General features: G+C 38.9%; 59 protein-coding genes (2 of these 59 only partly in view). 5 read left to right on the top strand and 54 right to left on the bottom strand.

Annotation, left to right across the window (positions count from 1 at the left end; all coding sequences use genetic code 11):
* The 6 genes from tgt to ruvC all read right to left on the bottom strand — a co-directional run.
* Positions 1-869, bottom strand: partial view of a tRNA guanosine(34) transglycosylase Tgt gene (gene tgt / locus JYB65_RS04725; protein ID WP_206581444.1) — the 5' portion only. The gene continues 253 nt to the left of window position 1, outside the view; 869 of the gene's 1,122 nt are visible here — the first part of the coding sequence; it begins with the start codon at positions 867-869; its stop codon lies off the left edge, out of view.
* 15 nt (positions 870-884) lie between these two features.
* The gene (gene queA / locus JYB65_RS04730) at positions 885-1,946 is read right to left on the bottom strand and encodes a tRNA preQ1(34) S-adenosylmethionine ribosyltransferase-isomerase QueA (protein ID WP_206581445.1); all 1,062 of its coding nucleotides are present in this window, start codon (positions 1,944-1,946) and stop codon (positions 885-887) included.
* Between the two features lie 102 nt (positions 1,947-2,048).
* Positions 2,049-3,491 (bottom strand): SpoIID/LytB domain-containing protein, encoded by a 1,443-nt coding sequence (locus JYB65_RS04735; protein ID WP_206581446.1) that lies wholly within the window; start codon positions 3,489-3,491, stop codon positions 2,049-2,051.
* A gap of 59 nt (positions 3,492-3,550) precedes the next feature.
* Complete coding sequence (gene ruvB / locus JYB65_RS04740; RefSeq protein WP_245156604.1) at positions 3,551-4,555, bottom strand: Holliday junction branch migration DNA helicase RuvB; 1,005 nt, start codon at positions 4,553-4,555, stop codon at positions 3,551-3,553.
* Between the two features lie 25 nt (positions 4,556-4,580).
* A complete protein-coding gene (ruvA, locus tag JYB65_RS04745) occupies positions 4,581-5,174 on the bottom strand; it encodes a Holliday junction branch migration protein RuvA (RefSeq protein ID WP_206581448.1) in 594 nt (197 codons plus the stop codon).
* A 70-nt stretch (positions 5,175-5,244) separates the two neighbouring features.
* The gene (gene ruvC, locus JYB65_RS04750) at positions 5,245-5,745 is read right to left on the bottom strand and encodes a crossover junction endodeoxyribonuclease RuvC (RefSeq protein WP_206581449.1); all 501 of its coding nucleotides are present in this window, start codon (positions 5,743-5,745) and stop codon (positions 5,245-5,247) included.
* Between the two features lie 253 nt (positions 5,746-5,998).
* Here ruvC and JYB65_RS04755 point away from each other — a divergent pair, with 253 nt between their 5' ends.
* A complete protein-coding gene (locus JYB65_RS04755; RefSeq protein ID WP_206581450.1) occupies positions 5,999-6,448 on the top strand; it encodes an arginine repressor in 450 nt (149 codons plus the stop codon).
* A 22-nt stretch (positions 6,449-6,470) separates the two neighbouring features.
* The gene (recN, locus tag JYB65_RS04760) at positions 6,471-8,141 is read left to right on the top strand and encodes a DNA repair protein RecN (RefSeq protein WP_206581451.1); all 1,671 of its coding nucleotides are present in this window, start codon (positions 6,471-6,473) and stop codon (positions 8,139-8,141) included.
* Between the two features lie 99 nt (positions 8,142-8,240).
* Here recN and JYB65_RS04765 read toward each other — a convergent pair whose 3' ends face one another.
* From JYB65_RS04765 to JYB65_RS04860, 20 genes are all read right to left on the bottom strand, one after another.
* Positions 8,241-8,732, bottom strand: a complete 492-nt coding sequence (locus JYB65_RS04765; RefSeq protein WP_245156572.1) for a shikimate kinase — start codon at positions 8,730-8,732, stop codon at positions 8,241-8,243.
* 77 nt (positions 8,733-8,809) lie between these two features.
* The gene (locus JYB65_RS04770) at positions 8,810-10,798 is read right to left on the bottom strand and encodes a bifunctional 4-hydroxy-3-methylbut-2-enyl diphosphate reductase/30S ribosomal protein S1 (protein WP_206581452.1); all 1,989 of its coding nucleotides are present in this window, start codon (positions 10,796-10,798) and stop codon (positions 8,810-8,812) included.
* Positions 10,785-12,068, bottom strand: coding sequence for a replication-associated recombination protein A (locus JYB65_RS04775; protein WP_206581453.1), 1,284 nt, complete (start codon positions 12,066-12,068; stop codon positions 10,785-10,787). Before JYB65_RS04775 ends, JYB65_RS04770 begins: the two co-directional genes overlap by 14 nt.
* A 78-nt stretch (positions 12,069-12,146) precedes the next feature.
* Positions 12,147-12,743 (bottom strand): SPOR domain-containing protein, encoded by a 597-nt coding sequence (locus tag JYB65_RS04780; protein ID WP_206581454.1) that lies wholly within the window; start codon positions 12,741-12,743, stop codon positions 12,147-12,149.
* Positions 12,744-12,866: 123 nt separating this feature from the next.
* Positions 12,867-13,034 carry a hypothetical protein gene (locus tag JYB65_RS04785; protein WP_206581455.1) on the bottom strand — a complete coding sequence of 56 codons (168 nt, stop codon included), beginning with the start codon at positions 13,032-13,034 and terminating at the stop codon, positions 12,867-12,869.
* Positions 13,035-13,194: 160 nt separating this feature from the next.
* The gene (locus JYB65_RS04790; protein WP_163066400.1) at positions 13,195-13,353 is read right to left on the bottom strand and encodes a zinc-ribbon domain-containing protein; all 159 of its coding nucleotides are present in this window, start codon (positions 13,351-13,353) and stop codon (positions 13,195-13,197) included.
* Between the two features lie 286 nt (positions 13,354-13,639).
* The gene (locus JYB65_RS04795) at positions 13,640-14,164 is read right to left on the bottom strand and encodes a DUF6382 domain-containing protein (protein ID WP_206581456.1); all 525 of its coding nucleotides are present in this window, start codon (positions 14,162-14,164) and stop codon (positions 13,640-13,642) included.
* A gap of 4 nt (positions 14,165-14,168) precedes the next feature.
* Complete coding sequence (locus JYB65_RS04800) at positions 14,169-14,933, bottom strand: hypothetical protein (RefSeq protein WP_206581457.1); 765 nt, start codon at positions 14,931-14,933, stop codon at positions 14,169-14,171.
* Positions 14,917-16,188 carry a DUF5702 domain-containing protein gene (locus JYB65_RS04805; RefSeq protein ID WP_206581458.1) on the bottom strand — a complete coding sequence of 424 codons (1,272 nt, stop codon included), beginning with the start codon at positions 16,186-16,188 and terminating at the stop codon, positions 14,917-14,919. The genes JYB65_RS04800 and JYB65_RS04805 overlap by 17 nt, the downstream gene beginning before the upstream one ends.
* Positions 16,189-16,235: 47 nt before the next feature.
* On the bottom strand, positions 16,236-16,667 hold the full coding sequence (locus JYB65_RS04810; RefSeq protein WP_206581459.1) for a hypothetical protein: 432 nt from the start codon (positions 16,665-16,667) through the stop codon (positions 16,236-16,238).
* Positions 16,668-16,686: 19 nt separating this feature from the next.
* Positions 16,687-16,839, bottom strand: a complete 153-nt coding sequence (locus tag JYB65_RS04815) for a Flp1 family type IVb pilin (RefSeq protein ID WP_209010479.1) — start codon at positions 16,837-16,839, stop codon at positions 16,687-16,689.
* Positions 16,840-16,866: 27 nt separating this feature from the next.
* Positions 16,867-17,991 (bottom strand): type II secretion system F family protein, encoded by a 1,125-nt coding sequence (locus JYB65_RS04820; RefSeq protein ID WP_206581460.1) that lies wholly within the window; start codon positions 17,989-17,991, stop codon positions 16,867-16,869.
* Complete coding sequence (locus JYB65_RS04825; protein WP_206581461.1) at positions 17,988-18,476, bottom strand: type II secretion system F family protein; 489 nt, start codon at positions 18,474-18,476, stop codon at positions 17,988-17,990. The genes JYB65_RS04820 and JYB65_RS04825 overlap by 4 nt, the downstream gene beginning before the upstream one ends.
* Before the next feature lie 275 nt (positions 18,477-18,751).
* A complete protein-coding gene (locus JYB65_RS04830) occupies positions 18,752-19,948 on the bottom strand; it encodes a TadA family conjugal transfer-associated ATPase (protein WP_206581462.1) in 1,197 nt (398 codons plus the stop codon).
* A gap of 121 nt (positions 19,949-20,069) precedes the next feature.
* Complete coding sequence (locus JYB65_RS04835) at positions 20,070-22,373, bottom strand: cation:proton antiporter (protein ID WP_206581463.1); 2,304 nt, start codon at positions 22,371-22,373, stop codon at positions 20,070-20,072.
* On the bottom strand, positions 22,374-23,333 hold the full coding sequence (locus JYB65_RS04840; protein WP_206581464.1) for a sensor histidine kinase: 960 nt from the start codon (positions 23,331-23,333) through the stop codon (positions 22,374-22,376).
* Entirely contained in the window at positions 23,330-24,016 is a 687-nt protein-coding gene (locus tag JYB65_RS04845; protein ID WP_209010480.1) for a response regulator transcription factor, read from the bottom strand. The genes JYB65_RS04840 and JYB65_RS04845 overlap by 4 nt, the downstream gene beginning before the upstream one ends.
* 130 nt (positions 24,017-24,146) lie before the next feature.
* A complete protein-coding gene (locus JYB65_RS04850) occupies positions 24,147-25,841 on the bottom strand; it encodes a Na/Pi cotransporter family protein (RefSeq protein WP_206581465.1) in 1,695 nt (564 codons plus the stop codon).
* Between the two features lie 87 nt (positions 25,842-25,928).
* Positions 25,929-26,993: a P-loop NTPase family protein gene (locus JYB65_RS04855; RefSeq protein WP_206581466.1), complete on the bottom strand. Its 1,065-nt coding sequence runs from the start codon at positions 26,991-26,993 to the stop codon at positions 25,929-25,931.
* Between the two features lie 60 nt (positions 26,994-27,053).
* On the bottom strand, positions 27,054-27,776 hold the full coding sequence (locus JYB65_RS04860) for a ClpP family protease (protein ID WP_206581467.1): 723 nt from the start codon (positions 27,774-27,776) through the stop codon (positions 27,054-27,056).
* Between the two features lie 54 nt (positions 27,777-27,830).
* Between JYB65_RS04860 and JYB65_RS04865 the strand changes: the two genes are divergently transcribed.
* Entirely contained in the window at positions 27,831-28,070 is a 240-nt protein-coding gene (locus JYB65_RS04865) for a YlmC/YmxH family sporulation protein (protein WP_206581468.1), read from the top strand.
* Between the two features lie 164 nt (positions 28,071-28,234).
* Here JYB65_RS04865 and JYB65_RS04870 read toward each other — a convergent pair whose 3' ends face one another.
* The 20 genes from JYB65_RS04870 to mtaB form a co-directional block, all read right to left on the bottom strand.
* Entirely contained in the window at positions 28,235-29,938 is a 1,704-nt protein-coding gene (locus JYB65_RS04870) for a [FeFe] hydrogenase, group A (RefSeq protein ID WP_483413775.1), read from the bottom strand.
* 2 nt (positions 29,939-29,940) lie between these two features.
* Entirely contained in the window at positions 29,941-31,857 is a 1,917-nt protein-coding gene (locus JYB65_RS04875; protein WP_206581469.1) for an NADH-ubiquinone oxidoreductase-F iron-sulfur binding region domain-containing protein, read from the bottom strand.
* Complete coding sequence (locus tag JYB65_RS04880) at positions 31,847-32,335, bottom strand: NADH-quinone oxidoreductase subunit NuoE family protein (protein WP_206581470.1); 489 nt, start codon at positions 32,333-32,335, stop codon at positions 31,847-31,849. The genes JYB65_RS04875 and JYB65_RS04880 overlap by 11 nt, the downstream gene beginning before the upstream one ends.
* 573 nt (positions 32,336-32,908) lie before the next feature.
* On the bottom strand, positions 32,909-35,539 hold the full coding sequence (gene ppdK, locus JYB65_RS04885) for a pyruvate, phosphate dikinase (protein ID WP_206581471.1): 2,631 nt from the start codon (positions 35,537-35,539) through the stop codon (positions 32,909-32,911).
* Between the two features lie 132 nt (positions 35,540-35,671).
* Positions 35,672-37,075 (bottom strand): glycine--tRNA ligase, encoded by a 1,404-nt coding sequence (locus tag JYB65_RS04890; protein WP_206581472.1) that lies wholly within the window; start codon positions 37,073-37,075, stop codon positions 35,672-35,674.
* A gap of 106 nt (positions 37,076-37,181) precedes the next feature.
* Positions 37,182-37,868 carry a DUF4342 domain-containing protein gene (locus JYB65_RS04895; protein WP_206581473.1) on the bottom strand — a complete coding sequence of 229 codons (687 nt, stop codon included), beginning with the start codon at positions 37,866-37,868 and terminating at the stop codon, positions 37,182-37,184.
* Positions 37,869-37,886: 18 nt separating this feature from the next.
* Entirely contained in the window at positions 37,887-38,639 is a 753-nt protein-coding gene (gene recO, locus JYB65_RS04900) for a DNA repair protein RecO (protein WP_206581474.1), read from the bottom strand.
* Positions 38,640-38,641: 2 nt separating this feature from the next.
* Positions 38,642-39,547, bottom strand: coding sequence for a GTPase Era (gene era / locus JYB65_RS04905; protein WP_206581475.1), 906 nt, complete (start codon positions 39,545-39,547; stop codon positions 38,642-38,644).
* A 119-nt stretch (positions 39,548-39,666) separates the two neighbouring features.
* Positions 39,667-40,044 carry a cytidine deaminase gene (gene cdd / locus JYB65_RS04910; protein WP_206581476.1) on the bottom strand — a complete coding sequence of 126 codons (378 nt, stop codon included), beginning with the start codon at positions 40,042-40,044 and terminating at the stop codon, positions 39,667-39,669.
* 7 nt (positions 40,045-40,051) lie between these two features.
* Positions 40,052-40,504, bottom strand: a complete 453-nt coding sequence (ybeY, locus tag JYB65_RS04915; RefSeq protein WP_206581477.1) for an rRNA maturation RNase YbeY — start codon at positions 40,502-40,504, stop codon at positions 40,052-40,054.
* A gap of 47 nt (positions 40,505-40,551) precedes the next feature.
* Entirely contained in the window at positions 40,552-41,508 is a 957-nt protein-coding gene (locus tag JYB65_RS04920) for a PhoH family protein (RefSeq protein ID WP_206581788.1), read from the bottom strand.
* Positions 41,509-41,518: 10 nt separating this feature from the next.
* Positions 41,519-42,727 carry a sporulation protein YqfD gene (locus JYB65_RS04925; protein ID WP_206581478.1) on the bottom strand — a complete coding sequence of 403 codons (1,209 nt, stop codon included), beginning with the start codon at positions 42,725-42,727 and terminating at the stop codon, positions 41,519-41,521.
* Positions 42,675-42,938, bottom strand: coding sequence for a YabP/YqfC family sporulation protein (locus JYB65_RS04930; RefSeq protein WP_206581479.1), 264 nt, complete (start codon positions 42,936-42,938; stop codon positions 42,675-42,677). The genes JYB65_RS04925 and JYB65_RS04930 overlap by 53 nt, the downstream gene beginning before the upstream one ends.
* Positions 42,939-43,059: 121 nt before the next feature.
* Positions 43,060-43,992: a cysteine synthase A gene (cysK, locus tag JYB65_RS04935; protein ID WP_206581480.1), complete on the bottom strand. Its 933-nt coding sequence runs from the start codon at positions 43,990-43,992 to the stop codon at positions 43,060-43,062.
* Positions 43,993-44,053: 61 nt separating this feature from the next.
* On the bottom strand, positions 44,054-45,337 hold the full coding sequence (locus tag JYB65_RS04940; protein ID WP_206581481.1) for an O-acetylhomoserine aminocarboxypropyltransferase/cysteine synthase family protein: 1,284 nt from the start codon (positions 45,335-45,337) through the stop codon (positions 44,054-44,056).
* A gap of 297 nt (positions 45,338-45,634) precedes the next feature.
* Positions 45,635-46,072, bottom strand: coding sequence for an RrF2 family transcriptional regulator (locus JYB65_RS04945; protein ID WP_206581482.1), 438 nt, complete (start codon positions 46,070-46,072; stop codon positions 45,635-45,637).
* A 182-nt stretch (positions 46,073-46,254) separates the two neighbouring features.
* Positions 46,255-46,701, bottom strand: coding sequence for a GatB/YqeY domain-containing protein (locus JYB65_RS04950; protein WP_206581483.1), 447 nt, complete (start codon positions 46,699-46,701; stop codon positions 46,255-46,257).
* Positions 46,702-46,739: 38 nt separating this feature from the next.
* Positions 46,740-46,919: a 30S ribosomal protein S21 gene (gene rpsU / locus JYB65_RS04955; RefSeq protein WP_027399339.1), complete on the bottom strand. Its 180-nt coding sequence runs from the start codon at positions 46,917-46,919 to the stop codon at positions 46,740-46,742.
* A gap of 162 nt (positions 46,920-47,081) precedes the next feature.
* A complete protein-coding gene (locus JYB65_RS04960; RefSeq protein ID WP_206581484.1) occupies positions 47,082-47,423 on the bottom strand; it encodes a histidine triad nucleotide-binding protein in 342 nt (113 codons plus the stop codon).
* A gap of 137 nt (positions 47,424-47,560) precedes the next feature.
* On the bottom strand, positions 47,561-49,000 hold the full coding sequence (gene mtaB, locus JYB65_RS04965; protein WP_206581485.1) for a tRNA (N(6)-L-threonylcarbamoyladenosine(37)-C(2))-methylthiotransferase MtaB: 1,440 nt from the start codon (positions 48,998-49,000) through the stop codon (positions 47,561-47,563).
* A 219-nt stretch (positions 49,001-49,219) separates the two neighbouring features.
* On the opposite strand from mtaB, the gene JYB65_RS14905 reads away from it, so the two are divergent.
* Positions 49,220-49,708, top strand: coding sequence for a TM2 domain-containing protein (locus JYB65_RS14905; protein WP_245156573.1), 489 nt, complete (start codon positions 49,220-49,222; stop codon positions 49,706-49,708).
* A 185-nt stretch (positions 49,709-49,893) separates the two neighbouring features.
* A complete protein-coding gene (locus JYB65_RS04975; protein WP_206581486.1) occupies positions 49,894-50,784 on the top strand; it encodes a polysaccharide deacetylase family protein in 891 nt (296 codons plus the stop codon).
* A gap of 59 nt (positions 50,785-50,843) precedes the next feature.
* Here JYB65_RS04975 and JYB65_RS04980 read toward each other — a convergent pair whose 3' ends face one another.
* The 8 genes from JYB65_RS04980 to JYB65_RS05015 form a co-directional block, all read right to left on the bottom strand.
* Positions 50,844-51,581 (bottom strand): RsmE family RNA methyltransferase, encoded by a 738-nt coding sequence (locus JYB65_RS04980; RefSeq protein ID WP_206581487.1) that lies wholly within the window; start codon positions 51,579-51,581, stop codon positions 50,844-50,846.
* Between the two features lie 10 nt (positions 51,582-51,591).
* Positions 51,592-52,557 carry a 50S ribosomal protein L11 methyltransferase gene (gene prmA / locus JYB65_RS04985; protein WP_206581488.1) on the bottom strand — a complete coding sequence of 322 codons (966 nt, stop codon included), beginning with the start codon at positions 52,555-52,557 and terminating at the stop codon, positions 51,592-51,594.
* A gap of 232 nt (positions 52,558-52,789) precedes the next feature.
* Entirely contained in the window at positions 52,790-53,719 is a 930-nt protein-coding gene (locus tag JYB65_RS04990; protein WP_206581489.1) for a thiamine pyrophosphate-dependent enzyme, read from the bottom strand.
* Positions 53,719-54,915, bottom strand: coding sequence for a pyruvate ferredoxin oxidoreductase (gene porA / locus JYB65_RS04995; protein ID WP_206581490.1), 1,197 nt, complete (start codon positions 54,913-54,915; stop codon positions 53,719-53,721). Before porA ends, JYB65_RS04990 begins: the two co-directional genes overlap by 1 nt.
* On the bottom strand, positions 54,915-55,217 hold the full coding sequence (locus JYB65_RS05000) for a 4Fe-4S binding protein (RefSeq protein ID WP_206581491.1): 303 nt from the start codon (positions 55,215-55,217) through the stop codon (positions 54,915-54,917). The genes porA and JYB65_RS05000 overlap by 1 nt, the downstream gene beginning before the upstream one ends.
* Entirely contained in the window at positions 55,217-55,798 is a 582-nt protein-coding gene (locus JYB65_RS05005; protein ID WP_206581492.1) for a 2-oxoacid:acceptor oxidoreductase family protein, read from the bottom strand. The genes JYB65_RS05000 and JYB65_RS05005 overlap by 1 nt, the downstream gene beginning before the upstream one ends.
* Before the next feature lie 653 nt (positions 55,799-56,451).
* Positions 56,452-56,715: a putative Se/S carrier protein gene (locus tag JYB65_RS05010; protein ID WP_206581493.1), complete on the bottom strand. Its 264-nt coding sequence runs from the start codon at positions 56,713-56,715 to the stop codon at positions 56,452-56,454.
* Between the two features lie 301 nt (positions 56,716-57,016).
* Positions 57,017-57,671, bottom strand: the final stretch of a protein-coding gene (locus JYB65_RS05015) for a D-alanyl-D-alanine carboxypeptidase family protein (RefSeq protein ID WP_206581494.1). The gene runs 785 nt beyond the window's last position; 655 of the gene's 1,440 nt are visible here — the last part of the coding sequence; its start codon lies off the right edge, out of view; it ends in the stop codon at positions 57,017-57,019.

The raw sequence follows: 57,671 nt of genomic DNA on the forward strand, positions 1-57,671 counted from the left end.
TTCAATCGGCCATGGGAAGTCATCGCCATGCCGTGCCTTGCGATTCTGGTAGGGAGTACGCAGTCAAACATATCTACACCGCGTTCTACGCCTTCAAATAAATAGTCCGGGCTTCCAACCCCCATCAAATATCTCGCTTTTTCCTTCGGCAGATAATCTACACAATAATCCAATACTTCCAGCATCAAAGGCTTCGGTTCTCCAACACTTAACCCACCGATGGCATAGCCCGGTAAATCCATCTCGACAATCTGCTGTGCACTTTCGTAGCGCAAGTCCTGATACATACCGCCCTGCATGATGCCGAACAAGGATTGCCGTTCAATGTCCTTATGATAGTCTTTGCATCGCTGAAGCCATCTGGTGGTTCTTTCTAAGGAATTTTTCACATAAGCTCTGTCTGCCGGATACGGTGCGCATTCATCAAATGCCATCATGATATCGGAGCCAAGAGCATTTTGTATTTCCATGGATTTTTCCGGTGAAAGCATATGCTTCGAACCGTCAATATGAGAACGGAACTCTACCCCTTCTTCTGTAATCTTTCTGAGATCACCTAAGCTGAACACCTGAAATCCGCCGCTGTCTGTCAAGATAGCTCTATCCCAATTCATGAATTTATGAAGTCCGCCGGCAGCTTTGACAATCTCATGTCCCGGTCTCAAATAGAGATGATAGGTGTTGGATAAAATAATCTGTGCACCCATTTCTTTGACTTCTTCGGGTCGCATCGCCTTTACCGTAGCCGCTGTTCCTACAGGCATGAATACAGGCGTTTCAATGGTTCCGTGCGGCGTATGAACCCGTCCCCTTCTCGCTTTTGATTTACTGTCTGTCTTTATCAGTTCATAAGTAACTGCATGTTTCATACTTTAAATTTCTCCTCATATTATAAGCATCGCATCCCCATAGCTGAAAAATCGATATTTTTCTTCTACTGCGGTTGCATATACCTTCAGAATTTTTTCTCGGTCGTACAGCGCTGAAATCAGCATCAGCAGCGTCGATTTAGGCAAATGAAAATTCGTAATCAGGGAATCCACTATTTTAAATTCATAGCCGGGATAGATAAAAATTCCCGTACTTCCTTCGCCTGCTTTTAGTTCATATGTTGCAGAGCTTCCTTCTGCCGCCTTCACAGCAGCACTTTCAATGGTCCTGCACGAAGTGGTCCCCACACAAATCACCCGATGACCAGAAGCTTTTGTTTCATTAATAATGCGCGCATTTTCTTCATCTATATGATACTCTTCAAAATGCATTTTATGCTCTTCAATAGTTTCACATTTAACAGGCCGGAACGTTCCTATGCCTACATGAAGCGTCACATAAGCCAATTGAACGCCCATTGCTCGGGCTTTCTCCAGAAGTTCATCTGTAAAGTGCAATCCCGCGGTGGGTGCCGCAACAGAGCCTTCTTCCTTACAATACACGGTTTGATATCTGTTCTTATCGTCTTCTTCACTGGCACGTTCGATGTATGGAGGCAATGGCATACTCCCTAATTCTTCCAGCCGTTCCAGAAAAATTCCGTCATATTCGAATCGAACATGGCGGGTTCCTTCTTCTCCATAATTTACAACAACTGCTTGAAACTTAGCGGTTGCTTCGGTTGCAAAGTCGACTACATCACCGGGCTTCAGTCTCTTACCGGGGCGTACCATCGTCTCCCAAATATCCCCTTCCAGTCTTTTAATAAGCAAAAATTCCACTTTTGCCCCCGTACCTACCTTCGTTCCGAAAAGTCTGGCAGGAAGTACCTTCGAATTGTTTAATACCAAGCAATCACCTGGTTTCAAGTATTCTAATATATTATAAAAATGTTTATGTTCCAGTTCTCCCGTATCTCGGTGAACCACCAAAAGCTTCGAATTATCTCTTTTATCCGTTGGTTTCTGAGCAATCAACTCAGACGGCAAATTATAATCAAAATCAGTAATATGCATTGAATTTAAATATCTCCATTTCCCAGCCTTTTGTCCCGTAAAACAGGAAGGCCATGATTTGTTATTCCATCAGAACGACAAATTAACAGTATATCATAAAATTTATTCGATTGTAATATCTGTATAGTAATATTTTAAGATTTCATCATAGGTGAAACCTCTTTTTGCCATTTCAACTGCGCTGTCCTGCGGCAACCCTACTCCATGACCATAACCTAATCCGTAGAACGTTATGCTGTCGCTAGATACGCTTTCCAACCCCTTTGTCATACCGGAGCCGGAAGGTTCTGAACTATCTAACTCAGATACTCTCGTCGTCGAACTGCCATTATGAATATACAGTTTATCCGTATCAACTAAAGTAATCTTGCCATCTTTTCCAAGCACATAGGCTTTCTTAGAAAGACTGATCATATTCGCACTGTTCTGCGGACAAATATAGCCTTCAAAGTCCTCCTTGGAGGTACTTGCACCTGCTTGATATTCGGAGAAGGAAAACATGTTCGATTTTATTATAGAAGCACCAAACACGGTTCTTATTTTTTCTTTTTGCAGCTGCACCGTTCCCGATGTGCCTGTAAACTGAAGCGTGTCAACCGCTCCCGATTGATTTCTTTTCGTGATTTCAACACTTTGAATCGTTCCTACCGCATATCCCGCAGAAGTAAGCTTACTTGCCAATTCATCAACGGTATAGGTTTGAGACCAGGAGTAAACCGGAGAGTATTCATCCTTTACCGCTTTTAAATAACCGGCGTCTCCAGTCCAGACATCTGCACTGTCTTGGGTGTATCCGCCGCTATTTTTGTAGAAAAAGGCCGGAACCGTTTTACCCTCATATTTTATGGTTTCCCCTCTTGTCTTGTCTACAGCTTCTGTTGTCTGATCATGTTCGTCATTATATCCCTTATAAACTTGACAGTGAGTCGTATCGCAAAGATCAAAACCATATGAGTTATGAGTCCCTAGTTTCTCAATGGCAAAGCTTCTGGCAGCAACGGCTTGTGCCTTCAATGCTTCGATGGGATAGGAGCAGCTTAGTTCGCCGTTGATCACACCATATAAATACTCTTCTACCGGCAAGAGATTAATCATGGTGAGCTTGCCTGAAGTAATGTTAAAAGCCATGCCTCCGCGATATTGACTGCCTAAAAAAGCGAACGTTCCGTCATCGTCATAGTCGGTCGGCATGATACAATTCACTCCGCTTAGACCAGCCATTAAATCGATACTCTCTCCGGAGTTTTTCGTTCCGATCAGACTGATTTGACTGCCTGAAAGATTGACAGATACCAATACAATGTCATCAAAAACAGCTTGTTGATTAAACCCGTTGTTATCTCCATAACCTAAAATGACACCGTCTTTAAAGGTCACATTATATGTATCAGCAGAGGAAGAACCATATTTTAATCCAATTCGAATATAGTTCGGCTCATCGGAGGAAGCAGCCAGGGCAAATGGAATGTTTGCGGCAGAAAACACGAATACAAAGACGAAAAGTATAGCTAGTGTCGACATAATATATTTTACGGTATATTTCATTTCTTACTCCTTCAATATTTAAAACAACTAGATTCCTAACCTTATAATGATGCAGCCGGCTATTCCGGAAGTGCGATGCCTAAATGCTTGTATGCCTGTTCTGAAACCATTCTGCCTTTTTGTGTCCGGTGCAGAAAACCGGATTGTATCAAGTACGGTTCATACACATCTTCTATGGTAATTCGATCTTCACCGATGGAAGCGGCGATGGTATCAATACCAACCGGCCCCCCTTTAAACCGTTCAATAATCATTCGAAGAATCTCGCGATCCAAACCCTCCAAACCGTATTCGTCTACGCCTAAAGAGTCCAGCGTTTCATTTGTTATCTCTAAATCGATGCTTCCGCTGCCTTTGACTTGGCTGAAATCACGCACTCGCTTTAAGATTCGGTTAGACACTCTCGGCGTACCTCTTGAGCGTTTTGCCATTTCTTCCAAAGAAGCTTCATCTACGCTGATGTTCAATAAGCTTGCAGAACGCTTGATGATCTGTTTTAATTCATCGATCGTATAAAGTTCAAATTTGCTTACTACACCAAAACGGTCCCGAAGCGGAGCGGATAAGTTCCCTGCTCTTGTAGTAGCTCCAATCAGCGTAAATTTAGCCAAATCCAGTCGGATCGACCGGGCGGAAGGACCTTTGCCGATGATAATATCCAAGGCATAATCTTCCATAGCCGAATACAATACTTCTTCAACCGAACGGTTCAACCGATGAATTTCATCGATAAAAAGAACATCATTTTCATTGAGGTTGGTTAAGATTGCGGCTAAATCCCCTGCCCGTTCAATGGCCGGGCCGGAAGTGATCCGCAAATCAACGCCAAGTTCGTTTGCAATGATACCCGCCAGCGTTGTTTTTCCCAATCCGGGCGGTCCGTAGAACAGCACATGATCGAGCGGTTCATTTCGCATCTGAGCCGCTTCAATGAATATCTTTAAGTTTTCGGTAGCCGTTTTCTGGCCGATATAATCGTCCAATTTTTTCGGCCGTAAACTCAATTCTACCCCTTCATCGTCTCTATTTTGATTGGTTGATGTCACACGTTCATCAAAATCCATAAATTCCATTTACCTGCTCCTATGTCTAAGATAATCTCTTTAATGCTCTCTTTATATATTCTTCTACCTTCAAATCATTTTCCGGAACCCCTGCAAGAGCTTCTACCGCTTCCCCTTTACTGTATCCCAAGGCCATAAGCGCATTGACTGCTTCTCCCTTTTCACTTACACTTCCCACAGTCTGTACTTCTGCTGCGCTTCCGGTAACAGTACCCGCAACATCCAGCTTGTCCTTCAATTCCAGAACAATACGCTGCGCGATCTTCTTTCCGATGCCATTGGCCTTTGTTAAAGCAGCGGCATCTTCATAAATAATTGCTTTTTGAAGTTCTCCTGCCGGCAATGCGGATAAAATGGACAGTGCTGCTTTTGCGCCTACTCCGTTTACGGTCATCAGCTTTCTAAAAAGTCCTAAGCTTTCTTTGTCCGCAAATCCGTAGATGCTGATGTCGTCTTCCCGAACAATCATCGCCGTATAGACCATGATGGCATCACCTTCCTTGGTTAAATAGACGGAGGAATTGTCAGGAACATAAACCTCGTAACCTAATCCACCTGTTTCAATCACTACGCCGCCGGTAAAATGCATCGCCAGCTTTCCTTTTATAAAATGAAGCATATTGTCCTCCTAGTTTTCGGTCATTCTATATCATTCATATGATACTTATTTTCTTATGTATCTATTTTCTCTATTTCTTAATTTTATCCAGTCTTCTTCTGGCATTTGCCGAATGTCCGTGACAAATGGCCGCTGCAAGTGCATCGGCGGTATCGTCCGGCTTAGGTACTTGCTGCAAATTTAATATGGTCTTTACCATACTTTGCATCTGCTTTTTTTCCGCTCGTCCATACCCGACAAGGGCCTGTTTAATCTGTAACGGCGTATATTCGGATATTTTCATTCCTGAATTGGCACAAGCAAGAATCGCAACGCCTCTGGCCTGACCTACCATGATAGCTGTTTTTACATTGGTGTTGAAAAACAGCTCTTCAATCGAGGCTTCGTCCGGCTCATACTGGGCGATGATCTCACTAAGGGAATGATATAAACATTTCAGCCGGTCGGTCATGTCCATTTTCGCATCGGTCGTAATGGCACCATATCCGCAAACTTCAAAATGATTTCCTTTTAATTCAACGATTCCATACCCTAAGATGGCATAGCCTGGGTCAATTCCTAATATCCGCATGGTTTCTCCAATTCACTACTATTTTACCATAATTATATAGTATTTTACCATACAAACACACGTTTGTCCACTTTGGCTTCCAAGTAGCACGGCAGGAAGTATTCGCCCTTATACTTATCTCGTTTTCTATGTAAAAATCGTGTAAAATTTGTATATATATTAACAAATACTTATTGATAATCCAAAATAATATGGTATAATTATTCATACAATGTATTAAATACAGCTATAAATATACGCGGAGGTACAATATATGCGTTATTCAAGGCAAAACAAAATTCTTGAACTTATCAGCACATATGAAGTCGAAACTCAAGAAAAACTTGCATCTTTATTAAAAGACAGCGGTTTTGATGTCACGCAGGCGACAATTTCACGGGATATCAAAGAACTTCAACTTATTAAAGTTTTATCTAGTACAGGGAAATATAAGTATGCCTTAGGCAATTCTATTGAAACTCCGATTTCTGATCGATTTATAAAAATCTTTAAAGAAACCATCAGAAGTGTTGCTTATTCCCACAACCTTATTATCATAAAAACATTGTCAGGCTGTGCAAATGCGGCAGGTGAAGCCATTGATTCGCTTAACTTCCCGCATGTGGTTGGTTCCATCGCAGGGGACAATACCCTTATGATTGTTGTAGATGATTTAGAAAACGTTCCTATTCTTGTCGAAAAATTCACTGAATTATTAGCATAGAAAGATTGAAGTGAGGGTTTTTATGATTTCTCATTTAACAGTAAAAGACTTCGCCATTATTAATGAAATGGATGTAGATTTTTATCACGGATTAAATATTATTACCGGCGAAACCGGTGCTGGTAAATCAATCGTTATTGAAGCAGTAAGCCTTGCTCTCGGCAGCAGGGCAGATACTGCTTTTGTTCGTTCTGGGAAAGAAAAGGCCATTATACAGCTTGTTATAGAAGATTGCTCAGAAAAAGCAGCGAACTTGCTAAATGAAAATGATATCCCTGTGGATGAGCATCAAATTGTTATCAAGCGTGAAATCTCGGCCACAGGAAAAAGTGTTTGCAGAGTCAATAATCAGATTGTGTCCGTTTCTTTTTTAAATTCTTTGTGCAAACATCTGGCGGATATCCATGGGCAATATGATCATCAGTCTTTGCTTGATCCGGAGTTGCATATCAATTTATTGGATTTATATCATCGTTCTGAGATTCTGCCCGTTAAAGAGCTTGTCGAAAAACTATATGCGGAATATAAGGAATTGACGTCTAAACTTCATACCTTGCTTTCAAATGCGGCAGAATATCAACGAAAACGAGACTTTATGTCCTTTGAGTTGAAAGAAATAAAGGAAGCCAGCCTGATTCCGGGGGAAGATGCAGAACTTGAATCACAACTCTTGATTCTGCAAAACAGCGAACGAATTTACAGCAATCTAAATGCCATTTACACCTCTGTTTATGAGGAATCTCCTTCTGTTTTAGAAAATCTATCCAAAGCTCATCACAAGCTGCAAGAAATTGCGACTTTTTCAAGTGCCGTTTCCGCATTGCTTTCTGATTTTAATGATGTGTATTATAAACTGGAAGATATTTGCCATGAGGTGCGCACTATCAGAGATGACATCACCTTTTCGGAAGAAGAGTTAGACACTGCAATATCTCGCATAGATCTCATCAATAAGCTCAAATTGAAATACGGCGGTTCCGTCGACAAAATATTGGAATACCAAACTAAACTGGAAGAAGATTTATCGGTTATTGAAAATATCGATGAAGCAAAAGAAAAATATTCACATGAAATTTCCGTTTATGAAGAGCAGCTTCAGCTGGCTTGCATGAGACTTTCTAAACTCAGAAAGGAAGCGGCTATCGAGTTTGAAGACAAGCTCAAAGAACAGCTGCTTGAACTCAGCTTCAATAGTGCGGAATTTAAAATCGATTTTTCGGAACAGCCATCGGGCTATACAGCGAACGGAATCGACTTGGTGGAATTCCTTATCAGCACGAATAAGGGAGAACCCCTTAAACCTCTTGCTAAAATTGCTTCCGGCGGTGAAATGTCTCGTATTATGCTTGCCTTTAAGAAAATTATCGGTGATTATGACAATATCCCTACGATGATATTTGATGAAATCGATGCCGGTATCAGCGGTGTGGCCGCAAGCGTAGTTGGGAAAAAATTAAAGGAAATTGCGCAGAAACACCAGATTATCTGTATCACACATCTTCCTCAGATCACCGCTTGCGGACAGTATAATTTTAAAATTGTAAAGAACTCGGATGAAGAAAGCACTTATACAACTGTAGTACCTCTCTCAGAACAGGAAAAGGTGGAAGAGATTGCTAGGCTGTTGGGCGGTTTAAATATTACGGAAGCCACCATCAAAAGTGCTCAAGATTTAATTGCCGCATCCAGATAGAAAGTCCGCTCATTTTTCATAGATCATAAACCAATCAGAAAACAAAGAGGTTCCTTTCCAATGGATTCTATCCATTTGTAAAAGAGCCTCTTCTTTTATTTAAATCAATTTTATAATTTCCTCAATCGTCTGCTCTACTGTCAATCCGTCTGCCTCTACTACAATATCTGCACTTGCTTCATAAAGCGGTATTCGTTTATCATACAAATCCTTTAAAGTCTCACCGGGAGCCATCGTAATACCTCTCGTCGTAATATTTTGGAGCCGGTTCTTTATCGTCTCATAGGAAACCTTAATATATACGATTTTACCGTTTTTCTTGAAATGCTCTACTGCTTTTGGGTAATAAACAGCACTTCCCCCGGTTGAAATAATCGTATTTTCTACATTGATGCTGCGGAGCACGTATTCTTCCACTTTCTTAAAATAGTCATTTCCTTTTGTGTTGATTAAATCTTGCAGCAAAATACCTTCTTTTTCCTGAATCAATAAATCTGTATCTAAGAACCGCATGCCCATTGTCTTTGCAAGTACTACACCTATTGTACTTTTACCACATGCCGGCATGCCTATTAATATGATATTTTCCAAATCCTTGCCCCTCCTTGCATTTGAATTTTAAAAAAATAGCAGGGCTTTATACCCTGCTAGATTTGATTCATTTAAAACTATTCAGCTGCTTCTTCTGCCGCCGGAGCTTCTTCTGCTTCTATTTCTGTTTCTGCTTCTGCTTCCGGTGCTTCAAGAGTTTCCTTGATGCTTAAGCTAATTCTCTTTCTTTCTTTGTCGATTTCAAGAATCTTAGCTGATACTTCTTGTCCAACAGAGATTTCATCCGCAATGTTAGTAACACGCTTGTGTGCAATCTCTGAAATATGTACAAGACCATCAAGACCTGGTTCCAATTCAACGAATGCACCATATTCTTTAATCTGAACAATTTTCCCTGAGATAACCTGTCCAACTTGATATTTTTCATCAATAATTGACCATGGTTCCGGCTGAGTTTGCTTTAATCCTAGTGAAATCTTACCCTTTTCATTGTTCATAGAAAGTACTTTAACTTCTACCTTCTGTCCAATGGATAGGATTTCTTGCGGATGCTTTAACTTGCCCCATGAAATTTCTGAAATGTGAAGTAATCCATCAATTCCGCCGATATCAACGAATGCACCGTAATCAGTAAATCTCATAACAGTACCTTCTACAACATCGCCTTCTGTTAGACCGCCCCAAACTTCGTCGATTCTCTTCTGTCTTTCTTCTGTTAAGTAAGCCTTGTGAGAGAATACAGCCTTTCCTTTTTTCTGGTCAACGCGAGTAACTCGAACAGGAAGAGTCTTTCCGATAAATTCTTCTGCTTTATCAACAAACTTGTCCGAAAGCTGGGAAAGAGGGATAAATCCGAATACTTCTTTGTAAGCAGCAATAACTCCGCCCTTTACTTCCTTAATTACTTTAGCGTTAACGAATGATTTATCTTCAAGAGCACCATTGATTTCATCCCAATGCTCATTAACTTCTAATTTTTTCTTAGAAAGTAGAATATTTCCGTCGCCATCATCAGTCTTTAATACCTTAGCCTGAATATCATCGCCTTCTTTAAATAAATCAGTAAGCTTTTGGTCTCCTTCCAGTGTTAATTCGTCCTTTGGTATGATACCATCTTTCTTGCACCCAAGATTAACGACAACTTCTCTGTCAGTAACCTGAATTACAGTCCCGTCTACGATTTCACCGCTTCTTGGTAACCTTAATGATTTTTCGATTTCCTCCATTAAGTCGTGCATTAAATTGTCTTCATTGTTTTCAGTGATAAATTCACCCATGTTAGCAATAACCTCCTTAATAATACGTTCAGGTGTAGAGGCACCTGCCGCAACTCCTATTTTATTACATAATGCAAGATGTTTCAATGGTAAATCTCTGATATTTTCAATAAAATAAACTTTTTTGCAATTTTTTTTTGATAAGTCATACAATTTGCGTGAATTTGAGCTTTCTTTCCCACCAATTATAACCATTACATCCATTATTTTCGATAAACTCTCACAACTCTCCTGCCTCAATTTTGTTGCATTGCAGATGGTATTTCGTATCTCCAGTTCGCATCCTTTCGACTTTAGCATATTTATTATTTCGTCAAAATTCGACTTCTGTATCGTAGTCTGTGCAACTACAAAATAGGGGCCTGTTTCGACGTCATTTGCTTCTTCTTGCGAATGGATAATCACCGCACTGTTTTCGCACCAGCCGTTTATTCCGATGACTTCGGGATGAGAGGCATCTCCTACGATTAAAATTTGTTTTCCCTTTTCATGCGCTTCTTTTACATACTCATGAATTTTTGTTACAAAGGGGCAAGTCGCATCTACGATTTCAAGGCCAATGCGCTCAGCCGTTTTATAAAAGGCTTCGGGTTCTCCGTGCGAACGAATAATCACCACATCCTCTTTAGCAGCCTCCTCTGGCTTGGTAATCATTCGAACTCCCTTTTCTGCCAGCTCATCGGTAACGATCTTATTATGGATCAACGGGCCGCAAGTAAAAACCCGTTTTTCTCCCTTATTCGTTTCTACGGTATTCTCAGTCAGCTCGATGGCTCTCTTCACACCAAAACAAAACCCGGAATGCTCCGCTAATTTAATCTCTGCCATTAATTTTTCGTACTCCCTCTAAAAATTTCTTAAAAGCGGCTTCATTGCCGTTCTCGGTCGGTTCATAATATCGAACACCTGCCTGATAGAGGTTGTCCGGCAAATACTGCTGCTTTACATACCCACCATAAGCATGCGGGTATTTATAATCTATACCGATGCCTCGCTTTTTTGCCCCTCCATAGTGGGAATCTTTCAAATGCAGCGGCACATCATCGATCTGCTTGGTACGAATGTCCTGCAGCGCCTTATCCAAAGCCATACAAGATGCATTGGACTTCGGAGAAGAGGCCAATAAGACAACGGCCTGTGCTAAGTTAATTTGAGCTTCCGGTAAACCCACCATCAAGGCGGCTTGAACGCAGGAATTTACAATGGTGATAGCGGTTGGATAAGCCATGCCGATATCCTCACTCGCCATCACGAGTAACCGCCTTCCGATCATCTGAATATCCGCTCCTCCATTCAGAAGTCGCGCTAAATAGTGAACGGCCGCATCGGGGTCACTGCCCCGGATGGATTTTTGAAGCGCAGATAAGAGGTTGTACCGGTCTTCACTTCGATCATAGAAAGTGGTCTTTCGTTGCATCGCTTCTCCGACCAAAGCCGTTGTCAGCTCCATATCGGTATTCAGATTATCTAAGATAAAGCCCAATGTATCCAAAGCAACTCTGGCATCTCCGTTGCTCATTTCAGCAAGCACCTTAAGCACCTCTGTTTCGTATTTGATATGGAGGCTGCCCAATCCTCTGGCCGTATCCTGTAAAGTATAGGTTAAGATTTCTATTAAATCTTCAGTCGTATGTTGTTTAAATTCATAGATATTCCGAACCCTGCTCAAGATAGCATTGTTGATCGAAAAATACGGATTCTCCGTCGTGCTTCCGATAAAGTGAATAACTCCTTCTTCAATTGCCTTTAAAAGGGAGTCCTGCTGTAATTTATTCCAGCGATGAACTTCATCCACATAGACATAAGTTGTCTGCTTTTGAAGTCCAAAAAATTTCAATTGAGCCTTTTCGATAATTTCTTTTAGTTCCTTCGTTCCTGTAGTAGACGCATTCAGCTCATAGAATTCTCCATCCATTTCCTTGGCAATAATTCTTGCCAAAGTGGTTTTCCCCGTTCCGGAAGGCCCGTAAAAAATAGCAGAATCAAATGTCTTATTTCGTATCGAATTATAAAACAAGGAATCTTTATACATAAAGTGCTTCTGTCCTATGAAATTGTCAAGGCTATCCGGCCTCATTCTTGTGGATAAAGGTATCATGTCTCGTCTCTTTCTCTTAGAATATATTGAATAGGAATAGTAGATATATTTTATTTGTTTTCATAATATTTATTATAGTTACCTTTGAATTACAAATACGTCGGTATATTGGCTTTGTATAGTAGCCATCGATTCCAGTGCCTTTTCTTTTTGTTCAAACAGCTGGCTTACCACTTTGAAGGTTCCGTCTTTTTCGACGATTTCTGCCGTTATGCCGCTATTGCCTAGCTCTTTCAATAAATTTTCAGCGCCTACTCGGGTTGAAAAGCTTCCGAACTGTATACAATAGCCCCCTTGGGTAGTTGGTGCTGGTGTTGTATTCGGCGTTGTAACAGGCTGAGAGGCAACAGCGCTTCCCGATAGGATACTGCTGTCTGTTATACCTGGTTGCTTGGTAACATTAAGCTGGTCCTCAACAACCCCATTCTTATTTTGGCTGTCTGTATCGGCATCATTCTGATTCCCTTCAGTCTCTTTACCATTCAAAAATTGCGCCAATATCTTGCTTATTTGAAAGTGTGGCCGTGAATCATCAAATAACGGATAAATGATAAATTTAGCAGTACCATAACCGAGTAATGCTGCCACTCCTATTATAACAATTATTGTTCTAAAATCCACCCTTGTTTTTCTTCCACCAATAGGTCTTCTTCTTTTTCTGTTATTCCATCCCATATTGACTTTTTCCTCCTCATAAAATCCTTATCTAATTCTATGATTCTAAGTCAAAAAAATACCCGACTCCTTAAAGAATCGAGTATTTCACATCATTATGATTTAAAAATTGAACAAGTTCAGTTATTCCGCTTGTTTTTTACAATTACATTTTAATTTCCAATCATTTTTGTTCAATTTTTTAATTAGACAATACGTGAAGGTCATGTCAATGGCATAGAGCACCGCATAGATTGCTGTCACAAATTTAGCATGTTTCTTATAGTTCCAATTCGCAAAAAAATTCTTCATATCTTTTTCCTCTCTTTACTATTAAGCTTGTTCTTTTTAAGCCCAATTTATGCATTTGTGTCATTGCTTATGTATTAGAAAAATCAAACGATATTTCCTAATATATAAAAAGCCGAGATAAACTCGGCTTTTGTTCCATGTAAGATCGCTTGATATCTGATTATCTATCTCTACGTCTTTCTTGCTTTTTCTTGTCCCTGCATTCCTTACATCTCTTCGGTTCGTTGTCAAAACCCTTTTCCTTGTAGAATTCCTGTTCTCCAACAGTAAATACAAACTCGCTTCCGCAATCCTGACAAATAAGTGTTCTGTCTTCCATAATAATATTTCCTCCATGTTAATAAAAAAAGTTATCTAAATATCTAAAATATCATTATGGTAAACGATTGAGGTCAGAAGTTTTTTCTTAACAGATGCTAGGGACATTAGTTTCCAAGAAAAGAATTTTCTATGTTCATATCGAGCCAAAGTTATTTTAAATATTTAATGAGTTTATTATATAGTGAATAAGAGCAAATGTCTACTACTTTTTGTATTTTCACAAAATTAACTTTTTTTACTTTTTGAAGACATTATTGGGGTTTTTAGTTATTTATCTGCTTTTTTTACCAACCACAAATATGTACTTCTCTCTTTAATTCTCCTATATAATTAATAAGCCCCTCTCTGCTTATATTGGAATAATCTAGCTTATATATTATCATTTCAAGATATTCACAAGCCCTTTTTTCAAGAACCAATTTTTTTATTTCGATTAAAATATTCACCATTTTGGCAGAGAAAGCTTCCATTTCTTGATCATCCACTACAGGGTCAAACATCAAACGTACCTGATCAAATTTTTTAGAGAAGAATATCTCTTCTTTAAGAAGAGTATAACGGTTAAAAAGAATCAAATGATTTTCTGCATCCTTGATGCTCAATAATAATTTTTCTATCATATGCAGCAATTCATAAGGATTATTTAAATTCAAATGAACCATAGGAATATAATCCTCCGAAAAATACGTCACATACCATTTATCCTCTTTTTCTATAAAAGACATAGGTAAGAAAGCACTGCATTGACCTTCCGAAAATATTTTTATTTCAAAGTTTTTGATTCTATTTTTGACAAAAATTTTTTCCATCTTTTTATCCTCCGCATTTCAGACATGCAGAATAATGACGCTGTATGGCTTCCGATTTTTCTATTTCAACCACGTATCGGTCTACGATGTAACAATTTCCTCGGTGATAGACTTGCCCGCTATTTTTGAAACAATATACCAGACTGCCATTTTCCAAACTATTTGGTTTGCAAATTTTGCAGGGTTGATAGGTTCTTTTTATTCCGGAGGTTAATACAGTTTGAGTAGCTGCAACCGCTATATAGGAACAATTTTTCTGGTGATATTTCTTCCCTTCGTTCGGGAAAATCCAAACTAATTCAGACTCTTCTTCCTTCTGCATTTCTTGAGCATTCATTTTCTCATCATAATGATCCGAACCAACAAAAGCCCTGCATACAATGGTCTCATTTCCGGGAATATCCCCATAGAAATTAATTGGAAAACCTATATTTATATTGTAAACGACATTAAAATAAATTAGTTTATCTAGATTCCCAAACGAATACAAATACTTTAGGTCCTTTATCTGAACCTGATTAATCGCTTTATTTTCATCGCAAATCCTTTCTTCTAATTTATTAGAAAATTCAACAATTTTAGTTTTGCCTACATCGGTGTAAGATTCAATAGCCAGTAACCTTGTTTCGTCCAAAGCTGTATTCATTACATTTTCATTGATACAATGTACCTTAATCAAATAGCCTACCGTTAGAATGCCGAGGATAACCAACGGTAAAAGAATGGAGGCTTCAACGGTAAGTGTACCTTTTTTAGTATATCTGAACATAACAATACCTCTGCCCATTTACACTAGCTTCATATTTTAGACCGACATAACAATCCTTAATAGCAAAAGATTGATCTGCATTCATCTTTAAGTTAATCTGAATTAGGTCCATGATTCTTAATAATTTTGTTTCTCTATTCTGAAAATATAAGAATAGTTTTAAATAGTCTCTATAGGAATACCCTTGATCGGATTTCGGTGATATATAGCTTTTGCCGTTTGATCCTCTCAAGGCTGCCGTAAGAGTTAAGGCCCAAGTTGATTTCGATTTGATTAATGCAACCTTTTGGCCTGATTCTAATAATTTCATATCATTAACGGTTTCAGCATAAGCCCAAGTTTCCGCCAAAATTCCCGCTGTGATTGCTGCTTCGGGTCCTGGTGTCATGATTTCTGCCAAACTCAGGACTTCTTGACGTTTCTGGGGATCGGTCCCAACATGTATTGAGTTTAAAAGAAAATGCAACGCTTTAAAGTCCTCCATAAATTCCTCCGCATTTTCTTGATCACTTAGCTTACCGTAAAGAATATACTCCACCTCATTTTTAAAAAAGCTATTCTGCTCACTGATATTCTCATATCTCTGATTAAAATAATTCAGAGCATATTCATTAACATAAAATTTAGCATTTTCCTTTTCGTATAATTGTTTCCATGAAGACAGTCCTTCAGCAACCATCGCAGTAATAGAAATACCATTGTCATTCAAGCCTTTTGAAGGCAAACTGTTAGTAATTTTCTGATTTATCAACTTTCTATTCCCATAATCGGTCCCTTGTGCTTCAGCGAAATTTTTACCGTCCCATTCGGTATTCACTTTTTTTCCATTGCCTGTCCCTTTGTTTCCCGACTGAGACATATAATCGATACCTAGATTCACAACATTGTATTTCATCACATCTTCAATCTGAGTCTCAAAAACATCTATATCGGCCAAAGCATATTCTTTTAAATCACAGGAAATATCCGATGCTGACGGCTGTAAATAAGTGAGGCTTTCATGGCTTGGTAAAACTTGTCCCGGCAATTTTCGCTCAAAGCTTGAATGGATATAAAAACCTAGTTTTGAATCGACTTCTTTTTCATAGCTTTTAAAAGCCATGATCCCATAAGATTCTTTAAGTGCGAGATGATATTCCGATAAAATAGACTTTCCGGCCGATAAAAGAACAGCATCGCTGTATGAATAAGCTGCAACCGACGCCGAAGCTTGAATCAATAAAACAGCCACCATCATCAAGCATATAAATAACATAGCCAATAGCACCGCAGCTGACCCTTTTTTGTTACGATTAAATAGCTTCATAGTCTGATTAAGTCAACCTTTCTGATATAGTCCTTCTCATCAATTTGATACAGGTTTCCCTCTTGAAATTTATCTACTCCTTTTAATAACGCATTTCCTTTGTACGTGTGGCTCATGCTTCCGCTAAGAATAGAGTACATTATTTTTTCTTCCTCCATTACCGTGATTTTTCGATTGAAAGCAGCCATGCTATATTTATCTGAAGGCATAAAGGAATGTTCAAGTTCAATCCGCTCTCCTGTCTCAGTCCTAGTAAGAATCTCTTCTCTCAGACAAGTATGTAGATTGGCTTTAACGGAAGTTGCACTGTACATTGAAATGAGAATATAGATAACAGCCATCATTGCCGCCAGTATCATCGGATAAATCAATGCGGCCTCTATCATAGTGGATCCCTTTTTATTGAATAAAAGATGTCGAACAGTCATTTTCTTATACGACCTTCTATTAAAATCCACTGTTCATTAAAGTCGAAAAGGTATTATTGATGAAGGTGGTAATTTGTGTTTTGAAAATCAACCCAATTCCAACGGCCAGAGCAATTAAAATACCGACTTGTACCATTTCCATTCCTTTTTTGTTTACCAATATCTTTTTCATAACATGTCCTCCTTTTTGTGTTAAATCCTACATTTCCATCATTGCAGGCGCAACGGTTATCATAATTAATACTAACAGCTGTATGGCCAATGGTATCGTTAACTTTGTTTCAGCCAGCTTGCCTTTTTCTTCTGCCTTCTTCTTTCTTTCAAACCATAGAAAGGAACTTTCTGCCTGAAGTTTACTTACCAATTCTGTTCCTTTATCTAAGTTGTCCGCCATAACATTCGTTAATCTCATGAATTCACGGTTACGGCTCCGTTCTGCAAACAACTTTAATTCAACAATTAAAGGAGAATTTACCTGGGCAGTTTTCGTGTGTATTTCCTCTAATTGATTATAAAAATAAGATTGGTTTCCGAATTTCCGTTCTCCATAATCCCGTACAATTCTTTCAAAAGCAGCGGTTAAAACAAGCCCGGCATTCATGAGCAAAACAATTTTGTTGAGAAATTCAGGCAGCTCCTGACTAATGGATTCCTCACATTTAGCTGCTAACTTCTTTGTGGCGTCATAACGACTCAAGTATGTAAACAATAACGCTAATATTGCTGCAAAAATGATAATCGGCAATGTATTCGATTGTTTTTTCTCCCATGAGAGGCTCTGTACACCGGACAGTTCATCCGGCAGATATACTATTTTTTCCGAATCACTTTTGTTTACAGTACGTAAAAACTGTTCCACACTGACATTCGCTTCCTCTTCGGATGTTTCGGGCTCTTTCTTCTCCGTTTCAATCATTTTATTGCTGCCTTCAGCTCTTACGGTTAAAGTCACTGCCTTATTCCACTGGTTGCCATCCACCTTTCCATATACCATTAATGGTATGCTTTGATTTCCCTTTGTTGGTCTCTCAATATAGAGCCTCCCTTTTTCATCGGTTAAAAGGATCTTCTGATCATTTCCAAGGAGTTCAAAACAGGACAGGAAAATCAAAAGAAGAAAACAACATAAGATGCCTACATATCGTTTTAAATTTTCTTTCTTTATTGCTTCAATTTCATTGCCCACATTTTTTAATCCATAAATCCTAAAAAACTCTTTTTCAAAATTTATTTGTTTACCGGTGATCCGATCCGGCAATTTAACAAAAATTTTATCAATACAGCTCTCGATTATGCGCCTTAAAAAATTATTACTTTTTTTCATATCTTAACCTCAGTTATAATATTCATAATATAATAAGATATGGCGATACCCAACAAAGCCGCTGTCATAATGATTCGTCCTGCTAACGTCTGATACATGCTCTCTAAATAATCGGGGGATACAAGATTTAAAAAAATAATTAAAATAAAAGGCATTAAAGTGATAATTTTTGCTTCAAATTTTTTCTGGGAAGTCAACGTTCGCATATCCTTCTCTATAGACATCTTGTCCATTAATATTTCCGAGGCTTTTAAAACAACTTGCCCTACATCTCCCCCTGTTGTCCTGCAAATGGCATATACATCTGCAAAGTTGATGATTTCTTCAATCCCACTTCTATAGGCAAAATCTTTTAAGAGCTGATCCTCATTTGCCCTGCTTCCGTCAACACTCTTTGTAATGTGTTTTAATTCGATAATGATTGGTGCTCGTTCGTCATATAGTAACTTCAAATTTTCGATTCCTTCTTTTAACGCTTCGTTCATTTGTCTTCCGGCTGAAAAAGAAGCGGATAATGAATATAATAAGTCTCGGAATTGGAGGCACAGCTGTTCTCGTCTTTGTATGATCTTTCGTTTTAAATAGAACCTTCGCAAAGGCAGTACTAATATTCCGACCAATATGGAAAGAAATACGCTGTTGTAAAATACAAATGCACATAGAAAGAGAAATAAAAATCCCAACATATAATATTGCTTTTTTTCTTTATTAGTCATTTCGTAGTTGTCATAATTTATAATTTCGTAAATATAATTTTCCACTATAAATGAACCCCTCTTATCTGAAGCTTATCCATCTTCGTCAAACTGTTTCCTGTTTTGATAAGTCCTTTTTCATTGTCAAATTTAAATAATCGGTTGATTTGAAACTTATTGTTTTCATAGCCGTTAATTTCTGAGATTTCCAATACCCTTCTGCTTCGATCCGGAAGTCTTCCCAGATGAACCATGATATCGATTCCTTCTGCCAACTGACTTCTTATGGCATCGACAGGGAAATTTACGGCTTGCAGAAACATGGTTTCCAGTCTTTTCAGCATGCCTTCCACTGAATTGCCGTGACCTGTAGACAGGGAACCGTCATGTCCGGTATTCATTGCTTGCACCATGTCCAAGACTTCTTTTCCTCTGACTTCTCCTACGATAATTCGATTCGGCCTCATTCTCAAGCTGGTTTTTATAAGCTGCTGCATATCAATCATCCCCTTCCCTTGAACATTTGCGTTTCTGCATTCCATTCTCACAATGTTTTCTACCGTTTTGATCTGAAGTTCTGCAGAATCTTCGATCACAATGACACGCTCTTCATTTGGAATGTAGTTCGATAAAACATTGAGCAAAGTCGTTTTGCCGGAGCCGGTTGAACCGCTGATGAACGTATTCTGTCCTGCCAGAATCATTTTTTGAAGAAATTCAGCCGCCTCTCGTGAAATCGTTCCGAATCGAATCAGGTCCTCCATTGTTATTGCCTTTTCCGGGAACTTTCGGATAGTTAGAATAGGTCCATTCAGCGCAATATTTTTATAAACGGCATTCACTCTTGATCCATCCGGAAGTCTTGCATCGACAATCGGATTTAATTCATTAATTTCACGGTGCACCCTTGCCGCAATTCTTCGAATCACCTCCTCCAATTCCTCCGTGGAAATAAAGGCAGAATCAACCTTTTCAATATCACCGAAACGCTCTATAAAAATGTTGTCTGCTCCATTCACCATGATCTCCGTCACATCATGATCAACCGAATACGGATATAAAATACTTAAATCTTTTCTTATAGAGTAGTAAATTTGATTGACAAGCTTCCTCTTCTCTTTAAATCCGAGCATCACGGTTCGCGCATCTTTCAATATAAAGTTCTCAATCTCCGCTTTGATTTCCTCATCCGTTGAATTTTCTTGTCTGCTTACGATTCTGCGTATTTCATCAATCATTAAAATCATCTCTTTTTTATCCATTTTTATACTTAATTTCCTTTTTTTACCTTATATGCACATAATAAAACAGCTGTAAAAAATTTACAACTGTTTTAACTCGACATTATTCGACAAATATTCAATTGGACTTAGGATGATTTCATTAATTCGTCAAGATGCCTTCCTGTAAGAACAGATTCAGGGTATCCTGCCCCCCCAGTACCCAAAGCAAGTCTCCTTCTGCAATAATCATATTTTTATTCGGACCGACAATGGATAGCATATCTCTCTCTATACCGATTACAAACCCGAAATATTTTTCTCTGATCCTTGACATCTGTATCGTTTTTTTGCAGAACTCACAGTCTTTCGTGACATTTATCGCTATGCAAAGCAAATGATTTTCTACGTCTGTAGAAGTAAAAATCTGACCGTAACTATAATTTCTTAAAGTCAAATATTCGTCAAGTTTCAACACCTCAGCCACTTTATCGATTGCTAAACTGTAAGAATCAAGATTATATTGCTTTCCTAATGCCACAATGATATCTCCTGCTTGGATGCCTGTTTCCATATCGGGATTATTAATGTGAATTTCACCGCGGATAATTTTTACAATGTGAACGCCAAGCAAACGTCTTGCAAAGAAGATTCTTTCCGAATTATCAACAAGCAACTTTTTCACTTCGTATTTGCCTACCAATAACGTTTCATCAAGCCACCTATGGTGCCCGCTGATTCCTCTCTTCTTTTTGTTTGAGGACAAAATTCTCTCATTAAAGTTCGCCATAAATCGAGTTTCCATTTTGATTGAATTGCTCATCATGAAATCTGACTTCATAGAGAAAATTACGATAATAACAGAAATCCACCATAATATCCATGCAGGGATAGAAGTAAGTTCTCTTATGGTAATCATCACAAAGAAAATCGATAGGAGAATTCTTACCACTCTAAATGCCAGCAAAGGAGGTCTATTGGTTTTTTTCTTCAGCCAAAGCTTCATATAGATGGTTTTTCTTTTATAAGACATCAGGTTGATAATCGGTGCCATTGCCATAACGGCAATCGTGCAAGCAATTATTTTGGACGTAAGCACAGAGATCTCCATTTTTAGCAGAAACGGCATGATGACATGTATTACAACAACATAAATCGAAAAAAGTATGATAGAAGTAATGATCGTTCTCGGAATATATTGACCTAAATATGCCTTCCAATCTGCATCTTTTTCATTTTCTGTCTGCCGCTCAGAAGTGTAGGTTTTTAGTGTCTTTAACGTCTGCTTCGGAAGGATTTTAGCCAGTTTGACGTAGGCCGGTTCGATTCGTTTAATAAACATCGGCGTAGTAAAAGTAGTAATAACCGATACCGATACTACAATCGGATATAAGAAGTCACTGGTCACCCCCAAGGTCGTTCCCAGGGAGGCTATAATGAATGAAAATTCACCGATCTGTACCATACTTAATCCTGCTCCCACCGCCGTATGCAATGAATTTCCTGAAAGCAATACACCTAACATGGCAAAAGTCATCTGTCCCAATATGGTCACTACGGTTAGAATAAGAATCGGTACTAAGTATTTTAGAATCATATCCGGATTTACCAACATCCCTACCGAAACAAAAAAGACGGCTCCAAATAAGTCTTTTATCGGGTTAACAAGCCCCTCAATTCGTTCCGCCTTCACGGTTCCGGCTAATATAGAGCCCGCCAAAAATGCGCCTAACGCGGAGGAAAAGCCCATATAATTCGCGATGACTACCATCGCAAGGCATAGCCCCAAGGATACAATCAATAAGGTTTCATCATTCAGGTATTTATCTGCCTTTTTTAAGCCCGTAGGAATCAAATAAATGCCCAATACCAGCCACAATACCAAATACAGAATTAACGTGCCTAACTGTTGAATCAAATCAAATCCGGATACATTTTGACTAATGGAAATGGTGGATAAAATAATCATCATAAAGATAGCAACGACATCTTCCAAAATCAACGTACCCAGAACAAGCTGTGCATATTTCTTATTTTTCAGCCCCAGCTCTTCATAGGCCTTCAGTATAATCATCGTAGAAGACAGGGATATCATTCCACCCAGGAAAATACTATCCATTTGGCTCCATCCCATCGCCTGACCTACACCGTAACCGACAAAAACCATGGCAGTAATTAAGGTCACTGCGGTTACGATCGCACTGCCACCAATATTGGCAATCTTATGAAAACTGAACTCAAGACCTAAGGCAAACATGATAAAGATAACACCAAGATCTGCCCACATGTGAATATTTTCTGCATCTGCAATACTTGGAAGCACAGAAAAGTGAGTGCTGGTCAAAAAACCCGCTAACACATATCCCAGTACCAAAGGCTGCTTTATTCTTTTAAATATAACGGTGGTGATTCCGGCTACGACTAAGATCAAAGCCAAATCACTAATTAATACATCAAGTCTCTCCATCTATACCTCTTTTCTGTTAAAAATTACTGTAAAAGTGGAGCCTTCTCCCAACTTACTTTTTACTTTAACTTCTGCATTCAACAAATATGCTATATGTTTTACAATAGACAAGCCCAAACCGGTTCCCCCGGCTTTCTTGGTTCTTGATTTATCAACTCTGTAAAAACGTTCAAATAGCCTGCTGAAATGTTCTTCAGCTATGCCGATCCCTTTATCGGTTACGTCAATAATAATCTTCCCCCCTTCTTGTCTAGATGAGATGAAAACGCTGCTGTTTTCGTTGGAATATTTAATCGCATTTTCAATCAAATTAACCATCATTTGAGTGAATCGATCCACATTCCCTTCAATATAACATTTATCTACTAAAGATGTTTGTATGATGATATTCTTACCGCTTGCAATGGGTTCTATAGCAGTAATCATCTTTAACAAGCATTCTTTGGTATCAATTATTCCAATATTTGGGGTAATTTTTTTATTTTCAATTTCAGAAAGTACTAAAAGATCTTCAATAAGACGTTCTAATCGAGAGGTTTCAATCGCAATAATGTCGATAAACTTATTGCGTATTTCAGGATTTTCCGCTGCACCGTCCTGCAAGGTTTCTATGAACCCGGAAATGGATGTAAGAGGTGTTTTTAATTCATGTGTAACATTGGCTACAAATTCACTCCGAATTTGTTCGACACGTTTGCTTTCTTCGGTCATTTTAGCAAGTTTTTCATGCATATCATGCACCGGCTTCATAATTTGATTGTACATGGCAAACGAAAAGATACAAGATACGGCAACACAAGTGATAATGGCGATATAAAAAGCTCTATTCTTCAATAAAAACAAGAATGCGCTGTCCATATCATTTGTTCCTGCTGTAATAAAATAAGATAACACTAACAGAACTAAAAGAAGATTAATGAAGGTGATTGCCGCAGAGGCCAAAAGGAATCTGTTTCTCATTGCATTTTATACCCTTTCCCTCGAATGGTCTGTATATATTTTTCTTCATTATCATCTTGGCCTAATTTTTTTCTTAAATATCGGATATGAACATCAACCGTTCTGCTTTCCCCTACAAAATCAATACCCCACACTTTATCTAAAATCTGATCTCTGGAAAAAACATGGCCTCTGTTTTCCGTCAGCAAGCAAAGCAGTTCAAATTCCTTTAGCGTAAGCATCACTATATTTCCTGCCACTTTCACTTCATGCCGATCCGTATTGATTTCAATATCACCGATTCGAATGATATAATCGTTCGTTTCTGCCGGATTGTTTTCTTCATATCTGCGCAGAACAGCTTTAATACGAGCCATCAGTTCACGCACACTAAAGGGTTTGGTAATATAATCATCTGCACCGAATTCAAGTCCAAGAACTTTATCTACTTCATCATTTTTAGCGGTAAGCATGATGATTGGTGTTTTATTTCCTTCTTCTCGCAATTCTCGACAAATATCATACCCATTTTTACCCGGAAGCATGATGTCCAATAAAATTAGATCCGGTTTTTCTCGATGAACAAGCGTGATGCCCATAACCCCATCTTCTGCACTAATATACTCATACCCGTTATTTTTTAGGTTATATGCCACCAATTCAATAATATTTGGTTCATCTTCTATAATTAATATTTTTTTCATAATACCTTTCGCCTTAATTGAATGCTTTTTCTTCTTATTGTATAAAAGCTACTATATTTACAAGTCCCATTGATAAAAGTATATCAGCTTTCTTTAACAGTTGTCTATCAATTTTTAATGCCATACCATCTTAAAGCTCTTTACTTTGCAGGTTACTCTCTTTGAAATTTACATCGTTTAATACAGCCTCTGCTACATTTTGGCAGCAATCCCCTATCTTTTCAATATTATGAATAATATCTGTATACATGACTGTAAACTCCGGTGAACATACTTTTTCATAGAGTCTCTTGATGTGTTCTTTCTTTAATCTCTCTTCCATCCTGTTCATCTGCTCTTCCTGAATCAAAACGTCTTTCGCAAGAAGAATATCCCCATTTTCAAGGGCTTTAATGGAGTCTCTTACCATACGGGCCACATGATCAAAACACTCATAAATTTCTGCACAAGCAGAGTCTGAAAACTCATAGCCATATTTAATCTTTTCATTGGAAAATTCGGCTATATTGTTGCAATGATCACCGATATGTTCAATATCCGACGCAGTATGTATCAATCCCGATACCATGGCTCCCTGGTGCTCAGTTAACGTGTCCGTTGCAAAAATGGTTGCCAGATATTTGACTGTTTCATCTTGTAGCTTATTGACAATATTTTCTGTCTCGAATACTGCATGTACTGCTTCTTTGTCATTACCCAGAAAAGCTTTTTTAGCATTTGTCAGCATTTGTGATGTTAGATTGGCAATTCTTGAAAGCTCTTTTGTGGCCATGTGAATGGCAAAAACCGGCTGCTCAATAATATTATAATCCAAGTACAGCGGCTCTGAAATATGTCTTTCACAATCATTACCCGGAATAAGTTTGATGACTGCTTTTACCAATAACCATAGAAACGGCAGAAAGATTAAGGTATTTATAATATTAAAGCACATATGTGCATTCGCAATTTCTCTTGACAGAATATCGACTTCTGCGCCATCCGGCGAAATAGCTTGGATCAGTTTCATGAATTCCGGTATAAAAAACAGAAATAAGACGGTCCCAACAGCATTAAAAATAAAATGTGCCGCGGCAGTCCTTTTTGCATTAACAGAAGCCTTCTTAGAAGCGAGTGCAGCCGAAATGGTTGTTCCTATATTGGCTCCCAATAAAAGAGGAATCGCTCCGGCCAGTCCGATTACGCTGGTAACCCCATCCGGTCCTGCCTGAGAAGCTAAATTTTGAAGAACAGCAATCGTTGCAGAACTACTCTGCAAGACCGCAGCAAATAAAGTACCTATTAAAACACCAAGGACAGGAATCTGATTGATATGAGCCAATAATTCTGCCGTCTGAACAGACGCCGCGATGGATTCCATAGCCTCACTCATTGTATTCATGCCCACAAACAACAAGCCAAATCCAAATATAGCTTGCCCGAAGTTCATAACCGCTTCTTTCTTTAGAAAGTAATATAAAATAAACCCTGCCAGAACAAGCACCCATGCATAATTCCCCAGCTTAAAAGCTACAATCTGGGCTGTTATGGTTGTACCGATATTGGCTCCCAAAACAACACTGATCGCCTGAGGTAAATTCATAAGACCGGCACCGACAAAGCCGATAACCATAATCGTAGTTGCGCTGCTGCTTTGTAAAACGGCAGTTGTCAGCGTACCCATGAGAACGCCTAGAAGAGGATTTTGCGTCAACAGAGCCAGCAGTTTTTTCATTTTTTCACCTGCTGTCTTTTGCAGTCCATCACTCATCAAATTCATTCCGTATATAAATATCGCCAAACCTCCAAGCGATATGATGATGTCTTTTAGAATATTAAATTCCATCTTAATTATCCTCTTAGCAAAACGCAAATTACTTTTACTTATATTTTACAAGCATTTCGGTTTTGTTGAAAGAGAACAAATGTTAAGCTATTGTAAAATTAATGTTAACTTCGCGTATAATTCTTTAATCCCTACTCCAAAATCTTTGTCTATATTAATCGTTTTATATATAAAATTTCCTTCTCGAATGCTTTTTAAACTTACCGAATCAGCATCAATAAACAAATCTGCATGCTCCTCATTTTCTATTCCTTCACAAAAATTAACCACTGACACTACCTTCTCGACCAGAATGCTCCCTAAGCAAAACTCCAAATAATTTCTGAACTTATGCTGTTTACTTTCCTCCCCATACCGTTCTACTACAATGATCTGGTCGCTGACTGATAGAATCCACAAACTTTCATCCGTTAACGAACCATCACTATCAACTAGAATAAAATCATATAAACCACACTCTAAAAGTTGTTTAAAAAACGCAGATAACTCCTCATTATTTAATGCTTTTAATTCGTTTCTGCCTTTTGAAGGAGCAAACGTTTCTACCCCATATTCATCCTTTATCGTGAAACTACTGATAGAAGAACCTATATTCTTACCGCTGTTTATATAGTAAAGATAATCGGAAATGGTTTTATATCTATCCTCGCATCTAAAATAAAGAGGCGTAGATTCGATCTCCTCATAATTGATGTATAATATCTTTTTATCGTGAAAGCGCTTTAATTCCTGTGCAAGTCCCAAGGATACCGACGTCTTCCCGCTTCCTCCACAAGAACCATGAAAGGTTAAAATTTTAGTGTTTTCTTTCGGCAAATGCATTTCTTTTCTTCCGGTTATCATTCCATAGAAGAATAGTATTTGAGACTCAAAATAGTTTGTATTTTCATATTTATATAAATAGAGCTGTTGCTCTTCAGCAATAGGAGTTGTCACTCTTTTTTCCACAAGCTGAATAAATGGTTTTGGAGCAGCTTGATGCTCCCCATCCAGCAACAGCACATCATATTTTTTGAAATTTGTATCCTGGTGAAATGAAAGTGTATCTACTACCGTAAATAAGAAACGATTATTTTTTGCCGACATGCATTTGGCAAAGGTGTAAGCATAATCTAAATCCTTAGAAACCAACATAATTGTAATTATTTCCATTATTAACTCCTATACCTATTTTTATTTTTATCGTATAATATATGGAAATAATTGTCAATTTTATTTTTTATTTCTTTCGTTAATCATCTCATACAATTTGGCCAACGATTTATTTAAACCTCCGATTTCATGCATCAACCCTGCTTTTACAGCGTCTTTGCTGAAAAGAACGGTTCCGACATCATTCGACATGTTATCGGTGCAGTTCATTAATCGTAAAATATTATCTCGATCCGCATTGGAAGTCCGAATAATGAAATCGATGATTCTGTCCTGCATCCTTCTAAAATATTCATAGGTAGGCTCTGCGCCGATAATCATACCGGTCATTCGAATCGGATGAAGGATCATCGTAGCGCTCTCCGCAATAAAAGAATAATTTGCGGCTGTGGCTAACGGAATTCCTATGCTGTGTCCTCCTCCCAGAACCAGAGAAACGGTAGGCTTTGACAAAGTCGCAATTAACTCTGCTATGGCCAAACCTGCCTCTACATCCCCTCCAACCGTATTTAAAATAATTAACAGGCCTTTTATATCATCATTTTGTTCCACGGAAGTCAATTGAGGGATAATATGTTCATACTTCGTTGTCTTCTCGTTAGGTGAACCAAAAGTATGCCCTTCAATGATTCCTATAATCGGCAAACATAAAATATCACTCTTAAATTCTCCGACCGAATTAACGACTCCTAATTCTTTGATATTTTCATTTGTATCTCCATTTGTGTCCGCATTTTCAATCGGCTCATCCTGCTCAACGTTATTATTTTGAAAATTACTCATATTACACTCCTTACATAAATATTATTAGTATTATTTACTGTTTGGAGGTTCATTATGCTATTAAGTGAAATTGGTGACAAGGAAATCGTTGACTTGCGAAATGGCAGTAGACATGGTCAGCTTTGGGATGCAGAAATGTTATTTGAAAAAGAGACCGGACAAATCAAATCAATTCTTGTTCCGAACGTACAAACCAAAATGGGATTTCTTTCAAATCATGACTATATGCATCTGCCATGGAATTCAATTGTTAAAATCGGAGAAGATATTATCATCTTTGAATCTGCCATGTAATGTAATAACTTTGGACAAAAAAGAAATAATGGTCAGTTTTAATTGTTAAACCGACCATTATTCCTGTAAGTCATTATGTTATGTGTGAATGTATAGAATGCATTCTATTTTGATTTTTGAATGCATAATCTATCTCGCATTACAGGCGATGCACATTAGACTGCTTATTTGTAATGAAGCAATTCATGTGCTTTGTGTCCGCTTAATATCGTATGATAAAGATTATCCGTAACCGGATTATCTATGGTTATTTTTACATTGGACATTCTATCGGTTTCGTAAATACCTTCTGACCGTTCCTTTTTTGCTCTGCCCGGTACAAACGGCTGACCTGCTCCGGCGATACAACCGCCTCTGCATGCCATTACTTCAACAAAATCATACTTCGCCTCGCCTGATTTTATTTTTTCGATTAAGGCTTCCGCACTTGCCAATCCGCTTACAATCGCAATATTTATTTGCCTATCGTTTAAAGGTATCGTTACCTCTTTGAGGTCATCAAAACCGCGAACGCCGGTAAAGGCAATTTCTCTGAGTTGCTGTTTGGCGTTTGGTCCTAAAATATATCGAATAACGGCCTCGGTCACTCCACCGGTCGCACCGAAAATGACGCCGGCTCCGCTGGCGATACCAAATGGCATATCCACGGCTTCGGGAAGCACTTCGTCAAAACGGATTCCGGATTCTTTTATCATTTTAGCCAGTTCAATAGTAGTAATGGAATAATCTATAGTAGGTTCTCCGTCCGATGTAAATTCTTCTCTGGCAATTTCAGCCTTCTTTGCCGTACATGGCATAATCGCTACCATCTTTGTTTTCTTAGCCTTTTTCCCTGTTCCCTTTACTTTGGCATTCTCTTTTAAAACAGCTCCAAACATTTCCATTGGAGATTTACAGCTGGAAACATGCTCCATTAAATCCGGATGATTGATCTCCGCATAGCTAAACCATGCCGGACAGCAGGAAGTAAATAAAGGCATATCCTGCTCTGTCTTCAACCGATTCAGCAGTTCATTTGCTTCTTCTATAATGGTAAGGTCTGCACCTGTTGCAGTATCATAAACTTCATCAAAGCCCATTCTTTTCAGTACAGCGACAATCTTACCCATCACGTTGGTACCTTTCGGAAAACCGAATTCATCCCCCAACGCCACTCGAACGGCCGGTGCGATCTGAGCCACCATAATCACATCATCGTTATATAAGTCTTCCCAAACACCCTTTGTATCATCTTTAATCGTAATAGCGGCAGTCGGACAGATCGCTGCACATTGTCCGCAGCTCACACAGTTGGTCTCTGATAAAGGGGCGCTAAATGCCGTTTCAATAGCAACTTTTGAACCTCTATGAGCAAAGTCAATAGCTCCTACCCGCTGAATTTCAGAGCACATTCGAACACAGTCACCGCAAAGAATACATTTGTTTCTATCTTTAATAATGGCTTTTGAGGAATCATCTATCGGTAAGATTGGGGTATAGCGTTCATACCGTACTTCTCTCACTCCATAACGCTTCGCCATTTCTTGCAATTTACAATTATAATTTTTATCACAGGTCGTACAATCCCTGCAATGATCGGCCAACATCAGCTCCAAAATATTCTTACGGTATTTTTGCAATCTTGGCGTATTCGTTTTGATTTCCATTCCGGATCTCGGTGGAGTAGAGCAGGAAGCCGTAATGCTTCCGTTTTTATCCTCCACTACACACATTCGACAGGCTCCGTAGGTTGATAAAAAAGAGTAATAGCAAAACGTAGGCAAATCAATTCCCACTTTTCGGATTAAATCCAATATATTTTTTTCACCCTCAATAGCAACCGGAATCCCATCAATCGTCATAAATTTTTTTGTGTTCATACTGTTCATGGTTAATCCTCCTTAATTGCCTTGAAGTTACAGCTTTCAATACAAGCACCGCACTTGATGCACTTTTGCTGATCGATGATAAACGGTTCTTTTATTTTGCCTTCAATCGCAGAAACCGGACAAACTCTGGCACACTTACTGCATCCTTTGCAGAGTTCTTTTTCAATATAGATCATCTTGAGTGCTTGACATGTCTTCGTCGGACATTTTTTGTTTACAATATGTTCTATATATTCATCTTTGAAATACTTCAGGGTTGAGACCACCGGGCTGCAAGCCGTCTTTCCGAGTCCGCATAAAGCCGTGGAAGAAATCATATCCGATAATTCTTCCAATAAGTCTAAATCTGATAGTTCGCCCTTTCCGGCAACAATTCTCTCTAATATTTCAAGGACTCTTCTCGTACCTTCTCTGCAAGGTACACATTTCCCACAGGATTCGTTTTGAGTGAAGTTCATGAAGAATCGAGCTACTTCAACCATGCAAGTATCTTCATCCATTACTACAAGGCCGCCGGAGCCGATCATCGCTCCTACTTTTTTCAAACTGTCAAAATCAAGGGGTAAGTCCAAATGCTCACTGGTCAAACACCCGCCGGAAGGTCCGCCGATCTGAACCGCTTTAAATGCCTTGCCATCTCTTACACCGCCGCCGATATCAAAGATTACTTTGCTCAGAGTCGTTCCCATCGGTACTTCAATCAATCCCGTATTGGCGATATTTCCTGTTAACGCAAACGCTTTGGTTCCTGGGCTTTTTTCCGGTCCTATGGATTTATACCATTCTGTACCTTTCGTAATAATCATCGGTACATTGGCAAAGGTTTCTACATTGTTCAATAAAGTCGGTTTGCCATACAATCCCTGCTCCACTGTTCTAGGCGGCTTTACCCTTGGCATACCTCTTTCCCCTTCAATGGAAGTCGTCAGCGCACTGCCTTCTCCGCAAACAAAAGCACCTGCACCCTTCACGATCTTTATTTTAAAATTAAAACCGCTTCCCAATATGTTATTTCCAAGCAGTCCCACTCGCTCCGCTTGCTCAATGGCAATCTTCAGCCGCTTTACGGCCAATGGATATTCAGCTCTCACATAAATATAGCCTTCCTGCGCACCGGAAGCTACTCCGGCCATCATCATACCTTCCAACATTTTATGAGGATCTCCCTCCATGATGCTTCGGTCCATAAATGCTCCCGGATCGCCTTCATCTCCGTTGCAAACGACATATTTAATCAGTTCCTTCTGAACCTTCACCTGGGACCATTTTCTTCCTGCAGGAAAACCGCCGCCGCCTCTTCCTCTTAAATTGGAATCGTAGATCATTCGGATAATGTCCTCATCGACCAGTTCGAACAGACATTTCTCCAACGCACTGTAACCACCGTAAGCGATATACTCTTCTATGGATTCCGCATCAATCTGTCCGCAGTCTTTCAATACCACTCTGGTTTGATTTTTATAAAACGGAATTTCCTCCTGAATAGGATAACCTTTCCCTTCCTTTTTATAGATGAGTCTGTCGATAATTTCATCACTGACAATCGACTGTTCGACAATTTCTTCGCAGTCATCAATCGAAACTTTTAAATACAAAAGGTTCGCAGGCTCTATCCTTAACAGCGGTCCCATTTCACAAAATCCATGACAACCACTGTATTTTAAACCCACATGACGCCCTTCTCCTTCAGTTTCATGCTCCAGCTCCACTTCACACGGGATGTCTCGCTCTTTCATGATCTGCTTTAACTTTTCATATATTAAAGTGGAGCCTCCGGCTACACAGCCTGTTCCTCCGCATACATAAATCTTTTTCTTCTGCTGGTCCAGTCGCTGCGCATATTCTTCTCTTTTATAAATTAATTCTTGTCTGGTCAATATCTTTTCTGAATGAGTAACTGCCGTATTCTTATTTATCATTTACGATCTCCTTTCTTAGGTCTCCAAGCAAATCTTTTGCCTTCTCAGGAGTCATAGCCGCATGAACCTTTTCATTGACTGTAATAACCGGAGCAAGTCCACAGGCACCGAGACATGATACGGTCTCCACTGTAAATAACAAATCGTCCGTTGTATGCTTCTCAGCCGATAGACCCAGTTCTTTTCTTAGCTCATTTAAAATAGGAATCGACTTTCTCACGTGACAGGCTGTTCCATCACATATTTTGATGACATATTTTCCTTTTGGCTCCAATGAAAAGTTTTCATAAAAGGTAGCTACCCCATAGATTTTCGCACTGCTCACCTTAAGCTTCTTTGCCAAGTAAGGGAAAGATTCTCTAGGTAAATATCGATATTCTTCCTGAATATCTTGTAGAATAGCAACGATAGGCGGTTTTTCTCCTGCATGCATTGCTACAATTTCATCGATTTTCTTATATAATAAATCTTCAACCATATATAACGTTCCTCCTGACTTTTATTTCACATACATTTTTTGTTTCAGCAAAATAATCCATGCTCAAGACAGCAAGGATTTGTTATTTTCTTAACACAATAATTCTACGCTTTTTGCTCTATTTTTGCAACCTATTTTTGCATACAATGTACAATTTTTTGTCGCTTTTTCTTGAATTATGTTTGTTTTTCAACATTTATTGGCTTTAATTTTTTAATATGTAAAAACAGGTAAAAAAAATGACAAAAAAAACGAATCAATTTTTATTTGTTTTTTATAATTGGTTTATTCATATTTTTCTAAATATTTTTTAATTGACAATTAATTAACATCATTTTTTGAGTATTTTTTGATATTTTTTAGGTGTTATTTGGTGATTACAACAAAAAAGCATTTAATGCAACAAATACGTTATTGGATTAACAACAATCTGCATTAAATGCTTCTAAACTTTTCGATTAATCATTTCAACATTCCAGTCCTTCAGTCGAAATGATTTTAGATTCATATTTCTTAAACAAAGAGAGAAACGAACTAAATCCGTTTCTCTCTGTTATGGTTATTTTTTATGATCTATTTGTCCTGTTCGCTTCGAACAACAGCCTGAGCAGCAGCCAGCCTTGCAATAGGAACGCGGAACGGTGAGCAAGAAACATAATTTAATCCAATACTGTGACAGAATTCTATCGTCTTAGGATCGCCTCCATGTTCTCCGCAAATGCCAAGCTTGATATTTGCTCTTGTTGCTCTTCCCAGTTCAACGGCCATCTTAACCAATTTGCCTACACCAACTTGATCTAATGTTTGGAATGGATCTTCCTCAAATACGAGCTTGTCTCTATATTCTTTAATAATTTTACCCGTATCATCTCTAGAGAAGCCAAAGGTCATCTGCGTCAGATCATTTGTACCAAATGAGAAGAATTCCGCTTCTTTGGCAATTTCATCTGCTGTTAAAGCAGCTCTCGGCACTTCGATCATCGTTCCTATTAAGTAATTCAAACGGATGCCTTCCCTTTCAAAGCACTTTTCAATTGTTTCCACAACCGTCTTCTTCACATAAGCAAGTTCTTTCTCAAGCCCCACTAACGGAATCATGATTTCAGGAACGATATCCATATTTTTTTCCTTCTTTAGCTCGATCGCAGCCATAATAATAGCCTCTGCCTGCATTTCAGCAATTTCAGGATATGTAACAGCAAGTCGGCAACCTCTGTGACCCAGCATCGGATTAAACTCGTGAAGGTCTTCTACTTTCTTTGCTAATTTTTCATAAGGAACATGAATCTGTTCGGACAATAATTTAATTTCTTCATCCGTATGCGGTAAAAATTCGTGCAGAGGAGGATCTAACAGTCTGATCGTAACCGGCCGGTCTTCCATCACTTCGTAAATGCCCTTAAAGTCACTCTTTTGGAATGGAAGAAGCTGTATTAAAGCCGCTCTTCTTTCCTCTTCCGTGTCCGCAACAATCATTCTTCTTACAGCAGGGATTCTTTCTTCTTCAAAGAACATGTGCTCTGTTCTGCAAAGTCCGATACCTTCCGCACCAAAATCAACGGCCTGTTTCGCATCTCTAGGATTATCTGCATTGGTACGAACCTTTAATGTTCTGATTTCATCCGCCCATTTCATGATTAATCCAAAGTCACCGGATAATTCAGGAGCAACCGTTTTAATCTTGCCCTTAAATACTTCTCCCGCCGTGCCGTCAATGGAGATATAATCTCCTTCTACAAATTTTTCATCGCCGATAACAAGCGTCTTTTCTTCTTCATTTACCTTTATTTCCGAACAGCCGGCAACACAGCACTTTCCCATCCCTCTTGCTACTACGGCTGCATGGGAAGTCATACCGCCTCTGGCAGTTAAAATACCTTCCGCAACAACCATTCCGGCTAAATCTTCCGGTGAAGTTTCAATTCTGACAAGTACTGCTTTTTCACCATTTGCAACGGCATCCACCGCATCGGAAGCGTGGAAATAGATTTTTCCTGTTGCTGCTCCCGGAGAAGCCGGAAGACCTTTTGCAAGGGTTTGTGCTTTCTTTAATTCTTCCGCATCAAACATCGGATGGAGAAGCTGATCGATTTGAGCAGGCTCCAGCCTAGTCACCGCCGTTTTCTTGTCAATGAGCCCGTCTTGTTCCATATCTACAGCAATTTTTACCGCAGCCGCCGCTGTTCTCTTGCCGTTTCTTGTCTGAAGCATAAAGAGTTTATTTCGTTCTACCGTAAACTCCATATCCTGCATATCCGTGTAATGATTTTCAAGTAATTCAGCAATTCTCACAAACTCTTTATACACTTCCGGGAAAGCAATTTCCATCTCAGAAATTGGCTGTGGTGTTCGAATCCCCGCCACAACATCTTCACCCTGTGCATTGACTAGAAATTCTCCAAACAGCTTTGGTTCCCCGTTGGCTGGATTTCTCGTGAACGCAACGCCGGTTCCGGATGTATCACCCATGTTACCGAATACCATAGACTGAACATTTACAGCAGTTCCTAAATCGGACGGAATATTGTTTAACTGTCTATACAAAATCGCTCTCTCGTTATTCCAAGAACGGAATACAGCCATCACAGCTTCCATCAATTGTTCTTTGGGCTCCTGCGGAAATGCTCTGCCTATTTCCGATTGAACCAATGCCTTATAGTCTACAATAATCGCTTTTAAATCATCTGTCTCTAAATCTACATCAAATTTACAGCCTTTTTCCTCTTTCTTTGCGTCAAATATCGCATCAAATTTGGATTTGGAGATTTCCAAAACAACATCTCCAAACATTTGAATAAATCTTCTATAGCTGTCGTAAGCAAATCGATCATTTTCTGTCAGTTTTGCTAACCCTTCTACAGTTTCATCATTTAATCCTAAATTCAAAATGGTATCCATCATACCAGGCATAGAAAATACCGCACCGGATCGAACAGATACAAGAAGTGGATTTGAAACATCTCCAAAACTCTTGCCGGTAACGTTTTCTAGCTCCGTAAGCTTCTGAAAGATTTCTTCCTCAGTATCTTCCGCAATAATACAGTCTTCACTGTAATATCGATTACAAGCTTCCGTAGTAACGGTAAAACCAAAAGGAACAGGAAGGCCAATTTTTGTCATTTCAGCGAGGTTTGCACCTTTACCGCCTAATAAATGCCTCATATCTTTGGAGCCTTCATTAAATGAATAAACAAATTTTCCCATTTTTCTTCTCCTTCAAAAAATCCTCTTGAACAAGTCGTCGCTTGCACTCAGGTATAGATTTTTTTGATCGTGCCTTAACATATTGGCACTGTACTATAAACTAACAACAACCATAGAAAAGGTATAGAAAAATTAAAATTCCAATCTTTCTTCAATATACTTTCTAACTTCAGTTACAGGAATTCTTACTTGTTCCATCGTATCTCTGTCACGGATTGTAACACATCCGTCTACTTCTGTATCAAAGTCAACACAAATGCTGAACGGTGTACCAATCTCATCTTCTCTTCTGTATCTCTTACCGATAGAACCTGCTTCATCATAATCAACCATGAAGTACTTCGTCAGTTCTTCATAAATCGGCTGTGCAATCGGAGCAAGCTTTTTCGCAAGAGGAAGGACGGCAGCCTTAAAAGGTGCCAATGCAGGATGGAATCGTAATACAACTCGAATATCCTCTTTACCGTTTGCATCGGTCAGAACTTCTTCATCATACGCATCCACTAAGAAGGCTAACGTCACTCGGTCTGCTCCTAAGGATGGCTCGATACAGTATGGAACATACTTTTCGTTCGTTTCAGGGTCGACGTAGTTCATTTCCTGTCCGGAGTGTTCAATGTGCTGCTTCAAGTCAAAGTCCGTTCTATCTGCAATTCCCCATAGTTCACCCCAGCCAAATGGGAATAAGTACTCAATGTCTGTCGTCGCATTGCTGTAATGAGATAGTTCTTCCTTTTCATGATCTCTAAGTTTGATATGTTCTTCTCTCATATTTAATGACTTCAGGAAGTTTACACAATAGTCTTTCCAATATACAAACCATTCTAAGTCTGTTCCGGGTTTGCAGAAAAACTCCAATTCCATCTGTTCAAATTCTCTGGTTCTGAATGTGAAATTACCAGGTGTAATTTCATTTCTGAAAGATTTTCCTATTTGAGCAATACCAAACGGAATCTTCTTTCTGGAAGTTCTCTGTACATTTTTAAAGTTAACGAAAATACCTTGCGCTGTTTCAGGTCTTAAAAAGATTTCAGCCTTGGAGTCTTCCGTTACTCCCTGGAAGGTTTTAAACATTAAGTTGAATTGTCTGATTCCTGTAAAATCACTCTTGCTGCACTCTGGACAAGCAATGTCTTTTTCCTTAATGAAGGCCTCCAGTTTTTCATTGGACCAACCGTCCACTGCTATATCGGTAAGGTTTTGTTCTTTTAAATAATCTTCAATCAGTTTATCGGCTCTAAACCTTGCTTTACAGCTTTTGCAATCGATAAGCGGATCAGCAAATCCACCGACATGTCCGGATGCAACCCATGTTTTTGGGTTCATCAAAATAGCAGCATCAAGGCCCACATTGTATTTTGACTGCTGAACAAATTTTTTCCACCAGGCTTTTTTGACATTGTTCTTCAGTTCTACACCGATCGGGCCGTAATCCCAAGTATTTGCCAGCCCACCATAAATTTCAGAACCCGGGTAAACAAAGCCTCTGCCTTTTGCCAACGCTGTAATTTTTTCCATAGTGATTTCTCTACTCATAATTACCTACCATTCCTAGTTTTGATCTTTTTAATATGTTAACACCAAAAAACGAGCATTGCTCGTTTCTTGGATTTTCTTAACTATTATTGTATTCATTTTTGTTTTATTTGATTTCGATGTCCCCGGTAGCGTCAGATTCACTTGCAGATTCTTCAGAGGTCTGAGAACCTTCTTCACAATTGCACCCTTCACTGTTGCAATCTGCTTCAGCATAACAAGTATCATCGTTACAACCACAATCGTCTTCACATTCGCAATCTTCTTCTTTCTTCACTTTGTTTAATGCGTCCGAAGTTTTTGCTCTTACGTTGTTATAAACATCTGCACTCTTTACTTTTACCTCATCGGCAAGGACAGAGCTCTTTTCCACGATATCTTCAATCGTATCATTAGCCATTTCACTAATGTCAATAATCGCACCATCATCTTTTACTAATTCGATGACGCATTTTGTACCAAATGCTGCAACTAATCCAGCAATCATAGCCCAAGGGGCAAGAACCGTACCAAGAATTCCGATATTAACAGGCAGGTTTAACAGTACTTCTTCATCTTTTCTAACAATAATTTTGGAAACATTCCCCTTCTTTACTGTTTCCTTAATTTTATTGATAAGCTGTGAACCGCCTTCCCCTATTTTAGTCTTTCCTTTTTCATCGATTGCTTCTTCGATGTCAATAATGGCGTCCACGACACTTCCATCTGCAGCTTCTAAAGCTTCTTTCGCCTCTTTATAGCTTACACCTGTTCTATCTTTGACTAATTCAATTTTTTCTAATGTAATCTCCATAACCTTACCTCCTTAAATTTAATCCATTAAAAAACTTTCGCTTTTTAATTCCCTAATATCTAAATGATATCCGATATAATCACGAATAATCAATTTAAGCTGTTTTTGGGTATCATCAGTTAGAGCCAGATTTTCAAAACTCTTCAACGGATTGCACAATATATAGTTTATCACTCTAATAATACCAAAATCTACATCATAAATCAATAATTCCTTCATATTACTTTTCAGTTTCTTTACACAGTTTTGACAAATAACGCCCCCTTCTTCAATGCAAAAGGAAACCCATTCAGCTTCACAGCCGCAGCTCACACAATGTTTTAATTCCGGCATACAACCAATATAAGAAAGCGCTTTCATTTGAAAAGCCAAATCCAATGTGGAATATTTTTTTGTCCTTTTTTCTAAAACACTCAAATACTCGATCAATAAATCGAAAAGTTGAGGCGCCCTTTCATTTTCAGCCGTAATCTTATCGGTAAATTCAAGAATGTATGAAGCATGCATATATTTATCCACATCTTCCCCGATCTTGTAAAAACTCTTGATTACATCGGCACTGTTCACATTATAGTTGTCTCTGCTTTTATAGATTTCAAACTTACTATAAGTAAAAGGTCTTAAAGCCAGTGTTGCTTTGCTTCTGCCTTTTTCATTGATATTTGTCCCTGCGCTTATCTTTCCATACTTTAGGGAAAACAATACGAGTATTTTTCTGCCGCCTGCAAGTTTTATGTGCTTTAAAACTAACCCTTCCGTATCCGTATACATAGTTATTCCTTATTGTCATAACCGAAGTTGGAAAGTGCGAAATCGCTGTCTCTCCAATTTTCTTTGACCTTAACCCACAATTCAAGAAATACCTTTGTTCCTAAAAGTGCTTCGATTTCCATTCGGGAGCTCTTACCGATGCCTTTCAGCTTCTTTCCTTCTTTTCCGATAATGATCCCTTTGTGTGATTTCTTTTCACAGTGAATGACAACACCAATCTTCGTCAGCGTATCTGATTCCTTATAGCTTTCAATTTCTATCGCAATACCATGAGGAACTTCCTTGTCTAAATACATCAGCGTCTTTTCTCTTATAATTTCACTTACTATAAATCGTTCCGGATGATCCGTCACCATATCTTCCGGAAAATACATCGGTCCTTCTCCAAGTAAACTTTCTACTTCTTTCAGAATGACGTCCACATTCTTTCCTTCCAGTGCGGAAGCACCGAATATGGCATGGAACATCCCTAAGGCATTGTATTCTTCGTATATACGACGATATTTGTCCGGATCAAGCTTGTCAATCTTATTAATAACCAAAATTTTCGGCGTATCAATCCCTTCCAGAAGATCCAAAATATATCGGTCTCCGGTTCCTGCCGATAGTTCGTCATCCACAATGAGTATGATTACTTCTACTTCTTTAAACGTATTAATGGCCATTCCGGTCATATAACTCCCAAGTTTATTCTTTGGCTTATGAATACCGGGCGTATCGATAAAAATCATCTGCACATCCTCTTGATTTTCATTTTCTGCCCTATGGGTATAAATGCCTCTTATACTATTTCTAGTTGTTTGAGGTTTGTCTGTTGTAATTGAAATTTTTTCTCCTAAAATAGCGTTAAGTAATGTTGATTTTCCTACGTTTGGTCTACCTATTATTCCAATAAATCCTGATTTCATATTTCTCCTTAGATAAGGGCTTTGCCCGTCATTCAACGTCTTTAGTGGGAGATCGTACTCCCACTGAAAAAATTAAGCGGCGCCCGCCGCCTTAAGAGGCGGAAAACATCTTAATTTAGTTATAATGTAAAGCCATGGGGGAGCAGTTCACTTAATTTCATGATTTCCAAGTGTGCTTCATCTTCTCCGGTAATGACAACTAAATCCGATCCAAACTCATACATAAACTGTCTGCAGATGCCGCATGGCCATGCAGTTTTTCCGTTTCCGGTGATCGCAATAGCGGTAAATTCTCTTTTTCCTTCCGATATTGCTTTCGTAAAAGTAGTCCGTTCTGCGCAAATGGTTGCCCCATACGATGAATTTTCCACGTTTACCCCCGTAAAAACTTCTCCGTCTTTCGTCAACAAAGCCGCACCTACCCTGAACTTAGAAAAAGGTGCATATGAATTTTCTGCCGCTTTTATAGCGATCCTGTATAATTCCTTATAATCCACGTCCAGCCTACCTTTCTACCCCGATTTTACTCATAATGAGTTCTTCCTTCGCACGCATTTCCACTTTTTCTTCCTCGTCCATATGGTCGTATCCAAGCAAGTGAAAAACACTGTGCACAAATAAATAGATTAATTCACGTTCCGGAGTATGTCCAAAATCATCCGCTTGAAGAAGTGCCTGTTCCGGACATATGACAACGTCTCCAAGGCAAATCTCCCCGTCCTCCGGCAAGTCATTTAAATCATTAAATTGAGGAAAGGAAAGTACATCCGTTACTTTGTCTACACCTCTGTACTGCTTATTTAAACTGTGAATCTCTTCCTCATCCACAAAAGTCACACTTACCACTACATTTTCGGGATTGATCCCTTCTTCTTCAACACATAGCGCCCCAGCGATAATCATCTTGTCCACGACTGCTTGTCCCGGCATTCTTTCTTCACTAAAAATAATATTCATATTCTATCACCTCTTCCTCCATGTGTTTCAAGAGAGTTCTCCTTGACCTAGTAACCTTCTTCCGGCTCCGGATTGTCCCTATAATATTTTTCATACGCATTGATGATCTTTTTAACCAATTCGTGTCGTACTACATCCACATCCTTTAAATAACAAAAGTCAATATCTTTTACCCCATTAAGTACTTTTATAGCATCCACCAAGCCGGATCGTTTTCCTCTTGGCAGGTCAATCTGTGTAATGTCACCGGTGATAACCGCCTTTGAGCCAAATCCCAGTCTCGTCAAAAACATCTTCATTTGTTCTCTGGTTGTATTTTGCGCTTCATCCAATATGATGAAGGAATTGTCTAAGGTTCTTCCTCTCATATAGGCCAAAGGAACCACCTCGATGACTTCTTTTTCTTTTAATCGAAGAGCTGCTTCTCTGCCTAAAATATCATAAAGTGCATCGTACAGTGGTCTCAGGTATGGATCCACCTTTTCCTGCAAGTCTCCCGGTAAAAAGCCGAGCCGCTCTCCCGCTTCTACCGCAGGTCTTGCCAAAATAATTTTTTGCACTTCTTTATTTTTAAATGAATTGATTGCCATCGCTACCGCGATATAGGTTTTACCGGTTCCGGCGGGCCCGACTCCGAACACAATATCCTTTTCACGAATACTGCGAACATAGTCCTTCTGTCCAAGTGTTTTAGGCTTCAGCGGTTTTCCCTTATGCGTAAAGCAGATGATGTCCTTATTGATCTTACTTTCTTTATAGGACATTCCATTTTCACATAAGTTAATGACATAATTGATTTTCTGTGAATCAAGCTTCTCCTGTGAGCTAATGATAGACATTAATTCAGCCAATACTTTCTGAGCCTCAAGGGATTTTTCGCCTTTTAATATCAGCTCATTATCCCTTTGTATAATCGTAATACCAAAATGTTCCTCGATGATTTTTAAATTAGAATCCAAACTTCCAAAAAGCTCGCCCCTGTCAATCGTTTCATCAATTTGCATCTTTAATTCTTCACTCTGTTTGATTTCCAAAAACAATCTCCTGTTCTATCCCTATTTCTTGTAATGACTCAATCATTACTGATACTTCTATTATATTTTTTTCCTTTGTAAAATACAAACTTTTATTTAATATTTGTGCATTTTCTGGTAGTTTTTCTTTTATTTCTTTGCGCACCAGCTTATTGACTTCTTTTTCGATTTCCTCTTTTGTCCTTTCTCTGGAAGAAAGTGTAACTTCTGATACCTTTGACAGAGAAATTTGGATTGGGAACGGCCTGAGTGTGTTAATAGATTTTATCTGCTTTACCTCGGAAACTTCATAAGGATTATAAATTTCCAAGGTATTCATAGCTTTCTTCCCAACCTGCAATTCTATACCATAAAATGCTTTTCCAGTGTGTGTTTTCATGATTTCGACAGGGCTTTGATTAAATACAAACCGATACGGGACCCGCGCCACAACTTTTCCTTCTGCATGCACAAGCCGCTCCGTAAGTGCACTTTCCGGCTGACCGTATGCGGTGGATTTAATCGGGACTAATCCGGATATCACAATATCTCCAACATTGACATAATGGCCCGTATCTAAGATACGAATGCCTTCTATCGGTATGATATTATAAATATAGCCTTCTTTATTTGCAATAATATTACACGGTTTAGACTTATCAACAAATGTTGGATTAATCGTCCCTTCCGAAATCTGCACGACAGCCATACTGCCTTTCTGTCTTATTCCTACCCAAGAGACATTTCCAAGCTTATCATAGAGCTCCAACCTCACTTTATCCAAATCTAAATTTTTACTGCATCCTTCTACCATCCCCGCTTCTTTAAGGGCCTGACGCACTTCTCTTTCGGTAAACGCTTCATATCCTTCTACTCTAATTTCCGATATAAACAACGTCTGAAAATAGATGATTGCTAAAAATAAAATGAAGCCGCATATCCTCGCTTTATTACTTAACATAGCCGACAAAATGGGGATATATCCGCTTTCCTTCAGTACTGTGATCCTATACTTATTTTTTGTTATACCTTTTATCCTTGCAAAATCATCGCCTTTTACTTTTAATGTTAATTCAATATTATTATGTACTTTTACATTTTTCAAACAGATATTTTTCTTTATACATTCTGTAAGAAGCTCTTGCTGTTTAAAACCTTCAACCTTTATCAGCAGGTAATGCTCCAAAAAACTCGATTGATTTGATTTCACCCACAATCAGCATCCTTTCATCTTCAATCCTATTTATAGTAAGACCTTCCCCATTTAAAGCCGTAAACCGCTGTCCGTTATCGATGATAATGGTTTTTTCCGATACCATCACAATTCGCTTCACATTATCTAGGATACCCGTTTTTCCGCTAACTAGAACTCTTGGCAGGTTTAGGCTGAAATCATATATTAATTCATTCTTAATATCCATATTCCCTCCCATTTATTGCTTTGGGGTCTATCATAACAATGTATTATAAAAGCATAAAAAAAATGACCGGATTCGGTCATTTTTTATCATATAGAAAATATCGCTTTATTAATGAATACGATTAGTCAATAAAATTTGGAGTGGATAAATACCGTTCTCCTGTATCAGGAAGAATAACAACGATTCTTTTCCCTTGATTTTCAGCCTTCTTCGCAACTTCTGTAGCTGCCCACAAAGCGGCTCCGGAGGAGATGCCTACCAGCAAACCTTCTTCCCTTGCAACAGCTCTGGCTGTATCAAAGGCATCTTCGTTCTGTACCTGTATAATTTCATCATACAACTTTGTATTGAGTACGTCCGGAATAAATCCTGCACCAATCCCTTGAATTTTGTGAGGTCCAGGCTGCCCGCCGGATAAAACCGGTGAACTTGCCGGTTCTACTGCAATGACCTTCAGGTCTGGATTCTGAGATTTCAAATATTCTCCGGTACCGGTCAACGTTCCGCCTGTGCCGACTGCAGATATAAGGATATCCACTTTTCCTTCTGTATCTTCCCAAATCTCCACTCCTGTCGTTTTTCTATGGATTTCAGGATTGGCAGGATTGATAAACTGCCCCGGAATAAAACTGTCCGGTATTTCCTTTGCCAGTTCTTCCGCCTTTTCAATCGCACCCTTCATGCCTTTTGTGCCATCCGTTAAAACAATTTCAGCTCCGTAAGCCTTCAGCAAATTCCTGCGTTCAATACTCATTGTATCCGGCATCGTTAAAATAGCCCGATAACCTCTTGCAGAGGCCACAGAGGCAAGCCCTATCCCTGTATTTCCACTGGTAGGCTCAATAATTACACTTCCTGCTTTTAAAATACCTCTCTCTTCGGCATCCTGAATCATAGAAAGCGCCACTCGGTCTTTTACGCTTCCTGCAGGATTAAAGTATTCAAGCTTTGCAACAATTTCAGCTTTGAGTCCTCTTTTGCCATTATAGTTTTTCAACACTAAAAGCGGTGTATTGCCAATTAACTCTGTCACACTATTATAAATCTTTGCCATATTATCCCTCCAATTAATACTATATGACTATAATATATTCTTTATGAAGGTTTGTAAACCTTTATGCGCCAAACGCCTGTTCCAAATCTTCAATAATATCATCAATATGCTCTGTTCCAATGGACAGTCTAATCGTATTTGGCTTGATGCCCTGTTCCTTTAGCTCCTCCTCATTTAGCTGTGAATGAGTAGTGCTAGCCGGATGGATAACAAGAGACTTCACATCTGCAACATTGGCAAGCAAGGAGAAAATCTTTAGATTGTCAATAAATTTCTTTGCTTCCTCTGCTCCGCCCTTGATTTCAAAAGTAAAGATAGATCCTGCTCCTTTTGAAAAATACCTCTTATACAAATCATGGTATTTATTGTTTTCCAAAGCTGGGTGGTTTACATTCTCTACTTGCGGATGCTTGCTTAAATAGTCTACTACTTTCAGTGCATTTTCCACATGTCTTTCCACTCGTAAGGATAATGTTTCAAGACCCTGTAGGAATAAGAACGCATGCAATGGTGCTAACGTTGCACCGGTATCTCTAAGCAAAGTTGCTCTGATTTTCGTTACAAACGCTGCCGCACCAACCGCCTTTGTAAAGCTTATGCCGTGGTAGCTAGGGTTCGGATCAACCAAGGATGCAAACTTACCGCTCGCTTCCCAATCAAACTTGCCGCTGTCGACGATAACGCCTCCGATTGCTGTTCCATGTCCGCCAATGAATTTAGTAGCGGAGTGAACGACGATATCTGCACCATATTCGATTGGTCTTAATAGATATGGAGTCGCAAATGTACTGTCCACTACAAGCGGAATCTTGTGTTCATGGGCAATCTTCGCAACCGCTTCAATATCAATCAAGCTTGAATTTGGATTTCCCAATGTTTCAATAAAGATTGCTTTTGTGTTTTCCTGAATGGCTTTTTCAAAGCTGCCTTCTTCATCGGGATCTATGAAAGTGGTTGTAATGCCATACTGCGGAAGCGTATGAGCCAGCAAATTATATGTGCCTCCATAAATAGTTTTTGCGGATACAATATGGTCTCCTGCCTGTGCAAGGTTTTGAATCGTGTAAGTAACAGCTGCCGCACCGGAAGCTACTGCCAATGCAGCCACGCCGCCTTCTAATGCTGCAATTCTTCTTTCAAAAATATCCTGTGTTGGATTTGTCAATCTTCCGTAAATATTGCCTGCATCTGCAAGTCCAAATCTTGCTGCTGCATGATCGCTGTTTCTAAATACATAGGAAGTGGTCTGATAAATAGGTACCGCTCTTGCATCGGTTACCGGATCCGGCGTTTCTTGTCCAACGTGCAGCTGTAATGTCTCAAATCTATAATTTCTATCACTCATTTTATTACCTCATTCTTTCATTAATATCTCTCAAAAATCTATTTTTATTAATTTATAATATTACTCTGTAAGTTCATCGCTATCGAAGGAAAAGATGTTCAACAATTGCAACACAAAGGTTGCATTCGGCCATTTCTGAAATTTCTTCTTAACATTTTAAATATAATGTTCATTTTTTCCTCCTTTTGCTTTACCTGTTTTCATATATTTTTAGTATGAATTGAGTATAAATGTTATTCCCTACTTTGTCAATAGGGAATAAGGGTTTTTTTACTATTTTTTGTTATTTCTTATGGTCTAGATCGTATAGTCCCATTTACGCTTTTCCGTATGTTTATCCACTAAATCCTGTAAGGTAAATTGATTAATATAGTCGTCAATCACTTCATATAAGCCTTCCCAAAATGAAATCGTAGCACACTCGTTATAGCGTTCGCATTGATTTTTCGTATCCTGCAAACAAGATATCGGTGCAAAAGAACCTTCCATTATTCTTAAAATGTCTCCGATGATATATTCTTTAGGAGCCTTTGACAGTTTGTATCCTCCTTGGGGTCCTCTGACGCTGTTTAAATATCCTGCTTTTCCCAATTGGTTTACAATCTGCTCCAGATATTTGACAGAGATATTTTGACGTTCCGAAATCTCTTTCAGCGGAATATACTCCCCGGTGTTATGTTCTGCCAAATCTATCAGTAATCTTAAGGAATATCTTCCTTTGGTAGAAACTTTCATCGCTTGCACCTTCCTTTATGTTATATGAACGAATATAACATAACATTAATAGGAAATCAAATTTATATTCACTCCAAGTAAAAACCTCCCGCATGCTATCCATTCATCTTTTTAAGTTCATTTTGATAGATAAAAAGAAAAAACAACCCGATTTTATCGGGTTGTTAAATTACATTCATAGATTATGCTAGAAATTCTTCAATTGTCTTTTTAACTATTGCACCATCTGCAACACCTTTCACTTTCGGCATCACTGCACCCATGAGCTTGCCCATGTTTTGCTTCCCGCCTTCTAATCCAAGTTCAGCAGCAGTGGCCTTCACTATGTCCAAAATTTCTTCCGGAGTGAGCTGTTTTGGTAAATAGGACATCAAAATTTCTATTTCTTTGTTGTAGGATTCCAGTAAATCCGTTCTACCGGCTTTCTCAAAATCAGCGAGGGCGTCTTTTCTCATTTTTACTTGTTTTATTAAAATAGCCAAAACACCTTCATCGTCAAGTTCGACTCTATTATCTACTTCAGATTGCTTAATAGCAGCACGAACAAAGTTTACCGTATTTTTTCTGACTTCATCTCTTGCCTTCATAGCTTCTTTGAAGTCATTTGTTAATCTTTCCTTTAAGGTCAATGATAACACCTCTAATCTATCTCTACAGAAAGGGCTAATTAAAACTTCTTAGCCTTTTTTCTTGCAGCTTCAGACTTCTTCTTTCTCTTTACGCTTGGCTTTTCGTAATGTTCTCTTTTTCTTAATTCTGACATTACTCCGTCTCTTGCGCAAGAACGCTTAAATCTTTTAAGAGCGCTCTCTAAACTTTCGTTTTCTCTTACAACTACCTGTGCCATGTATCCAATTCACCTCCTGACCTATTATGAACTAACGAAACGCTGGTCCAAACGGTTTTGCCTACAACGTAAGTATTATACTATCAATTTGTCTATTAGGCAAGAATTTTTTGTCCTCAAAATCCTTTTTATTTCAAATTAATGGAACAATGGCCGTTTCAATCAGCCTGGAGGCCATGTCATCTTTCGCTTCCCCAGCAAATGGAAGTGAATATGCTTTACGGTTTGGAATCCGTCTTCTCCGCAATTGTTTACCAATCTATATCCGTTCTCAAGTTCCAGTTGTTTGGCAATGTCCTTTACTTTAATCATAATATATCCTAGTAATTCCTGATCTTCAGCAGTCACGTCGTCCAAGGATGCAATGTGTTTTTTAGGAACAATCAGCACATGCACAGGAGCTTGCGGTTCCAAATCGTGGAAACAAATAATCTTATCATCTTCATAGACAAGCTTTGACGGAATTTCTTTATTTGCAATCATACAAAAAATACAGTCTGCCATATTTTTCTCCTTTTCTTTCGTTTAATGATTTTCTCTTCCATTTATTTTGTCTGGTTTTAAAAAATCTTATCCGTATCTTAATCTCTTGCATTCATTATATTATTATAATCTTATTCTTAGTGGATTTCAAGTTACCTTCAAATTATTTTACATAAAATACCATCTAGATATAATTTTTCTACCTTCACCTGAACAAATTTATTTAAAAATTCTTCCCTGTTTAGAATGTCTTGCTCGTCTTTGATATAGGCCTTCATATAGTTTTCCGTATAACCGGTAAAGCATCCTCTATCCTGCAGATATTCTTCTACTAAAACTGTTTTTTCGCTGCCAATATTCAATTGAAAAAACGAATCAGCACTTTGCTTTCCGGCTTGGATCAATTCATCACTTCTTCGGTTTTTTACTTCCGGTGCAACATGTCCTTTCATATCCGCCGCTTTGGTACCTTGCCGCTTGGAATATTTAAAAACATGCACCTTACAAAATCCAACCTTGTCCACGATGTCAAGACTATCTCGGAAATCTTCTTCACTTTCTCCCGGAAAGCCTACAATAATATCGGTCGTAATTCCATAATACGGATTAAACTTCCGTAAAGTATTCACAATGTCCAAATACTCCGCCCGATTGTATCTTCGATTCATTGCTTTCAGTATATTATCACTTCCGCTTTGAATAGAAAGATGCAAATGCGGGCAAAGCCGTTTATATTGAAGTAGGCTCTGAACATATGCTGCATTGATAACGGTAGGCTCCAGAGAACTTAAACGGATTCTGAAATCACCTTCCATTTTTTCCAATTCATTTAATATGATTTCAATTCCGATCAATGATCTATTGTCGCTCGAATGGTTAAATTCTGCTTCCATACCGTATAACGCTGTATTGATTCCGGTCAGGATGATCTCTTTAAATCCCTTTTCTATCAGATTTTTTGCTTCATCGATGATATCTTGAGCTGCCCGGCTTCGCACGTTTCCTCTGGCATAAGGAATGATGCAATAAGAGCAAAATCGATTACATCCCTCTTGAATTTTGATATACGCTCTTGTGCGGGATTCCATGGAGGTAATAATGCCCGTCTCTTCATATTCATTAATCAGTTCATAGTCCTGAATATAGCATTCGTTTTCCTTTTTCGATTCAAGGTGCTGTTCGACCAATTCTACCAGCCTGCCCTTTTGATTGGTACCCGTTACGATATTGACGCCTTCAATCTGAGACACCTCTTCCGGACTGATCTGAGCGTAACAGCCTGTAACAGCAACAATACTCGCTTCATTCATCTTCTTCATTCTTCGGATATACTGTCTTGACTTTTTATCAGCCAAGCTTGTCACCGTACATGTATTAATAATGTAGACATCTGCGAAGTCTTCTTCATTTACGATCTCATATCCTCTATGGATAAATTTTTCTTTAATGGCTTCTGTTTCATACTGATTTACTTTACACCCTAATGTCTTGGTGGCAATACTATTTTTCCGTCCATGTGTCTTAATAAAATCAATAGCAAAACGGCTATAGGTCTCTTCTATCTCAATTCCATTGATACACTGTTTTTCCTTTGTCAATTCCAATCTCCTAATTCCTTATTTTCATCTATTATAATATAAAAAAAATAGTTTTTAAACTTAATAAAAATGCAGTTATTTGTAATTTTATTTTTTGACGACTTTTTTTTACATAAAAGGTAGTTTTTATCCATAATTCTTGCTCTGGATCATTCTATATGATAGAATATTATTGTAATATTTACCAGATTATTAATTTTGTACTTATGGAGGATTAAGATGGATCGAATAGTTAAAATTACCGAAGAAAAAATTATCATCGGAACAGAAGGCGGCGGCATTATTGAAGCCAATCGTGAAAATATAGATTTCGAGCCTTCAGTAGGTGATATTGTAAATATATTTACTAACGGAACGGATACCATCATCGTAAAAGCCAGCGAACAATTAAAATCATCGGAAAGTGAATTCGAAAAGAAAGGGATTAACATCAATATCGTCAATGAAAATGCCTCTAGTGCTTCAAATAATAATATCAATTATACTGATATGAACGTAGGGCGAAAAATGGTCAACAAAATAGCATATATTTTACTGGCCATATTTTTAGGTTCGCTGGGTGCGCATAAATTTTATTCCGGCAGAATAGGGCTAGGGATAGTATATTTAGTATTTTGTTGGACTTGCATCCCTGGATTTCTAGGCGTTATTGAAGGGATCATTGCCGCTTTCAAAACCTCTGATATGAATGGAAACATCGCTGTTTAATCACCATTCATACCCATTATAAAAAGAACAGATAGCCAGGCCCCATGGAGCTGGCTATTTTCTTGTATCTAAAAAAGTCTCTGCGTTCCAATCACATATATCGCCTTTGCTTTTTCGTTCTCACTGAAATCATATTTAGCCTCTTCCAATCATATATTAAATGATAATACCTATTGGAGGCTAACATGCATAAACCGAAATGGATTAAATTCTTTTTAATAAATGGCCTGATACTATGCTGCTTTTTTTTATCTATCTCCGCTTTTCTTATTCATTTCACAACTCCTCGTGTGACCGCATCTTTAGACAGCATTCTTCCAAGCGATAAAATAGCACTGCCAATCATCATGTATCATGGCTTGATCAAGGATCAATGCGCTCAAAATCAATATTGTATTGCTCCGGATCTCTTAGAAGGTGATTTAAAATATCTAAAAAATAATGGATATCATACCATTACAATGACCGAACTGATTAATTACGTCTATAATGATGCACCTCTTCCTGAGAATCCAATCATTCTAACCTTTGATGATGGCAATTATAACAACTATTATTACGCCTTCCCTTTATTAAAACAGTATGATCAAAAAGCGGTCATTGCGATTATTGGCATACATACCGATAAGTATAGTTTAATTAAAATAATGGACCCTTACTATTCTAATTTAAGCTGGGGGCAGATAAACGAAATGATCATGTCCGGTCATGTTGAAATACAAAACCATACCTACAATATGCATAGCATCAAGGGAGACAGAAAAGGCTGTGCCAAAAAAAGCTCCGAAAGTTTCGAAGAATATCAAAAAGCATTAACGGAGGATTTGGAACGCCTCCAGCAGCGTATCACTGATTTTACCGGAACTACTCCAAACACCATGGTTTATCCGTTTGGCTACTATTCGAAAGAAACAGAAGAAGTCATTAAAGGCATGGGATTTAAATCTTCATTGACTTGTGCTGAAAAGATCAACTATATCTCTAAAGATAAAGACTCTTTATATAAGCTCGGCCGGTTCTTAAGACCTCCTGATGAAAGCAGTGCTGCATTCTTTAAAGATATTCTAAAATCGTAGATTTCAAAAGCTCCTCCGGAGGGAATATCCTCTGAAAGGAGCTTTTATTTTCATTATAATTATAATTCCAATTCATACATCGTCATGGCCAGTGCCGCTATGCCGGCCGTTTCGGTTCTTAACGTAGTTTTTCCAAGCGTCACACATTCCGCATTGCAAGCCCTTAAGCGCTGTGCTTCCTGCTCTGAGAAGCCGCCTTCGGGTCCGATGATGATCGCCACGGTTTCCGGTATTTTTTCGAGATTTCGCAATGCATCTTTGATGGTCCTGTCCTCTTCATTTTCATAGGGAAAAAGAACCAATTCAAATCCGCCTAAACGTTCCAGCATTTCCTTAAAGCTGATATCTCCGCTCACCATAGGGATAATGCCACGTTTGCATTGTTTTACTGCTTCATCTGAAACCTTTTGCCAACGTTCAATCTTCTTCGAGAATTTGCCGTTATCCGTTACCACCGTCCTGTCCGTAAACACCGGAACAATTTCATACACGCCAAGTTCAACGTTCTTTTGAATAATCAGTTCCATCTTGCCCTGCTTTGGCACACCTTGAAATAAGGTGACTTTTGTCTTCGGTTCATTAGCAAACTTTTGCTTATCAATAATGACAGCTTCCACATAGTCCTTATCAATGAAAGATATTTCGGTTTCATATTCCCATTTGACCGAATCCGACAGTTCAATCTTGTCCCCTATTTTTAGGCGCAGCACCTTGGCTATATGATGAATATCATTTTTGTCGGTAATCCTTATACTTTTCTCTCCGATATTTTCGCTGGAAGTAAAAAATCGACTCATACATTCCCCTTTATTTTAACTGTGCTGCAATAGCACACCATTCTCCCTGTTCTAACACGTCAATGATTTCAAACCCATTTTTCCGAATTGCTTCGGAAACCATCCCTTGTTTTTCAATTAAGATACCGGAGGAAATAAAAATGCTCTTCCCTTTTAAGTGTTTTGCCACATCTTCTGCAAGCATCATGACTAAATCCGCCATCAAGTTAGCAACCACTACATCCGCCTTGAAATCAATGCCTTTGGTCAAATCCCCGTATTGGATTCGGATCACATCAGTCAGGTTGTTCAGCACTACATTTTCTTTGGATACCTCAACGGCAATGGGATCGATATCAATTCCCAGGATATTCTTAATACCCAGCAAACCGGCTGCAATGGATAAAATGCCGGAACCGCAACCCACGTCAAGAACGGCATCATTTATTTGTGTATACTTTTCAAGCAGTTTTACGCACAATGTGGTAGTTTCATGAGTTCCTGTTCCGAAAGCCATTCCCGGATCAATTTCGAGGACCAACTCATCTTCTGATTTCCTTTCATAAGCTTCCCAAGTAGGTTTTACAATAATCCTGTCGGTAATTTTAGATGGTTTAAAATATTCTTTCCAATTATCTTTCCATTCTTCGTCTGATTCAACGATGGATTCCACAACCAATCTGCCTAAATCCACATCCTCAAGAATGTCATCCTTTTTTTCTTTGAGATCTTTCACCGCAAGTCTAATTTGTTCTACTTGATTTTTTCCTTCTTCCGTATCCTCACTATAGATGATGACCGTCGGTTCTTCGTGAATTTGTTCCATCACACTGGCATCGACATAATCCCAGTCATACGTATTCTTTTTATCCATTAAATCTTCCACATCGGAAGGATCTTCTATTACTGCATTGTCAATGCCAATTTCAGAAAGTGCATTTAATACCATTTCAATGCCGACTTCGCTGGTGTATATTTTTGTTTCGATATAATTCATGTTCTACCCCTTCCCTTTTATTATAAGGATGTCTGAAAATAAGGTTGCAATTTTGGTACGCAATACTGAAGGAAATTTATTAAAAGAGTTATTCCGAAAACAAATCCTGAAGTATTGCCTATCAAAATAATCCTATTTTCAGGCATCCTTCTTAAACCAGATTCATTATACTAGACAATAAAAGAAAAAACTAGAGGCAAAGTACCCTCTGCCTCTAGAAAACAACTTTTCTTTATTTGCATTTTGCCAGCAGCTTTTCCCACTGTTTGTCGACATACTGCTGCGTTTCCTCAATCATCCATTCATTGCCCTTTTCAAACAGGTGCTTGAATCGACCCTGTTTCTTTAAAAATTCTTCTACGGGAAGTTTCTTGCTCGGTTCATAGGTCAACCGCCATACGCCCTCTTCAATTTCATAAAGAGGCCAAACGCAAGTATCCACCGCCAGCTTGCATATTTCAGCCAGGTCTTCCGTTTCATACCGCCACCCTCTAGGGCATGGAGATAAGATATTTAAAAAGCAAGGGCCTTCTGTATAAATTGCTTTCTGTGCCTTTTGATGCAGATCTTTAAAGCTGCCGATAAAAGTGGTTTGTGCCGCATATGGTACGTTATGAGCGGCAATAATTTCCGTCAAATTCTTTTTATTTTGAATTTTGCCCGGCATCACGTCACCGACAGGCGTTGTTGTCGCATCCGCAAATCTCGGTGTAGAGGAGGAACGCTGAATGCCGGTGTTCATGTACGCTTCGTTGTCATAGCATACATACACCATGTCATGACCTCTTTCCATGGCACCCGAAAGGGATTGCAAACCAATATCGTACGTTCCGCCGTCTCCGCCAAAGGCTATAAACTTAAAATTATCGTTGATTTTACCTCTTTTCTTGAGGGCACGATAAGCCGCTTCCACACCGCCGCAAGTCGCGCCTGCATTTTCAAAAGCACTATGAATGTAGCTGTCTTCATACGCAGTGTATGGATATAAATAAGTAGATACTTCCAGACAGCTCGTCGCATTGGTCACAACGACTTTATCCTCCGGTTCTACCGCTCGAAGCACTCCTCTTACGGCAATAGATGCACCACATCCGGCACATAACCGGTGACCGCCGGCCAAACGTTCCGGCTTTTCCATTTCCTTTTTAAAATTATAGGACATTATGCCTGCACCTCCTGCTCTCTTTGTCCGATATGCCGATACACTTCTCCGGTTTCACCTGTGCGGGCAATCTCAAATAGTTCACTGTATATGTATTCAAAATCAACAGTCGTGATATCACGACCACCCAGTCCGTATACATAATTAATCGTTTTCGGTCGGTTCACAAGGTCATATAAAGCAGAGCGTGTTTCCGCAAACAGCGGTCCGCCTGCGGCTGAAAAGCTTTCCGCCTTATCCATCACCGCTACTACTTTTACATGGGCTAATGCCTGTGCCAGTTCTTCCATCGGAAAGGGCCGGAATACACGAATTTTAATCAAACCAACCTTCTTTCCTTCTATTCTCATCTTATTAACTGCTGCTTTGCAAGTTCCGGCACTTGATCCGATGATGACGATTGCCGCTTCCGCATCCTCCATCCTGTACTCCTCAAATAAACCATATTTCCTGCCAGTTAACTTTTCAAATTCAGCGGCGACCTCTAAAATTACCTTTTTGGCTTTTTTCATGGCATCGGCTTGCTGCATTTTAAATTCCATATAATAAGCGGATATTCCGTAAGGGCCCACCGCCATCGGATTTTCTTTCTTTAATAAGTAATTGTCCGGATTATATTCCCCTACAAACGCCTGTACTTTTTCATCTTCCAGAAGCTCCATATTTTCAACTGCATGACTGGTAATGAAACCATCCTGACAAACCATGACCGGAAGCCGTATGTCTTTATGTTCACCGATCGGCATGGCCTGAATGAAATTATCGTACGCCTCCTGATTCGTCTCAGAGTAAATCTGAATCCATCCGGCATCTCTTGCTCCCATTGAATCAGAATGGTCATTATTAATATTAATCGGCCCGGATAGTGCTCGATTTACGAGAGCCATCGTAACGGGCAGTCTGCAAGAGGACGCCACATAAAGCAATTCCCACATTAAAGCCATACCGCAAGAAGAAGTGGCGGTGACAGCTCTGGCACCTGCCGCCTGTGCAGCGATGCAAGTGGACATGGCGCTATGCTCTGATTCCACGGCAACAAACTCGGTATCCACTAATCCGTCTGCTACATAAGAAGAAAAATACTGAGGAATCTCCGTAGAAGGAGTAATCGGAAACGCACCCATTACATCCGGGTTGATTTGCTTCATAGCAATCGCTACCGCTTCGTTGCCGGAAAGTCTGTCTCTGATGCTCATTATTTGTCCTCCTTTATAAACTCGATTGCCTCGAAAGGACATACCTTATAGCAAATCCCACAGCCTTTGCAATGCATTAAATCCAGCTCTCCGCGCTTCCCGTCTTTCACAGGAATGGAACTGTCCGGACAATAGGGAACGCAAATTAGACAGTGCTTACATCTTTCATCCAAGAAAATGGGGACCATCGTTCTCCAATCCCCCGTATTGACCAGTTTTGAAGTAGCCGGTTCATATATCTCAGCACCCGGCGCCAATTCCTGCCAAGGTGTACGTTCATTAATCTCTGCTGCCTTCTTCATTAGCCTACCTTTACCTCCTCCATGGACATCTTTAAAGCTGCCATATTTCCTTCTACTACATGTGGTTTATTGGCAAATTTATGTCGCAAGGAGTTTTCCATATCACGAATAAATTGATCTTGCTCTACCACTTTGCTGACTTTTACTGCTGCTGCAAGCATTGGTGTATTGGGAAAATTTTTCCCTAACGTCTCTTCAGAAATTCTTCTGGCATCAATGGAATATACTTTGCCTTTATAATCACCTAGCAGTTTACGAAGTTCATCCGGTCCTTTTTCGCTGTTTACAATAATTGCACCATCTTCTTTTAATCCATTGGTTACGTCTACACTCGCAAGTAAGGTCTCATCTACTACGATCACATAGTCCGGTGTATATATATTAGAATGTACCGTGCATCTTTCACTGGTAATACGATTGTAAGCAGTGATAGGTGCTCCCATTCTTTCAGGGCCGTATTCAGGGAATCCCTGTACATGTTTTCCTGAATGAAAGGCCACATCTGCAAGCAGCAGGCAAGCTGTTTTTGCCCCCTGTCCTCCACGACCATGCCAACGAATTTCAACAGTATTTTTTTCCACTTTAACCCTCCATTTCTTGCGTTTTACTATAGTTGATTGGTTTTTATAAACGGAAGAATTCCGCTCCAGTTGAACTGAAAAATTGCGCTCTAGCTAAAGCCAGGCAATTTCTGTATGACACCTTCCAAACATTTTCTTTGAAAATGAGGATAGGTGCGCAACCTGGGGAATTCCCGTATAGCACCTGCCAGACCTTTGCTTGCGCAAATGAGGTTAGGTGCGTAAAAAAAGGCTTTCATCCTTGTAACAGGACGAAAGCCAGAAGCATTTCGCTATACCACCCAATACAACATACTATCATACGCGTTCCCTATCACGGGGGAAAACCGTCAAAGCTTACTTTCAAAAGATTTCGGCCTGCAACTCGGGAGTGATATTCGATTATTTTCTTACTCGTGTCAAGCTTGCACCCTCCTTGACTCGCTGCACCTTTCAAAAAACATCTACTGTCTCCGTCTCAGTCTTTTAGCTATATTAAATTACCGCTGTTTTTCAGCATAATAGAATTTTAGCTTAATACCATCTAACTGTCAACTATTTTTATACTTTTTTACAAAAAAAATTTATTTATTTTGTGTTAATATCCAAAATAAATTGTATTCCTTCTTAATCTTTTAATTCTATACATTGTTTCTAATTACAAGATTATTTTATCATAGAGTTATTCTCTTATATTGAAGAGTTCCTGATGACATGTCGATCAAGAAAATCCCTTTCGGTTCTAATATCTGACCGTCAAAAATGCCCTGCAATTTTGTTATATCATTTGTTCTCAAGTAAATTGCATACGCGCAGGATTTAACAAGTTCCGGCGGAGCCTTTTTAACGGTACATCTTATCCCTAGCTCAACTATTTTCTCTTGTGCATATTTTGCCTTGTAAAAAGAAGAAAAGGTAATGAGATATTCATTTATCATTTAGTGCGCCTCCCATCCTATGAGATTGCAATGTGGTATGATTATATAATATGCGAGGCACACACTATCTGCTATTATTGATTGGCTTAATGTCACCGTTAAAAAAATCAAACAGATTGCACAAGAAATATCAACCAAATTTCACGTAAGACTTACTGGGCTCTTGCAGAACCGGCACTATAAGAATTTCGCATGAAAAAGAGAGGCGGTTGCAATGCACTGCCTCTCTTGATTTTCTTGTATATTGATTCATAGCTCGAAGTACAGTATCTAATGAATTTACCATTGGATTCCTCTAAACTTATTCCTTCTCTGTATTAATCATGCTTTTTGTAATTCTCTGATATAAATCCACCAGTGTTGCTTCTTTTGAAGATTCTTCTGCTATCAGAGGATATCTGCCTATTTCTTTTTTGTTTTGATAAGCAACAATTTCTCCTAACTTAGCGCCCTTCTTTATTGGGGCTTTTATCTTGTTATCTTGTTCTACTTCAAAGGTAACGGAATCTTTTTCACCTTTCTTTACTAAAATGGAAATATCGCTGCCGGCTACAGCATTAATATAGTTCGGCTGACCTTTTTGAATCTCAACCAATCCATGCGGCTCCCCTTTTTCCGCTAATTTTACCGTCTCATACGTAGCAAATCCATAGTCCAAAAGCTTTGCAGCTTCAGCAAATCGAATCTTTGAAGACGGACAACCCAGAACAACGGCTATAAGAGTCATATCGTCTCTCGTTGCAGAACCGGACAAACAATAACCTGCCTCTTGAGTAAATCCTGTTTTTATTCCATTGGCACCGGAATATTGCTTGATTAGTCTATTTGTATTAGTCAATCCAAATTCCTTCTGTTTACCCGGTAATCCCACGGTCAGCGTATCCTGCCAATTGGTAAACCATTCATGTGTTTTCTTATGTTTAATCAGTTCACTTGACATAATAGCTATATCATGT

This window comes from Clostridium aminobutyricum (assembly GCF_017255415.1).
GTDB lineage: Bacteria > Bacillota > Clostridia > Peptostreptococcales > Anaerovoracaceae > Aminipila > Aminipila aminobutyrica.

What these genes read in the sequence shown, in the direction of transcription:
- queA (WP_206581445.1), bottom strand. Translation starts at nt 1,946, where the DNA reads ATGCATATTACTGATTTTGATTATAATTTGCCGTCTGAGTTGATTGCT.
- JYB65_RS04735 (WP_206581446.1), bottom strand. Translation starts at nt 3,491, where the DNA reads ATGAAATATACCGTAAAATATATTATGTCGACACTAGCTATACTTTTC.
- ruvB (WP_245156604.1), bottom strand. Translation starts at nt 4,555, where the DNA reads ATGGATTTTGATGAACGTGTGACATCAACCAATCAAAATAGAGACGAT.
- ruvA (WP_206581448.1), bottom strand. Translation starts at nt 5,174, where the DNA reads ATGCTTCATTTTATAAAAGGAAAGCTGGCGATGCATTTTACCGGCGGC.
- ruvC (WP_206581449.1), bottom strand. Translation starts at nt 5,745, where the DNA reads ATGCGGATATTAGGAATTGACCCAGGCTATGCCATCTTAGGGTATGGA.
- JYB65_RS04755 (WP_206581450.1), top strand. Translation starts at nt 5,999, where the DNA reads ATGCGTTATTCAAGGCAAAACAAAATTCTTGAACTTATCAGCACATAT.
- recN (WP_206581451.1), top strand. Translation starts at nt 6,471, where the DNA reads ATGATTTCTCATTTAACAGTAAAAGACTTCGCCATTATTAATGAAATG.
- JYB65_RS04770 (WP_206581452.1), bottom strand. Translation starts at nt 10,798, where the DNA reads ATGGCAGAGATTAAATTAGCGGAGCATTCCGGGTTTTGTTTTGGTGTG.
- JYB65_RS04775 (WP_206581453.1), bottom strand. Translation starts at nt 12,068, where the DNA reads ATGATACCTTTATCCACAAGAATGAGGCCGGATAGCCTTGACAATTTC.
- JYB65_RS04780 (WP_206581454.1), bottom strand. Translation starts at nt 12,743, where the DNA reads ATGGGATGGAATAACAGAAAAAGAAGAAGACCTATTGGTGGAAGAAAA.
- JYB65_RS04785 (WP_206581455.1), bottom strand. Translation starts at nt 13,034, where the DNA reads ATGAAGAATTTTTTTGCGAATTGGAACTATAAGAAACATGCTAAATTT.
- JYB65_RS04790 (WP_163066400.1), bottom strand. Translation starts at nt 13,353, where the DNA reads ATGGAAGACAGAACACTTATTTGTCAGGATTGCGGAAGCGAGTTTGTA.
- JYB65_RS04795 (WP_206581456.1), bottom strand. Translation starts at nt 14,164, where the DNA reads ATGGAAAAAATTTTTGTCAAAAATAGAATCAAAAACTTTGAAATAAAA.
- JYB65_RS04800 (WP_206581457.1), bottom strand. Translation starts at nt 14,933, where the DNA reads ATGTTCAGATATACTAAAAAAGGTACACTTACCGTTGAAGCCTCCATT.
- JYB65_RS04805 (WP_206581458.1), bottom strand. Translation starts at nt 16,188, where the DNA reads ATGTTATTTATATGCTTGATGATGGTGGCTGTTTTATTGATTCAAGCT.
- JYB65_RS04810 (WP_206581459.1), bottom strand. Translation starts at nt 16,667, where the DNA reads ATGACTGTTCGACATCTTTTATTCAATAAAAAGGGATCCACTATGATA.
- JYB65_RS04815 (WP_209010479.1), bottom strand. Translation starts at nt 16,839, where the DNA reads ATGAAAAAGATATTGGTAAACAAAAAAGGAATGGAAATGGTACAAGTC.
- JYB65_RS04820 (WP_206581460.1), bottom strand. Translation starts at nt 17,991, where the DNA reads ATGAAAAAAAGTAATAATTTTTTAAGGCGCATAATCGAGAGCTGTATT.
- JYB65_RS04825 (WP_206581461.1), bottom strand. Translation starts at nt 18,476, where the DNA reads ATGAACGAAGCGTTAAAAGAAGGAATCGAAAATTTGAAGTTACTATAT.
- JYB65_RS04830 (WP_206581462.1), bottom strand. Translation starts at nt 19,948, where the DNA reads ATGGATAAAAAAGAGATGATTTTAATGATTGATGAAATACGCAGAATC.
- JYB65_RS04835 (WP_206581463.1), bottom strand. Translation starts at nt 22,373, where the DNA reads ATGGAGAGACTTGATGTATTAATTAGTGATTTGGCTTTGATCTTAGTC.
- JYB65_RS04840 (WP_206581464.1), bottom strand. Translation starts at nt 23,333, where the DNA reads ATGAGAAACAGATTCCTTTTGGCCTCTGCGGCAATCACCTTCATTAAT.
- JYB65_RS04845 (WP_209010480.1), bottom strand. Translation starts at nt 24,016, where the DNA reads ATGAAAAAAATATTAATTATAGAAGATGAACCAAATATTATTGAATTG.
- JYB65_RS04850 (WP_206581465.1), bottom strand. Translation starts at nt 25,841, where the DNA reads ATGGAATTTAATATTCTAAAAGACATCATCATATCGCTTGGAGGTTTG.
- JYB65_RS04855 (WP_206581466.1), bottom strand. Translation starts at nt 26,993, where the DNA reads ATGGAAATAATTACAATTATGTTGGTTTCTAAGGATTTAGATTATGCT.
- JYB65_RS04860 (WP_206581467.1), bottom strand. Translation starts at nt 27,776, where the DNA reads ATGAGTAATTTTCAAAATAATAACGTTGAGCAGGATGAGCCGATTGAA.
- JYB65_RS04865 (WP_206581468.1), top strand. Translation starts at nt 27,831, where the DNA reads ATGCTATTAAGTGAAATTGGTGACAAGGAAATCGTTGACTTGCGAAAT.
- JYB65_RS04870 (WP_483413775.1), bottom strand. Translation starts at nt 29,938, where the DNA reads ATGAACAGTATGAACACAAAAAAATTTATGACGATTGATGGGATTCCG.
- JYB65_RS04875 (WP_206581469.1), bottom strand. Translation starts at nt 31,857, where the DNA reads ATGATAAATAAGAATACGGCAGTTACTCATTCAGAAAAGATATTGACC.
- JYB65_RS04880 (WP_206581470.1), bottom strand. Translation starts at nt 32,335, where the DNA reads ATGGTTGAAGATTTATTATATAAGAAAATCGATGAAATTGTAGCAATG.
- ppdK (WP_206581471.1), bottom strand. Translation starts at nt 35,539, where the DNA reads ATGGGAAAATTTGTTTATTCATTTAATGAAGGCTCCAAAGATATGAGG.
- JYB65_RS04890 (WP_206581472.1), bottom strand. Translation starts at nt 37,075, where the DNA reads ATGAGTAGAGAAATCACTATGGAAAAAATTACAGCGTTGGCAAAAGGC.
- JYB65_RS04895 (WP_206581473.1), bottom strand. Translation starts at nt 37,868, where the DNA reads ATGGAGATTACATTAGAAAAAATTGAATTAGTCAAAGATAGAACAGGT.
- recO (WP_206581474.1), bottom strand. Translation starts at nt 38,639, where the DNA reads ATGTATACGGATACGGAAGGGTTAGTTTTAAAGCACATAAAACTTGCA.
- era (WP_206581475.1), bottom strand. Translation starts at nt 39,547, where the DNA reads ATGAAATCAGGATTTATTGGAATAATAGGTAGACCAAACGTAGGAAAA.
- ybeY (WP_206581477.1), bottom strand. Translation starts at nt 40,504, where the DNA reads ATGAATATTATTTTTAGTGAAGAAAGAATGCCGGGACAAGCAGTCGTG.
- JYB65_RS04920 (WP_206581788.1), bottom strand. Translation starts at nt 41,508, where the DNA reads ATGCAAATTGATGAAACGATTGACAGGGGCGAGCTTTTTGGAAGTTTG.
- JYB65_RS04930 (WP_206581479.1), bottom strand. Translation starts at nt 42,938, where the DNA reads ATGGATATTAAGAATGAATTAATATATGATTTCAGCCTAAACCTGCCA.
- cysK (WP_206581480.1), bottom strand. Translation starts at nt 43,992, where the DNA reads ATGGCAAAGATTTATAATAGTGTGACAGAGTTAATTGGCAATACACCG.
- JYB65_RS04940 (WP_206581481.1), bottom strand. Translation starts at nt 45,337, where the DNA reads ATGAGTGATAGAAATTATAGATTTGAGACATTACAGCTGCACGTTGGA.
- JYB65_RS04945 (WP_206581482.1), bottom strand. Translation starts at nt 46,072, where the DNA reads ATGAAAGTTTCTACCAAAGGAAGATATTCCTTAAGATTACTGATAGAT.
- rpsU (WP_027399339.1), bottom strand. Translation starts at nt 46,919, where the DNA reads ATGGCACAGGTAGTTGTAAGAGAAAACGAAAGTTTAGAGAGCGCTCTT.
- JYB65_RS04960 (WP_206581484.1), bottom strand. Translation starts at nt 47,423, where the DNA reads ATGGCAGACTGTATTTTTTGTATGATTGCAAATAAAGAAATTCCGTCA.
- JYB65_RS14905 (WP_245156573.1), top strand. Translation starts at nt 49,220, where the DNA reads ATGGATCGAATAGTTAAAATTACCGAAGAAAAAATTATCATCGGAACA.
- JYB65_RS04975 (WP_206581486.1), top strand. Translation starts at nt 49,894, where the DNA reads ATGCATAAACCGAAATGGATTAAATTCTTTTTAATAAATGGCCTGATA.
- JYB65_RS04980 (WP_206581487.1), bottom strand. Translation starts at nt 51,581, where the DNA reads ATGAGTCGATTTTTTACTTCCAGCGAAAATATCGGAGAGAAAAGTATA.
- prmA (WP_206581488.1), bottom strand. Translation starts at nt 52,557, where the DNA reads ATGAATTATATCGAAACAAAAATATACACCAGCGAAGTCGGCATTGAA.
- JYB65_RS04990 (WP_206581489.1), bottom strand. Translation starts at nt 53,719, where the DNA reads ATGTCCTATAATTTTAAAAAGGAAATGGAAAAGCCGGAACGTTTGGCC.
- porA (WP_206581490.1), bottom strand. Translation starts at nt 54,915, where the DNA reads ATGAGCATCAGAGACAGACTTTCCGGCAACGAAGCGGTAGCGATTGCT.
- JYB65_RS05000 (WP_206581491.1), bottom strand. Translation starts at nt 55,217, where the DNA reads ATGAAGAAGGCAGCAGAGATTAATGAACGTACACCTTGGCAGGAATTG.
- JYB65_RS05010 (WP_206581493.1), bottom strand. Translation starts at nt 56,715, where the DNA reads ATGATAAATGAATATCTCATTACCTTTTCTTCTTTTTACAAGGCAAAA.